The sequence below is a fragment of the Oceanospirillum beijerinckii DSM 7166 genome (genome assembly GCF_000422425.1).
In the GTDB taxonomy this organism is placed as follows: Bacteria; Pseudomonadota; Gammaproteobacteria; order Pseudomonadales; family Halomonadaceae; genus Oceanospirillum; species Oceanospirillum beijerinckii.
In genome coordinates this window covers 1-57671 of record NZ_AULT01000042.1, presented here as the reverse complement: position 1 = coordinate 57671, position 57671 = coordinate 1, and the positions used below count along the sequence as shown (strand labels likewise).

50 protein-coding genes and 1 pseudogene are annotated in these 57671 nt (G+C 48.9%); 29 read left to right on the top strand and 22 right to left on the bottom strand.

Features of this window, described 5'->3' with window-relative positions; all coding sequences use genetic code 11:
* Positions 1 to 152 precede the first annotated feature (152 nt).
* The 7 genes from H579_RS0113085 (at position 153) to H579_RS0113055 (ending at position 8835) form a co-directional block, all read left to right on the top strand.
* Positions 153 to 1130: a dipeptidase gene (locus H579_RS0113085; RefSeq protein WP_028301057.1), complete on the top strand. Its 978-nt coding sequence runs from the start codon at positions 153 to 155 to the stop codon at positions 1128 to 1130.
* A 221-nt stretch (positions 1131 to 1351) separates the two neighbouring features.
* Positions 1352 to 1882: a 4-vinyl reductase gene (locus H579_RS0113080; RefSeq protein ID WP_028301056.1), complete on the top strand. Its 531-nt coding sequence runs from the start codon at positions 1352 to 1354 to the stop codon at positions 1880 to 1882.
* Positions 1883 to 2117: 235 nt separating this feature from the next.
* Positions 2118 to 4181, top strand: coding sequence for a dimethylglycine demethylation protein DgcA (gene dgcA / locus H579_RS0113075; protein WP_028301055.1), 2064 nt, complete (start codon positions 2118 to 2120; stop codon positions 4179 to 4181).
* Between the two features lie 186 nt (positions 4182 to 4367).
* On the top strand, positions 4368 to 6323 hold the full coding sequence (locus H579_RS0113070) for a (Fe-S)-binding protein (RefSeq protein ID WP_028301054.1): 1956 nt from the start codon (positions 4368 to 4370) through the stop codon (positions 6321 to 6323).
* The gene (etfA, locus tag H579_RS0113065) at positions 6323 to 7588 is read left to right on the top strand and encodes an electron transfer flavoprotein subunit alpha (RefSeq protein ID WP_028301053.1); all 1266 of its coding nucleotides are present in this window, start codon (positions 6323 to 6325) and stop codon (positions 7586 to 7588) included. The genes H579_RS0113070 and etfA overlap by 1 nt, the downstream gene beginning before the upstream one ends.
* Positions 7578 to 8357, top strand: a complete 780-nt coding sequence (etfB, locus tag H579_RS0113060; RefSeq protein ID WP_028301052.1) for an electron transfer flavoprotein subunit beta — start codon at positions 7578 to 7580, stop codon at positions 8355 to 8357. Before etfA ends, etfB begins: the two co-directional genes overlap by 11 nt.
* A gap of 244 nt (positions 8358 to 8601) precedes the next feature.
* Positions 8602 to 8835, top strand: coding sequence for a hypothetical protein (locus H579_RS0113055; protein ID WP_028301051.1), 234 nt, complete (start codon positions 8602 to 8604; stop codon positions 8833 to 8835).
* Positions 8836 to 9114: 279 nt separating this feature from the next.
* On the opposite strand, the gene H579_RS0113050 is transcribed toward H579_RS0113055, so the two are convergent.
* The gene (locus H579_RS0113050) at positions 9115 to 10521 is read right to left on the bottom strand and encodes a sigma-54-dependent transcriptional regulator (protein WP_084624109.1); all 1407 of its coding nucleotides are present in this window, start codon (positions 10519 to 10521) and stop codon (positions 9115 to 9117) included.
* Positions 10518 to 12479: a HAMP domain-containing histidine kinase gene (locus H579_RS0113045; protein ID WP_028301049.1), complete on the bottom strand. Its 1962-nt coding sequence runs from the start codon at positions 12477 to 12479 to the stop codon at positions 10518 to 10520. Before H579_RS0113045 ends, H579_RS0113050 begins: the two co-directional genes overlap by 4 nt.
* 149 nt (positions 12480 to 12628) lie before the next feature.
* Between H579_RS0113045 and H579_RS0113040 the strand changes: the two genes are divergently transcribed.
* Complete coding sequence (locus H579_RS0113040) at positions 12629 to 13690, top strand: TRAP transporter substrate-binding protein (protein ID WP_245583268.1); 1062 nt, start codon at positions 12629 to 12631, stop codon at positions 13688 to 13690.
* A 70-nt stretch (positions 13691 to 13760) separates the two neighbouring features.
* Here H579_RS0113040 and H579_RS0113035 read toward each other — a convergent pair whose 3' ends face one another.
* The 3 genes from H579_RS0113035 to H579_RS25565 all read right to left on the bottom strand — a co-directional run bounded on the left by H579_RS0113035 (position 13761) and on the right by H579_RS25565 (position 15624).
* Entirely contained in the window at positions 13761 to 14180 is a 420-nt protein-coding gene (locus H579_RS0113035) for a bacteriohemerythrin (RefSeq protein ID WP_028301047.1), read from the bottom strand.
* A 440-nt stretch (positions 14181 to 14620) separates the two neighbouring features.
* On the bottom strand, positions 14621 to 14815 hold the full coding sequence (locus H579_RS0113030) for a YgaP family membrane protein (RefSeq protein ID WP_028301046.1): 195 nt from the start codon (positions 14813 to 14815) through the stop codon (positions 14621 to 14623).
* A gap of 164 nt (positions 14816 to 14979) precedes the next feature.
* A complete protein-coding gene (locus H579_RS25565; RefSeq protein WP_051227602.1) occupies positions 14980 to 15624 on the bottom strand; it encodes a Crp/Fnr family transcriptional regulator in 645 nt (214 codons plus the stop codon).
* A 192-nt stretch (positions 15625 to 15816) separates the two neighbouring features.
* Between H579_RS25565 and H579_RS29155 the strand changes: the two genes are divergently transcribed.
* The 3 genes from H579_RS29155 (at position 15817) to H579_RS0113010 (ending at position 17241) form a co-directional block, all read left to right on the top strand.
* A complete protein-coding gene (locus tag H579_RS29155; protein WP_157834622.1) occupies positions 15817 to 15954 on the top strand; it encodes a pirin family protein in 138 nt (45 codons plus the stop codon).
* Positions 15955 to 16060: 106 nt separating this feature from the next.
* Entirely contained in the window at positions 16061 to 16378 is a 318-nt protein-coding gene (locus tag H579_RS0113015) for a DUF6559 family protein (protein WP_028301045.1), read from the top strand.
* A 116-nt stretch (positions 16379 to 16494) separates the two neighbouring features.
* On the top strand, positions 16495 to 17241 hold the full coding sequence (locus tag H579_RS0113010; RefSeq protein ID WP_028301044.1) for a metallophosphoesterase family protein: 747 nt from the start codon (positions 16495 to 16497) through the stop codon (positions 17239 to 17241).
* A 134-nt stretch (positions 17242 to 17375) separates the two neighbouring features.
* Here the strand turns inward: H579_RS0113010 and H579_RS0113005 are convergent, their stop codons facing one another.
* The gene (locus tag H579_RS0113005) at positions 17376 to 18161 is read right to left on the bottom strand and encodes a hypothetical protein (protein ID WP_157834621.1); all 786 of its coding nucleotides are present in this window, start codon (positions 18159 to 18161) and stop codon (positions 17376 to 17378) included.
* A gap of 288 nt (positions 18162 to 18449) precedes the next feature.
* Here H579_RS0113005 and H579_RS0113000 point away from each other — a divergent pair, with 288 nt between their 5' ends.
* Positions 18450 to 19328, top strand: a complete 879-nt coding sequence (locus tag H579_RS0113000; RefSeq protein WP_028301042.1) for an AraC family transcriptional regulator — start codon at positions 18450 to 18452, stop codon at positions 19326 to 19328.
* 149 nt (positions 19329 to 19477) lie between these two features.
* Here H579_RS0113000 and H579_RS29675 read toward each other — a convergent pair whose 3' ends face one another.
* Both H579_RS29675 and H579_RS0112985 read right to left on the bottom strand, forming a co-directional pair.
* On the bottom strand, positions 19478 to 19888 hold the full coding sequence (locus tag H579_RS29675) for a DUF6172 family protein (protein ID WP_245583266.1): 411 nt from the start codon (positions 19886 to 19888) through the stop codon (positions 19478 to 19480).
* 249 nt (positions 19889 to 20137) lie between these two features.
* Positions 20138 to 21097: an LLM class flavin-dependent oxidoreductase gene (locus H579_RS0112985; protein WP_028301041.1), complete on the bottom strand. Its 960-nt coding sequence runs from the start codon at positions 21095 to 21097 to the stop codon at positions 20138 to 20140.
* Positions 21098 to 21314: 217 nt separating this feature from the next.
* On the opposite strand from H579_RS0112985, the gene H579_RS0112980 reads away from it, so the two are divergent.
* Positions 21315 to 21842, top strand: coding sequence for a MerR family transcriptional regulator (locus H579_RS0112980; RefSeq protein WP_028301040.1), 528 nt, complete (start codon positions 21315 to 21317; stop codon positions 21840 to 21842).
* A gap of 164 nt (positions 21843 to 22006) precedes the next feature.
* Here H579_RS0112980 and H579_RS0112975 read toward each other — a convergent pair whose 3' ends face one another.
* The 8 genes from H579_RS0112975 to H579_RS0112930 all read right to left on the bottom strand — a co-directional run bounded on the left by H579_RS0112975 (position 22007) and on the right by H579_RS0112930 (position 31748).
* On the bottom strand, positions 22007 to 22861 hold the full coding sequence (locus H579_RS0112975) for a radical SAM protein (RefSeq protein WP_028301039.1): 855 nt from the start codon (positions 22859 to 22861) through the stop codon (positions 22007 to 22009).
* 392 nt (positions 22862 to 23253) lie between these two features.
* Positions 23254 to 24204: a transposase gene (locus H579_RS29470; protein WP_211224716.1), complete on the bottom strand. Its 951-nt coding sequence runs from the start codon at positions 24202 to 24204 to the stop codon at positions 23254 to 23256.
* A 558-nt stretch (positions 24205 to 24762) separates the two neighbouring features.
* Positions 24763 to 25134 carry an AMP-binding enzyme gene (locus tag H579_RS0112955; protein WP_028301038.1) on the bottom strand — a complete coding sequence of 124 codons (372 nt, stop codon included), beginning with the start codon at positions 25132 to 25134 and terminating at the stop codon, positions 24763 to 24765.
* A gap of 177 nt (positions 25135 to 25311) precedes the next feature.
* Entirely contained in the window at positions 25312 to 25530 is a 219-nt protein-coding gene (locus tag H579_RS0112950; RefSeq protein ID WP_036566273.1) for a formate dehydrogenase subunit delta, read from the bottom strand.
* Positions 25531 to 25572: 42 nt separating this feature from the next.
* Positions 25573 to 26454, bottom strand: a complete 882-nt coding sequence (gene fdhD, locus H579_RS25550) for a formate dehydrogenase accessory sulfurtransferase FdhD (protein WP_084624108.1) — start codon at positions 26452 to 26454, stop codon at positions 25573 to 25575.
* 259 nt (positions 26455 to 26713) lie between these two features.
* On the bottom strand, positions 26714 to 29617 hold the full coding sequence (gene fdhF / locus H579_RS0112940) for a formate dehydrogenase subunit alpha (protein ID WP_028301036.1): 2904 nt from the start codon (positions 29615 to 29617) through the stop codon (positions 26714 to 26716).
* Positions 29614 to 31236, bottom strand: coding sequence for a formate dehydrogenase beta subunit (locus H579_RS25545; protein WP_051227601.1), 1623 nt, complete (start codon positions 31234 to 31236; stop codon positions 29614 to 29616). The genes fdhF and H579_RS25545 overlap by 4 nt, the downstream gene beginning before the upstream one ends.
* A complete protein-coding gene (locus H579_RS0112930) occupies positions 31236 to 31748 on the bottom strand; it encodes a formate dehydrogenase subunit gamma (protein ID WP_028301035.1) in 513 nt (170 codons plus the stop codon). Before H579_RS0112930 ends, H579_RS25545 begins: the two co-directional genes overlap by 1 nt.
* A gap of 240 nt (positions 31749 to 31988) precedes the next feature.
* On the opposite strand from H579_RS0112930, the gene H579_RS0112925 reads away from it, so the two are divergent.
* From H579_RS0112925 to kwaB, 7 genes are all read left to right on the top strand, one after another.
* Complete coding sequence (locus tag H579_RS0112925) at positions 31989 to 33080, top strand: substrate-binding domain-containing protein (protein WP_028301034.1); 1092 nt, start codon at positions 31989 to 31991, stop codon at positions 33078 to 33080.
* A 296-nt stretch (positions 33081 to 33376) separates the two neighbouring features.
* Positions 33377 to 35092: a quinohemoprotein amine dehydrogenase subunit alpha gene (gene peaA, locus H579_RS0112920; protein ID WP_084624107.1), complete on the top strand. Its 1716-nt coding sequence runs from the start codon at positions 33377 to 33379 to the stop codon at positions 35090 to 35092.
* Positions 35093 to 35259: 167 nt separating this feature from the next.
* Positions 35260 to 36738 carry a quinohemoprotein amine dehydrogenase maturation protein gene (peaB, locus tag H579_RS0112915; RefSeq protein ID WP_028301032.1) on the top strand — a complete coding sequence of 493 codons (1479 nt, stop codon included), beginning with the start codon at positions 35260 to 35262 and terminating at the stop codon, positions 36736 to 36738.
* Positions 36738 to 37064 carry a quinohemoprotein amine dehydrogenase subunit gamma gene (gene qhpC, locus H579_RS0112910; RefSeq protein WP_028301031.1) on the top strand — a complete coding sequence of 109 codons (327 nt, stop codon included), beginning with the start codon at positions 36738 to 36740 and terminating at the stop codon, positions 37062 to 37064. Before peaB ends, qhpC begins: the two co-directional genes overlap by 1 nt.
* A 78-nt stretch (positions 37065 to 37142) precedes the next feature.
* Complete coding sequence (peaD, locus tag H579_RS0112905; RefSeq protein WP_051227600.1) at positions 37143 to 38315, top strand: quinohemoprotein amine dehydrogenase subunit beta; 1173 nt, start codon at positions 37143 to 37145, stop codon at positions 38313 to 38315.
* 416 nt (positions 38316 to 38731) lie between these two features.
* On the top strand, positions 38732 to 39529 hold the full coding sequence (locus H579_RS0112900; RefSeq protein ID WP_028301029.1) for a substrate-binding periplasmic protein: 798 nt from the start codon (positions 38732 to 38734) through the stop codon (positions 39527 to 39529).
* Between the two features lie 358 nt (positions 39530 to 39887).
* Positions 39888 to 40841 carry an anti-phage protein KwaB gene (kwaB, locus tag H579_RS0112895; protein WP_028301028.1) on the top strand — a complete coding sequence of 318 codons (954 nt, stop codon included), beginning with the start codon at positions 39888 to 39890 and terminating at the stop codon, positions 40839 to 40841.
* A gap of 33 nt (positions 40842 to 40874) precedes the next feature.
* Here kwaB and H579_RS0112890 read toward each other — a convergent pair whose 3' ends face one another.
* Positions 40875 to 41732, bottom strand: coding sequence for a LysR family transcriptional regulator (locus H579_RS0112890; protein WP_028301027.1), 858 nt, complete (start codon positions 41730 to 41732; stop codon positions 40875 to 40877).
* Positions 41733 to 41870: 138 nt separating this feature from the next.
* Between H579_RS0112890 and H579_RS25540 the strand changes: the two genes are divergently transcribed.
* From H579_RS25540 to H579_RS0112865, 5 genes are all read left to right on the top strand, one after another.
* Positions 41871 to 42809: an MFS transporter gene (locus H579_RS25540; protein ID WP_051227599.1), complete on the top strand. Its 939-nt coding sequence runs from the start codon at positions 41871 to 41873 to the stop codon at positions 42807 to 42809.
* Positions 42806 to 43180, top strand: a complete 375-nt coding sequence (locus H579_RS27925) for a hypothetical protein (RefSeq protein WP_051227598.1) — start codon at positions 42806 to 42808, stop codon at positions 43178 to 43180. Before H579_RS25540 ends, H579_RS27925 begins: the two co-directional genes overlap by 4 nt.
* A gap of 462 nt (positions 43181 to 43642) precedes the next feature.
* A complete protein-coding gene (locus H579_RS29995; protein ID WP_084624105.1) occupies positions 43643 to 45601 on the top strand; it encodes an acetylornithine transaminase in 1959 nt (652 codons plus the stop codon).
* 156 nt (positions 45602 to 45757) lie between these two features.
* Entirely contained in the window at positions 45758 to 46426 is a 669-nt protein-coding gene (locus tag H579_RS25530) for a DNA-3-methyladenine glycosylase I (protein WP_051227597.1), read from the top strand.
* Positions 46427 to 46638: 212 nt separating this feature from the next.
* The gene (locus H579_RS0112865) at positions 46639 to 47454 is read left to right on the top strand and encodes a substrate-binding periplasmic protein (RefSeq protein ID WP_028301026.1); all 816 of its coding nucleotides are present in this window, start codon (positions 46639 to 46641) and stop codon (positions 47452 to 47454) included.
* Between the two features lie 172 nt (positions 47455 to 47626).
* On the opposite strand, the gene H579_RS0112855 is transcribed toward H579_RS0112865, so the two are convergent.
* The 4 genes from H579_RS0112855 to H579_RS25525 form a co-directional block, all read right to left on the bottom strand.
* On the bottom strand, positions 47627 to 48703 hold the full coding sequence (locus H579_RS0112855; RefSeq protein ID WP_028301025.1) for a DUF418 domain-containing protein: 1077 nt from the start codon (positions 48701 to 48703) through the stop codon (positions 47627 to 47629).
* Between the two features lie 103 nt (positions 48704 to 48806).
* Positions 48807 to 50117 (bottom strand): sensor histidine kinase, encoded by a 1311-nt coding sequence (locus H579_RS0112850; protein ID WP_157834619.1) that lies wholly within the window; start codon positions 50115 to 50117, stop codon positions 48807 to 48809.
* A gap of 51 nt (positions 50118 to 50168) precedes the next feature.
* Positions 50169 to 50852: a response regulator transcription factor gene (locus tag H579_RS0112845; RefSeq protein ID WP_028301023.1), complete on the bottom strand. Its 684-nt coding sequence runs from the start codon at positions 50850 to 50852 to the stop codon at positions 50169 to 50171.
* Between the two features lie 313 nt (positions 50853 to 51165).
* Positions 51166 to 51855 carry a hypothetical protein gene (locus H579_RS25525; RefSeq protein WP_157834618.1) on the bottom strand — a complete coding sequence of 230 codons (690 nt, stop codon included), beginning with the start codon at positions 51853 to 51855 and terminating at the stop codon, positions 51166 to 51168.
* A 235-nt stretch (positions 51856 to 52090) separates the two neighbouring features.
* Between H579_RS25525 and H579_RS0112835 the strand changes: the two genes are divergently transcribed.
* The 3 genes from H579_RS0112835 to H579_RS0112820 all read left to right on the top strand — a co-directional run bounded on the left by H579_RS0112835 (position 52091) and on the right by H579_RS0112820 (position 56260).
* Entirely contained in the window at positions 52091 to 53542 is a 1452-nt protein-coding gene (locus tag H579_RS0112835; RefSeq protein WP_028301022.1) for an amidase, read from the top strand.
* A gap of 65 nt (positions 53543 to 53607) precedes the next feature.
* Positions 53608 to 54591 (top strand): C45 family autoproteolytic acyltransferase/hydrolase, encoded by a 984-nt coding sequence (locus H579_RS0112830; protein WP_036566271.1) that lies wholly within the window; start codon positions 53608 to 53610, stop codon positions 54589 to 54591.
* A 214-nt stretch (positions 54592 to 54805) separates the two neighbouring features.
* The gene (locus H579_RS0112820) at positions 54806 to 56260 is read left to right on the top strand and encodes an ATP-binding protein (RefSeq protein ID WP_028301020.1); all 1455 of its coding nucleotides are present in this window, start codon (positions 54806 to 54808) and stop codon (positions 56258 to 56260) included.
* Between the two features lie 333 nt (positions 56261 to 56593).
* Here H579_RS0112820 and H579_RS0112815 read toward each other — a convergent pair whose 3' ends face one another.
* The gene (locus H579_RS0112815; RefSeq protein ID WP_028301019.1) at positions 56594 to 56890 is read right to left on the bottom strand and encodes a hypothetical protein; all 297 of its coding nucleotides are present in this window, start codon (positions 56888 to 56890) and stop codon (positions 56594 to 56596) included.
* 589 nt (positions 56891 to 57479) lie between these two features.
* Between H579_RS0112815 and H579_RS29465 the strand changes: the two are divergent.
* A pseudogene (locus H579_RS29465) lies at positions 57480 to 57671 on the top strand (IS4-like element ISCku4 family transposase); the annotation flags it as partial.

Genomic DNA, 57671 nt, shown 5'->3' with positions numbered 1-57671 from the left:
GCGTCACGTGACGTTTTTGGTAGCTAAGGGGTCGTTTATAGCACCTTGTCCCTAAGTCTTAAAAATTACACTGGCTTTAAATCAGCGCCAGTCCGCATCTGTTCCGGTGTGGGCGGGTTAACGTTTTAAGACGATGGAACAGGATAATAACAATGAATCCAGCAGAATTGCACAACGATGCGATCGTGATTGATGGTCTGATCTGCGCTAAGTGGGAGCGCGCTCTGTTTGAAGATATGGCAAAAGGTGGCCTGACTGCAGCCAACTGTACCGTATCTTTCTGGGAGAATTTCGAAGGCACGGTGCGCAACATCGTAGAGATGAATAACCTGATCGAAGAAAGCAGTGATCTGCTGATCAAGGTTCGCACCACCGAAGATATCTACCGTGCTAAGCAGCAGGGTAAAACCGGTGTCATGATGGGCTTCCAGAATGCCCATGCCTTTGAAGATCAGATTGGCTACGTTCAGGTATTTAAAGATCTGGGCGTGGGCATCGTGCAGATGTGCTACAACACACAAAACCTGGTCGGTACCGGCTGTTACGAGCGTGATGGTGGTCTGTCTGGTTTTGGTCGTGAAATTGTTGCTGAGATGAATAAGGTAGGCATGCTGTGTGACCTGTCTCACGTGGGTCCTAACACGGCTAAAGAAGTGATCGATGAGTCTAAGAAGCCTGTGGCTTACTCGCACTGTCTGCCATCCGGTCTGAAAGAACACCCACGTAACCGTTCCGATGAAGAGCTGAAGTACATCGCGGATAACGGCGGTTTTGTGGGTGTGACCATGTTTACGCCTTTCCTGAAAGCGGGTATTCACGCCACTATCGATGATTACGTTGAAGCGATTCGCTACGTGTACAACATCGTGGGTGAGGATGCGATCGGCATCGGTACTGACTTTACCCAAGGTCAGGACCAGAACTTCTTCGAATACCTGACACACGATAAGGGTTATGCCCGTCGTCTGACTCGCTTTGGCGAGATTATCAATCCTAAAGGCATTCGCACCATTGGCGAATTCCCGAATCTGACCGAAGCCCTGTTGAAGGACGGTTTCTCTGAAACTCAGGTCCGCAAGATTATGGGTGACAACTGGGTCAACCTGTTGAAAGAAGTTTGGGGCTCATAAGGCCTTTTTATGGGGTGGCCTCTGTTTGAGCAAATAGAGTTGCCGCCCCTGTTTTTTGATTTCAATTGTTACGCATAACCTAAATAAACCAAGCTGGGTGATATCGATTTCTACGCTCGATGTTGCCCTCTGACTGGTCGGGTCGTTTTCAACAAGGTTGTTTTTCGACATGAAAACCGGCGATTCGGTCAGGCAAGCGCACTGAATAAGAGGAAATAACAATGGGTGTACACGCGCCAGAGATGCCAATCAACGTTGATGACGAAACCGGTGTATGGACGACAGACGCACTGCCGATGCTGTACGTACCGCGCCACTTCTTCGTCAACAACCACATGGGTATTGAAGAAGAGATTGGTGCTGAGAAGTACGCTGAGATTCTGTACAAGGCTGGTTACAAGTCTGCTTACTACTGGTGTGAAAAAGAAGCGGCTGAACATGGTCTGAGCGGTGCTGAAGTGTGGGATCACTACATGAAGCGTCTGTCTCAGCGTGGTTGGGGTTTCTTTATCACTGAAGAGCTGGATATTGAAGCCGGTACCGCCAAAGTACGTCTGGAAAACTCTGCCTTTGTTTACCAATACGGCAAAGTGAACCGCAAGGTGGATTATATGTTCACCGGTTGGTTCGCGGGTGCTCTGGATCAGATCGCTGAAAGCCTGGGTTATGACGTACGCACGAAAGCGGAACAGACTCAGTGTGCGGCTGAAGAGGGTTGTGATGTGGGTTACTTCGAAGTAACGCCACTGTAAACACTGCACCTGATTCAGTTTCGTTGAACCGTCTGGACTATCTGAGAGACCAGACGGTTCGCACTAAACGGCCCAAACAATACAGTAGGCCGGTTAGCAAGAAACCGGCAGAGCATCGAGAACATTAACAATGACTCCGCTCTGCACAGAATAATTAAAACCTGTCAGCAACGTGTGTCAAAAAACCTGCGCACTGTTTAGACCGGATAAGCAAGAAAGAGATGGGGTTCCGATTATGTCCCAGTTTGATGTGCTGTTTGAGCCACTCAAAATTAATAAACTGACCATCCGTAACCGTATTGTCAGTACCGCCCACGCCGAGGTATACGCCACAGATGGTGGTATGACCACGGACCGTTATGTGAAGTATTACGAAGAAAAAGCCAAGGGTGGTTGTGGTCTTTGTATTTGTGGTGGTTCCAGTGTGGTATCCATCGACAGCCCGCAAAGCTGGTGGAGTTCGGTGAACCTGTCTACCGACCGTATTATTCCTCATTTCCAGAATCTTGCCGATGCAGTGCATAAGCACGGCGGTAAGATCATGATTCAGATTACCCATATGGGGCGTCGTTCCCGTTGGGACGGTGAGAACTGGCCGAACCTGATGTCCCCATCCGGTATTCGTGAGCCTGTTCACCGCGCCACCTGTAAGACCATTGAAGAAGAAGAGATCTGGCGTGTAATCGGCGACTTCGCGCAAGCGGCCCGTCGTGCGAAAGAAGGTGGCCTGGACGGTGTTGAGCTGTCTGCCGTACACCAGCATATGATCGATCAGTTCTGGTCACCACGTGTGAACAAACGTACCGACCAATGGGGCGGCACGTTTGAAAACCGTATGCGCTTTGGTATGGAAGTACTGAAAGCGGTACGTGAAGAAGTGGGGCCTGATTTTGTAGTGGGTCTGCGTATCACGGGCGATGAGTTCCACCCGGACGGTCTGAACCACGACGATATGAAAGAGATCGCCGCTTACTACAACGCCACCGGTCAGATCGACTACTTTGGCGTAGTGGGTTCCGGTTGTGATACGCACAACACTCTGGCGAACGTTATTCCAAACATGAGCTACCCGCCTGAGCCGTTCCTGCACCTGGCAGCCGGTATCAAGGAAGTGGTGGATGTCCCGGTTATTCACGCACAGAACATCAAAGATCCAAACCAGGCCAAGCGTATTATTGAAGCCGGTTGTGTTGATTTTGTCGGTATGACCCGTGCACACATCGCTGATCCGCACCTGATCGCCAAGATCAAGATGGATCAGGTGGATCAGATTCGTCAGTGTGTGGGTGCTAACTACTGTATTGACCGTCAGTACATGGGTTTGGACGTGCTATGTATCCAGAACGCGGCAACCTCCCGTGAGTATATGGGCCTGCCTCATATCATCGAGAAAACCGATGGTCCGGTTCGTAAGGTTGTGGTTGTGGGCGGTGGCCCTGGTGGTCTGGAAGCGGCCCGTGTAGCAGCTGAGCGTGGCCATAATGTGACTCTGATCGAAAAAGCCGATGAGCTGGGTGGTCAGTTAACACTGGCAGCCAGAGCACCACAGCGTGATCAGATTGCCGGTATCACCCGTTGGTTGGTGATGGAGCTGGAACGTCTGGGTGTGGATATCCGTCTGGGTACTGCGGCTGATGAAAATCTGGTACGTGAGCTGAAGCCTGACGTGTGTGTACTGGCGACCGGTGGTCGTCCGTTTGTCGAGCAAAACCCTGAGTGGGGCGCGGACGAAGGTCTGATCACCGCAAGCTGGGATATCCTGAGCGGCAAGGTAGAGCCTGGTAAAAATATCCTGATCTACGACACCATCTGTGAGTTCTCCGGTATGTCGACAGCGGATTACGCGGCGGCAAAAGGCTCTCTGGTTGAGCTGGTAACCGACGATATCAAACCAGGTGTTGGTATTGGTGGTACGACCTTCCCAACTTACTACCGTTCTCTGTATGAGAAAGAAGTGATCATGACTTCTGACTTCCTGCTGGAGAAGGTATACCGCGAAGGTGACAATCTGGTAGCCGTACTGGAAAACGAGTACACCGGTCAGCGCGAAGAGCGTGTGGTTGATCAGGTGGTGGTTGAAAACGGTATTCGTCCAAACGAAGAGCTGTACTATGCCCTGAAAGAGGAGTCCCGTAACAAGGGCCAGATCGATAATGAAGCTCTGTTCGATATCAAGCCTCAGCCAGTGCTGAGTGAATCGGGGGACGGCATGATTCTATGGCGTCTGGGTGACTGTGTATCTCAGCGTAATGTACATGCGGCCATGTACGACGCCTTACGCCTGTGTAAGGACCTATAAGGATTCGCCATTGCGGCCCGACTAGGCTTTCAGATCACTCTGAGTCGCTCGGGCTGTTTTTTAAGGCCAGTTTACGGCCTATATGGTTCGGTCCGAATAGGGTGATACCTGCCCAATTCTCTACTCTTTCAACCTAATGGGGTAGGTATCACCTGCCTCAGCTCCTGCTCTATAAGGGGAGATGTTATGTCCTTTGAATGGTTACATCCCGCTCTGATTGCAACAGCCCTGGTGCTGGCGGTAATCGGTGCTGTGCGCCGTGTTAGCCTATGGCGTGCAGGCCAGCCGGACCAGGTTAATCTGATGGCTGGTTTGATGGCGATGCCTAAGCGCTATCTACACGACCTTCACGATGTCGTTGAACGCGACAAATATATGTCCAAAACCCACGCCGCAACCGGTGGTGGTTTTGTCCTGTCTGCTGTGCTTATTATTCTGGTACATCTGTTTGATGTGGATAGCCAGATTCTGGCCTGGGCACTGTTAGCCTCATCCGCACTGATGTTTGTTGGTGCTCTCTTTGTCTTTAAGCGTCGCTTAAATCCTCCGAGCCGTATCTCAAAAGGTCCTTGGATGCGTCTGCCAAAAAGTCTGCTGGCGTTTGCGGGTTCGTTTTTTATCCTGACGCTACCTGCTGCGGGCATATTGCCGGAAGGCTTTTTATTACAAACGGGCAATGTGCTGCTGACAGTCGTACTAACCGCGCTGATTATCTGGGGCATGGGCGAGATGTTCTTCGGCATGTCCTGGGGCGGTCCGATGAAGCACGCCTTTGCCGGTGCTCTGCACCTGGCTTTCCACCGTCGTCAGGAACGTTTTGGCGGTGGCCGTTCTACAGGTCTTAAGCCTGTCGATCTGTCTGTCGTTGAAGAGTTCAACCCAGCCACCAGCGATAAGCAGGTTCTGGGTGTCGCTAAGCCAAAAGACTTTAAGTGGAACCAGCTACTGGGCTTTGATGCTTGCGTACAGTGTGGTCGCTGTGAAGCCATGTGTCCGGCGTTTGCGGCGGGCCAACCACTTAACCCGAAAAAACTGATACAGGATATGGTAATCGGTTTGGCCGGTGGTGATGACGCCAAATATGCGGGCAGTCCTTACCCAGGAAAAGAAGTCGGTAACGCCAAAGGTGGTCCTGAGCTGATTATCACCGATGGTCTGGTTTCACCGGAAACCCTGTGGTCGTGTACTACCTGTCGTGCCTGTGTCGAAGAGTGCCCAATGATGATTGAGCACGTGGATGCCATCGTTGATATGCGTCGCTTCCTGACCATGGAAAAAGGTGAGACGCCAAACAAGGGCGCTGAGATTCTGGATAACATTATCGCCACCGATAACCCGAACGGTTACTCGCCTGCCAGTCGTACTAACTGGGCAGCGGATCAGAACCTGCCGGTGATGAGCGACGTTAAACAGGCGGAAGTGCTGTTCTGGGTATCAGATGGTGCCTTTGATATGCGCAGTCAGCGTATCCTGCGCTCTTTCGTCAAACTGCTGAAAGCGGCTAATGTTGACTTCGCGGTACTGGGTGATGAAGAGCTGGACAGTGGTGATGTGGCCCGTCGTCTGGGTGATGACGCCGCGTTCCAAAACTTGGCGAAGCGTAACCTGGAGACGCTGTCCAAGTACAAGTTCAGCAAGATTGTGACCACAGATCCTCACGCTTACCACTGTCTGCGTAACGAGTATCAGGATCTGGGTTCAAATGCGCTGGATGGTGTTGAAGTTCTGCACCACACCACCTTCCTGAATGAACTGGTTCAGGCCGGTAAACTGCGTCTGGATAGCTTTAACGGTGGCACCGTGACCTATCACGATCCTTGCTACCTGGGCCGTTACAACGGTGAATACGAAGCGCCGCGTGAACTGCTGCGTTCTCTGGGCATTGAGATCGCTGAGATGGAGCGTTCCGGTTTCCGTTCCCGCTGTTGTGGCGGTGGCGGTGGTGCGCCGATTACGGATATTCCGGGTGAGCGCCGTATTGCTGATATGCGTATGGAAGAAGTGAACAGCACAGGTGCTGAACTGGTAGCGGTAGGCTGTCAGCAATGTACCGCCATGCTGGAAGGCGTGGCTGAACCACGCCCTGAAGTAAAAGATATCGCTGAGATTCTGGCGGGTCAGCTGATCGAGGAGGTGCACTAATGAGTGGTGAAGGCTCTTTTGAGGTACTGCGCAGAGATCCTCGTGCCGAGTGGATCGCCCGTAACCGCCTGCACCCGTTGCATGGCACCATCAATGTGGGTGAAGAAGCGGAAGTACGTGGTCCTTCCGGTCTGATTCGTAAGAATCCGCACAAGGTGGGCTTTATCGGTCCTAATGGCATCAAGCGTATTGATCGCCTGAAAGGTAACGCCACTGCAGCCGGTCTGGGTCGTCGCAGCAGTGGTCCGCAGGAAGTACAGCTGCCGCTGCATGCGGTTGAAAACCCTGACTTCTACATCGTAGTCGTGCCGGATCTGGTGGGTGGTCGTCTGACCAGTCAGGACAAAGATGTTCTGGGTCAGGCGCACAAGTTAGTGAAAGGCATTGACGGCGAAGGCGCTGTTGTTGCTGTCTGCTTTGGCGAAAGTAAAGAAGAAGGTTATGACACCGCCGGTGTGGATCGCTTGATCCACCTGGGCGGTGAAGAGTATGAAGGTTTTGCCCCAGAGCAACGTCTGGCTGCCCTGATGCAGGTGGAAGCTCAACTGCAACCGAAACATTGGCTGTTCCCGGACAGTGTTCACGGTGGTGCCGATCTGGGTTCCCGTCTGGCGGCACGTTTAAGCGAACGTCCTGCGGTTCAGGCGTGGCAGGTAGATCATGCCTCTACCGTCAGTCGCGGTGCCAGTGGCAGCAAGGATATTCAGCGTGCCACGCCACGTATCCTGCTGTTGGCGGAAGAGTGTGCTGATCCGATTGATGAAACCCGTCATGAGGCCCAGGCTATCGAACTGGCGGCGATACCTCTGACGATTACCCGTCTGAAAGATCAGGGACAGGTGGCGGTTGATCCAAACGCCATCCCTCTGGCTGAAGCCGAGTTTATTCTGTCGGCGGGTAACGGTATCCATAACTGGGAGCAGTTCCACGAAGCCGCCGAAGTGCTGGGCGCTACCGAAGGTGCCAGCCGTGTGGCGGTGGATGATGGCTTTATGCCGCGTTTCCGTCAGGTGGGTGCCACTGGTACCTGGGTAACGGCCCGCGTTTATATCGCCGTGGGTATCTCGGGTGCAATTCAGCATATGCAGGGTATCGGCCAGTGTGACAAGGTGATCGCGATCAACAGCGACGCCGGTTGTGACATGGTGAAACGTGCCGCTCTGAGTGCTATTGGCGACAGTGAAGAGGTGCTGGCTGAGTTGATCAAACTGATGCAGGCTCATAAAGCCGAGCAAGCTGAAGGAGGTGACCAAAATGCCGCTTAATGTTGTTTCTTTGGTCTCTGTTGGCCGTCACCCTCAGTCCGGTCGTCAACGTCGTGCCGAGCAGGATGGTCGTGCCGTTGAGCTGGGTATGAACCTGAAAGTGGTCCAAAACAGTCAGCTGACCGTACTACATGCCGGTGCGTCGTCTGAACCTGTTCTGCGCACCTATGCGGGTATGGGTCTGCCAGAGCTGAAAGTACTGGAACTGGCCGAGCAAGATGATGCCGTACCGGCACTGGGCGATTACCTGCAATCGGCCAATGCGGATATCGTGCTGACTGGTGTGCGCGCTGAGAGCGGTGAGTCCTCAGGTATGGTGCCTTATCTTCTGGCGGAACAGTTGGGCTGGCCGCTGGTGCCGCGTATCGCGGATATCGTCTCCATTGATGATGGTGTCGCTGAGATCCTGCTGGCATTGCCACGGGGTCAACGTCGTGCGGTCAGTGTACCGCTACCGTTTGTCGCAAGCGTTGATAACGCAGCGGCGGAAGCACGCCAAACCGCTTATGGTCCGGGTATGCGTGCCCGTATCGAAGGCAATAAAGCCGTTACCGAAGTGGATGAGGTACGTGCGGGTTGGCAAGAAAGTGATGCCAAACCACGTCCTAAACGTCTGAAAGTGGTGAAAGCTAAAACTGCGGCGGATCGTTTTAAAGCCGCTACTGCCAAGCCTCAGGGTAAAGCGGGTAAGGTGATGAAGAGTGAGTCGGCCAAGGAACAGGCGGAAGAGATCTTCAAACTCTTACTGGAGGAAAAGGTCATTAAGTAGGGCTTGGTTTATCAATTAAGCCTTAATGCACCGTTTCGACAGGGCTCCGTTAACTGGATGTTAATCGGAGTCCCTTTGCGTTTTACAGGCGTTAAAAGCAGTCGCTACAATGACGCTTTTTTGAATGCCCGAGAAGATAGTAAGAACTAAAATAAATTATAAAGACTGGGTTTATACACCTTGATTTCGGCGGCTGAAGCCGATTAGGTTGTCAGACTCTGATGCAATTTTAGGAGACGTTACCATGATGTTCGCTGATTTAGTCGACGAAGTAGATTTCAAAGCCCTGCTGATCGCCTGTTCGGCGCCGATTACTCCTGAGCAAACACTGGAGGAGTGCCAAGGGGTTGTCAGTAAGTGGCTACAGGAAACGCCCGAGATGCGAGAACCGCTTCGGGCTGAAGTACGGGCGCTTGAAAAGAAAGACTATAGCCTGTTGCCTGAAGTACAGGACTTTATTCAACAAGTATTGAATTAAAGCGGCGTACTGTCTTTAGTGCTCCCAGTATGGCTCTCTGTAGCCGTAGATAAAGGTAAGTGGGTTTTGGTATTGTCCTTAACCCTTAACCCTTAACCCTTAACCCTTAACCCTTAACCCTTAACCCTTAACCCTTAACCCTTAACCCTTAACCACTCTTAACCCCGTAACTCTTAACCCCGTAACTCTTAACCCCGTAACTTTTAACCTTTCCACCCATGAGCCTATGCCGAACCAGAAGACGTTACCTTGTGATGCGGTGTTATATATGAGGCTATCTTATTCTTTGTCGGTAAAGTTACTGCGCTCAAGCCCGTATTTTTTCATACGTAAATAGAGCTTTTTCCGGGGAATGTCCAACGCTTGGGCGGTTAATTCCGCTTGGCCTTTATTCGCTTTCAGGGCGTTGATAATGACTTGCTTCTCGTAATGCTCTACCAGCTCATCCAGGTTGCCCTGCTGAGGGATCCGTGGTGCTTCGGCCAGATTGGGGAGTGGCAAACCCAAAGCCCAGCGTTCAGCGGCATTACGCAGTTCGCGCACATTACCAGGCCAGGATTGCAGGGTGAGCTGGCTTAACAAAGCTTCCGGTATCGGACGACTGTCACGGTTAAAACGTTGATTGGCTTGTTCAACAAAGTGGCTGAATAACAGTGGGATATCGTCTTTACGTTGATCCAGGCTTGGAATATCCAGGCTGGCGACATTCAGGCGGTAGTAGAGATCTTCCCGGAAGCGGCCTTCATCGGCGCTGATTCTTAGATCTTCTTTCGAAGCCGCCACCACCCGGATGTCCACATTAATATTTTCATTGCCGCCCAACCGCTGCAGGGTACGTTCCTGCAATACCCGCAGTAAACGGATCTGTAGCGAGTGAGGCATGCTTTCGATCTCATCCAAGAATAGAGTACCGCCACAAGCGTACTCGATCTTGCCAATACGACGCTTATTGGCTCCGGTAAAAGCGCCGGCTTCATGGCCAAATAGCTCGCTTTCAATCACCGACTCGGTGACTGCGCCACAGTTCAGAGCTACAAAGGGCTTTTTTGCTCTGGGGCTAAAATCATGCAGACATTTGGCGACCACCTCTTTACCTGTTCCGGTGGCACCATTGATGATCAGATCAACATCGATCTGAGCCAGTTGCAGTACCAGCTCCCTTAACTGAACCATGGCAGGAGTTTGACCCACCAGACGGTTTTCAATCTCATGTTGACCACCAATAACCTGGCGTAAACAGCGGTTTTCCAGAACCAGGTGCCGTTGGTTCCAGGCTCTTTGTATGGTATTAAGTTGGTGCTCCGGGTCGTCGTTCTTCTCCAGAAAATCGTAGGCTCCCAGGCGAATGGCCTGAATTGCAATGGCAATATCACCATGGCCACTGAACATGATTACCGGAATCTCAGCATCAATCTCCAGTATTTTCTGCAATACATCCAGCCCATGCATCATATTCATGCGCACATCACAGATAATTACGCCCTGCCAATCCTGAGCACAGTATGCCAAGGCTTCATTCGGATCTTCAAACGCCAATACCTGGTATCCCTCTAATTCAAGGGTTTGGGTCATGGAGTCCCGTACGATCTCCTCATCATCAATTACAATCACCTGTCCTGTATGTCGGGGCGTGTGCGCGGCTGCGGGTGACAGTGGGTTTATCTCTTGTAACGGCGACTGGCTCATGACTGTGGGCTCCGGTATGCTGGCAGTTGAATACAAAAGGAGGCACCCTGTCCGGCCTGGTCATCAACCATCAACTTGCCACCAAAACTCTTAATAATATTAAAGGAGATCGATAAGCCCAGACCCAAACTCAGGTTACGGGGTTTTGTGGTAAAAAACGGCTCAAACAGGTGCTCCCTGGCTGCCTGACTGATCCCCGGTCCATTGTCCTGTATCTGAATCATGACCTGATCTTTTCCTTGTGATATTGCTGCCGGCCGGAGGCAACGAATATGGATATAGCGTTCGTCCTGTTCCGTCATGGCATCCAAAGCGTTCGTCATCAGGTTCATCACCACCTGTTCCAACTGTACGCTGTCTGCACAAACTTTAGGCAGATCGTCCTGACAGTCAATTTCGATCACGGTCTGTTTTCTGACTTCATCACCTTCCAGCATCAAAAGCACGCTTTCTATCACTTGCTGTACATCCACTGCAACCAGATTGGTTTGCTGTTTACGTGCTAAAGCTTTTAAACGGGTGATAATGGTGGCGGCCCGTTTGGTCAGGTTGGAGATCTGTTTCAGGTTTTTCTCGGTGTCTTCCAGGCGACCGGCGTTGAGCAGGCGCACCCCGTTATGGGAGTAGTGACCAATAGCGGATAATGGCTGGTTGATCTCATGGGCAATACCTGCCGACAATTGTCCTAGCGCCGCCAGTTTACCGGCTTGTACCAGCTCCTCCTGGAGTGTTGACAGTTGATCCCGAAAGCTCAGTAATGATCGGGCCATCGCTGTAATCTCGTCATTGCCTTTGACCTCAACAGTCTGTTCCAGATTGCCGTCGGCGATGGCGCGCATACTGGCATCCAGCCTTGTGATGCGTCCCACCATATTTCGACCAACATACAGCCAGACAATAATGATAGAGAGCAGCAAACTGGTCGCTACCATCAACAGCATCCAGATACGTCCTTTGCGGATGGTTTGTTGGGCATTGGCAGCGGAAGCCTGAGCCGCTTGCTCTGTCTGCTCTGTCTCTGCAGCGATCTGTTGGTTTAACAGGTCCAGTTCGGTGCGGCTTCGGCTGAGCTGCAATTCACCATCCTGTAAAATTTTTCGCTCCTGGCTGCGGATCGCAAACATATTGTTCTCGCCACCGGTGAGGAATACGATATTTACGATGGTATTTTTTAATGTTTGCACGCCATGGAGCTTATCCAGCGCCTGCATATCCTGCTTAATTCGTTGGATAATTTCATCGGAATAGGCCTGGGTAGCGATCAGTGAGTTCAGGTCCGGCAGGTGCTGGGCCCGGTCCACAAGGTTGATCAACAGGTTGACATCGGCCTTGATACGGTACAAGTACTGCAAGTCGGTATTGATGCTTTGCGTGGCTTCCTGACCGTAGCTGTTCATCACTATCCAGGAATCCGGCATCTGTTGGTTGTAGTGACTGAACAGGCTGCGCTGAACCTCTTCAATCAGAGAATTGATATCACTGAGGAAGCTGGCCGCCACCCAGCGTAAACGGCGGTTTTCAGCTTGTTTCTGCTGCTGAATATCCAGTTTATGCAGTACATTGCTATTCAGTTCGGTCAAAGAGGCTTTGATGGCTTCAATCTGCTCAAATAACGTTTGCTGCGCCTGATGGTCCTGAGTCACCGCTGAAATTTTGGGTAACAGGTTTGTCATTTCCTGGAGGTTGAGCTTCAGCTCACGCTCAATCAGCTCTCGGCTGATCTCATCATCTGCCGCCAATAATGTCGGGGCCATCAGGGTGATACGCGTGCCCTGTTCTTTCAGCTCGGTCATCAGGCTCAGGGTATGGATATTACCTTCTACCACCTGATTCAGTTCATCACCCAGACGATTGTAGGACACCCAGCTGATTATTCCTGCCAGCAAAGTCAGGGCACTGAGTGCGCCAAAGGCAAAGAAAAAGCGACTGCGGATACCAAAGCGATTGATGTTTTTCATAGAGTCCGGGATAAAGTTTTGTTTAGTAGCTTGATTAAGGGTACTCTGGAAAATTAATGAATACACCCTGGGTTATTAATTTTTAGCTGCTACAGTGTTGCAGCTGGTATTCGATTGAAGCCCTGATGTTTGCCTGCGGTAACACCTTGATGATAAAGCGATTTAAACGTTTTTTTACTCTGATCTCAGTCTGCCTGATGACTTGGTTTATCAGTCATAACCTGTCGGCTAATGATACCCTGATCTTTAAAGCGGTAGGGACCTGGGGTTACTTTACCAACTATCAAAAACATGAAGGTCCATTCTGGAATCAGCATATTGCTGAGGTAAGTGACAGGCAGATTATAGGTGAGATTACACCTCATTCTGAACTGGATTTACAAGGTTACGAGATCATGCGCCTGGTGAAAAACGGTGTGTTTGATTTTGCTTTTGGTATGTCGGGTTATGTGACGCCCGAAAGTGCTATCTTCGAAGGCGGTGATCTGTCTTCCCTGGCACAGAATATCTCGGTGCTGCGTCGGGTGTCTGAGGCTTATTTTCCAACATTGGAGCGTGCCTTTGCCGAGAAATATAACGCCAAGTTGATGCTACTGTACCCCTTCCCCAGCCAGATGATCTGGTGTAAACAGCGTATTAATAACCTTGGGGATTTAAAAGGTAAGCGTGTGCGGGTTTATCTGGAAACTCTGGGGGACTTTATTGATGGTATTGGTGCAGTACCCGTTAATGTCCGTTTTAATGATGTGCCTCAAGCCCTGCAACAGGATGCGATTGATTGTGTGATTACTGGCACCATGTCCGCTTATACAGTAGGCCTGCACAAATACACTCCCTATGGTTTTACTTTACGGGTCGGTTGGGGGTTATCATTTGGGGCTATGAACCTTAATAAATGGCACCGCTTGAATGATCAGCAAAAGCAGCTGCTGCAACAAGAGATCGCCATCCTGAACGATAATATGTGGAAAGAAACGGCTACTGAGGATGCTGTCGCGCTGGCGTGTTTGTCCAATGGTCCCTGTGAACTGGGAAGCAATGGCGGCATGACATTAGTGAAACCTTCAGCTCAGGATCTGCTCATTCGTGACAGGGTCGCAAAAGAAGTTATTTTGCCACGCTGGGCCGAACGCTGTGGTCCTGAATGTGCTGCGAACTGGAATCGTACCGTGGGCAAGGTGCTGGATCTTACAGCACAAGCCTTGCCCTGACGGGGTGTGTCGAATCGTGTAAGCCTCTAAGAGTAGGTCTACGAGGGAAGAGGTCTACGAGGAAATAGGTCTAAGAGGCCTCTTCAATATGATGGGGATGCCAGCTGGCGTTATAGTTCAGGAACGAAGCCAGGGGCTCATCCCAGATTTTCTCGTGATCGTGTTGCCATTGGCACAGTGACCAATGAACTTTCTGAATATCGGCCCCATCTGATTCCAAAACGTTCTGATATTCATCCAGCTGCTTCAGAAATAGTTGGTGTTGCTCTCTATGGGCATCATAACGCTCATAACCCGTCATCTGCATAAAGCGCTCTTCCTGATCAAAATGATCAATGACTTCCCGGCGCAGGCTGGCCAGTAATGCAGGTATTGCCTGTTTAGTTGCCAATGGCAGTGCGCCCAGTAAGGCAGTAAATCTATGATGGGCTTTGTCCATGGCGGGCTGATCATAGTGTTGGGTGCGTAGATCGGCGATTAGATCTGACATGGCGGTCTCTCCCACGGTTCTTTCCGTATTACTCAAGCTTGTTGTTTCAGCGGTTGGATAACAGATATCTCTCGGTTTTACTTTTATCGGTATCTACATTGGAGAGACTTTTTGTTCGGGCCTCTTTGGCGACTGTAACTGAAAACTGTAGTAGGGCGGGATTTTACGCGTTCTGGTTTAGAAAATTTTTGCTCAGGGTCAGCTGATTAGTAAATTTTGTTATCGCGTGATCGGGGGGCGGGGATTCGGGGATTCAGTCTGCCCGGTGGTTAACCAGAGGTGATCAGGTTTGAGCATTCGGTTTGAGCATCCGGTTTGAGCATCCGGTTTGAGCATCGAAGCTGGGTTATCAGGTCTGTCAGTTGTCACAGACCTGATAATGTCTCGGTAGAGTAAGCAATGATCTGTTGAGTCGGTAGTGATCTATAGCAGAGAATTCTTTACTTATTCTCAACAGGGCAGGTATTGATGCCCAGAACGGTATACAGAGGGCAGTAACCTACCAGACCGGTTAATAGGGGCACCAGGCCTACCAGTCCCCACAGGGTTTGTGGACCGATAACTGTCAGGCTTAACAGTACCAGACCTGCGACAACTCGTAGAATACGATCCACTTTTCCTTCATTTGCTTTCATGGCTTAACTCCTGATTGTTTATTCAGCATCTTCTATTACGGCTGTAGGCATTGCTGATTCAGAGCCGTTGTTTTATCTATGGCGTCAGTTTAGCGAAAGTAAATATTCGCTTCAGTGACTTAGTCACATACGAAGCAAAATAGCTAAGCCAAATAAGAGAACGGCTAACTTAAAGCCTCAGGTTGCAGCAGTTTTATACTGCCGCGATGGAGTTCAACGACACCCTGTTTTTCCAGCTTTTTCAAACAGCGACTGACCACTTCCCGTGCAGAACCAATCTCTTCAGCAATGGCTTGGTGGGTAGTGTTTAGGGTGTTGTTTTGGTCCTTATGCTGGCAGATAAACTGGCAGATCCGCTTTTCAATACTGTCAAAAGCGATCTGTTCGATCTGAAGCATCAGATCACTAAGGCGATGGCCAAAGTTATGGAAGACAAACTGGCGGAACTCCTCTGAGCTGGCCAATAATTTATTAAACTCAGCCTGAGAAATAATATGGGCGGTAACTTCAGTCTCTGTAATTCCTTCTGCGGAGTAACGGGCGTTACCCATCAGGCAGGAGGTGGTCAAAACACAGACCTCACCAGGCTGAATACGGTACAAGACTATCTCCCGGCCATCTTCCGAACGGGCAAACACCTTTACCTTACCTGCGGTCACGACAATATAGTTCTCACATACCTGCCCCTGCGAAAAGACCTGATGTTGGGCTGGTAGAGTGACCTGAGGGTAATGTTCAACAAGATCTGCAATTGGGCTGGAGGTCAGTTGAGTAGAGTTATTGGGTGTAGAGGAGACCGAGTGCACCATGCCGTTTTCCTAACTAACTGAAGTAACAGAGCTTTTATAGCAGTGAACGCTAAAGTAAATGAGTTGATTCACTTTGCCAAGGAGTATTACAGCCAACAAATGTATCAGGGTTAAAGCAATGCGTGTTATTTATGTTTTGGAAGAGCATTTCACTAAGCCTGATTCTTTACCAAACTCCATCTGTTTTAACTCCTGCATATTGCTCAAGGCAGTCTGGTCGTTAATGGCATAGAGGTGTCCGCAGGTGATGGTGCAATGATTACTGATGAATCTCAGCTGACTCTGGATATTGAGAATAGTGTGGATGCGCTGTTGTTTGAGCTGCCCTGATTTTTTCTGGTGATCAACGGGGGATACTTTTCCTGGATTTGTAGTCTGAGATACACTCGCAACCCAAGTACTATTTACCAGCGTCTCCGTCGATCCGAGTGTAGAAATGTTCAAACAAATTTTTAGAAATCGCAGAACCAAACAGATCACCACCCAGATCTCTCAATACCTGATTCGACAACACGGCATTCATAAACATTATCGCCAGGATCAGGTGGATGAGGCGCTTACGGCGCTGAAGCTGGGTAATTTTGAAGGGATCAGCGTGCAGGAAAACCGTCTGGCTTATGGCGTTTTTTGCACTGAGAAGGAATACCGGGCAATCTATCAGCAAGCGGGCATAGATGGCGATTATGAAGGCATTCAGCTGGAAATTGCAGATGCGCTGTATAAAGGCAAATCAGGGCGTATGCTGGGACACTGATTACTTGTTGTCTGGTAACGTTGTTCACCGATACTGCTGGGAGAGTACGGCGCTTTTTGCTAATCTGCCGGTTTGTGCGCGTGTCACAACGCTTTGGATTGATAAGGTGTTTAAAGATGAAATTGGCGGTGCTATCCGATATCCACAGTAATGTTTTTGCCCTACAGGCGGTTTTAAGCCATGCGGGCCGACGTGGTGTCAATCAGCTGATTAATCTGGGCGATATCTTATACGGTCCTATTGCACCCCGTGCGACCTACGATCTGCTGCAGAAACATAATTTTGTCACCATCAGCGGCAATCAGGATCGTCAGATCTGGCAGGCGGATCAGCAGGCCATTGATAGCAATCCAACGATGCAGTTTATTCTGCAGGATCTGGGGCCGGAGCCTCTGGACTGGATGCGTCAGTTGCCGTTTGATTATCAGCTTAATGAGGATGTTTATCTGTGCCACGGTACGCCAGCGGATGATCTGATTTATTTGCTGGAGCAGGTAGAATCCGGTCGTCCGGTTTTAAGAGATGATGCGGCCATTATCGAACTATTGGCAGGGCAAACTGCACCTGTAATCCTTTGTGGTCATACCCATATTCCCCGCAGCGTGCGTTTAAGCACCGGGCAGGTGATTGTCAATCCAGGCAGTGTGGGTTTGCCTGCTTATACCGATGATGAACCCTGCTCGCACTCTATGGAAAATTACAGTCCTCATGCCAGTTATGCCCTGTTGGAAAAACGCCATGATCAATGGTTGGTGGAGCATATCAAGGTGCCTTACGATGTTGAATCCGCAGTGGCTGCGGCTCAGCTAAGAGGGCGTCAGGATTGGACGCATTTTCTTTCGACTGGGCGCGGTTTGAGGTAATGGGGCTATGTTGCCTGTTCAGAGCAATAAAAAGGGAGAGTTGAATACTCTCCCTTTTTATTGCTGGCCCAAGTAGAGGGGGGGTATGTAGAGGGTATGCGTAATCTATTAGGGCAGCGAGGGCTGCGTTAAACTTAATCCAAACGTTGAATATAGTGTCCGCCGTGTTTGATATTTTGCACTTGTGGACGGCTGTAGCTCACCGTTACCTTACCCACGGCTTTAGGAAATTGAATCTCCAGTTGCGGGTTTTTAATCTCTTCGGGTATGAGTCCACGGACCCTGACGGCTACCGAGTTCCGGTAATTGACCATTGCAGGCTGAGACTGTGGTGGCTGGGGGCGCATATTCGGGTTGTTATTATCCATATAGGATTCACTTTGCCCTGGTGGCATTCTGTCTTGTCCCGCTTGTCTTTCCCTTTGCTCTGCCGGTATGCCGTTATAGTCCGCTATCCTGTCATCGTCATTATTACGACGTGGGGGCGGCGGCGGTGCTGGTGCGCGTCGTTCCTGTTGATTGGTAGGACGTAAAGCCTGTTTGATCTGTACTAAATTCGGTAAACGGACTTTTTTAGCACTTAAAGCTTTTCCATTCACCGTTATTTTAAGCTCTTTGCGAAAGAGGTCCCGAATCGCTTTGCGAAATGACTCCAATTGATGGCCTGAACTCTCTTTCAATTGATCAAGCTTTGCAGGTTTGCCTTCCCATTGAACATAGCGAAACAGGTTCTGTATGGGCGTGTGGATTGTGATGCTGAGCTGCTGGTCTTGCTGAAGAACCACTTGAGCGGCAGATTGCTGTTTCTGCATCGCCTGCGAGTCTGTAGGCTGGGAAAGGCTGTCCCCGTAGCTTACAGGTGCTGCAGCTCCCATCAGAATCAGACTGCCAACGGCAAGAAAGTGCTTAATTGATGACATCGTCTGTATACTCTTTTCTTTGCGATTGAACATGAGCGATTGAGGAAACTGTTAATGATCTTAACGGAAAAAATTTCTCATGCTGTGTTTCGCTTCACAAAACGGGCTCTAACCCTCTGGTTTAGTGCCTTTTCTACATTTTTAAGCAAACGTATTTTGCTAACAAAATAAAGAACTGTAGCGGGCTATTTCAAACATCCATGTGTGTAAAAGAGCAGGATTTGTTAAATCCTTCCCTGTTATTTTGACCTTGTTGCACAAACACTGACACGACATAAAGGAAATCATATGGCTCAGGTCGGCTTAACCTCGCAAGAGCGTTATCAACAAAAGTTTGAGCGCCTTATCGATTTTATCTACCAGCATCTGGATACGCCGTTGGATCAGATGAAGTTGGCAGAAGTCGCCTGTATCTCGCCTTACCATCTGCACCGCATCTATTACAGTGTTTATGGTGAAAGCCTGGCCGCAACGGTAAAACGCCTACGTTTGCACTATGCGGCGGATCGTTTGGCCAATACAGCGCTGCCAGTCAAAGAGGTGGCTGCCGGTTCGGGATACACCAGTCTGCAATCCTTTACCCGTGCGTTCAGTGACAGTTATGGCATGCCTCCGGCGCGATATCGCAAAGAGGGGAGCCATCAACAATTCAAATTGGAGTATCCGCATCGCGCGGCACAGGAGCATATTATGCATGAGGTCAGAATTGAAACCATCCCGCCTGTTAATCTGATGGGTATGAACCATACCGGGTCTTATATGGATATCGGGCAAGCCTTTGAAAAACTGTTTGGTTGGTTAGGAATGAAGGGGTTGTCAGGGGATGATATGCGCTGTATTGGCATCTACTTTGATGACCCCGATAGCGTGCCAGAAGCGGAACTGCGCTCAATGGCGACGGTTGGTTTCGGCGATATGAGCAAGATTGAGATCGAAAAGCCTTTTGAAGAAAGTCGGGTGTCAGGTGGCGAATATGCCGTACTGCGCTTTAAGGGCCCTTATAGCGATATGCACAGTGCTTATCAGTGGTTCTATGGTCAGTGGTTACCGGAATCCGGCCGGGAAGCAGCGGATCAGCCGGTGTTTGAAGAGTATCTCAACAATCCCCGTGACGTTGCGCCGACGGAGTTATTGACAGATATCTATCTGCCACTCAAGGCTCTTTAGAATCGAGGGTGAAGTAAGCTGGTAAGCTAATAGAAATGAGCTTATAGACAACAGTGTAAATAGAAAATGATGACTCAGAAGTGCACTGCCCGTGGCAGCTGCACTTCTCCAGAGTCGCACCAAGTTAAGAGCGACATTAGGGTAAGGACTTAGTCGTCTTCCCAGGGATCAAGAATATCAAACTCTTTTTCCGCAACACCTTTCTCTGTACGTGCTTCCTGTACTTCACTGGTGTTATCTTCGTGATCCAGTGCTTCATTATCATCTTCGGTAACAGGACGAGGAGTACGTTTGGCAGGTTTAGCCAGAATTTCCAAATAGAATGATTCCAGCTGCTCCGCTTCAGCCTGACCGATATACTGGTTGATCTCGCTGACATGGATCACCTGAGCGTCTGCTTCATTCGTGCCATATTTACAATCAAAGTCCCAGAAATCTGCATCTGCAGGTAGAGCCTTATTTCTTTCGCGCTTCAGGTATTTTTTCGCTTCATTTTTAGCGGATTCGATCATGCGAGGGTATTTGATTTTTGGATGAGAGAGCTTAAAGGTCTTTTTCATGGCAATCCTAAGGCTTGTAGCGGAAGAAAATATCAGGTGTTTTGAGCTGTGTTGGCTTGCACGGAGTGTTCAAATCCAAGAGGCATTTCCTGAAGAGGCGCGAATGATAGCGGATTTATATGCGGACAGCCATGACTGATTCACTGGGTTGAGGTTGTTAGCGGCAAGGCTGTTTTGAAGCGATATAAGTGAGGATCGTCAGAAGCAAAACAGCGACTGACGAAATCTCTTTTGTTACGGTGATTACTTTTAAACGTCTGACAACAAGCAGATGCTTTGGCTGACTTGCGCTTCTGTCATACCGCCAAAATTACCTAAGAAGTTTATATGCTCAACACCCAGCTCCCGATAGTGATTGAGCTGTGCAGGAATCTGTTTCTTAGTGCCAAACAGGGCTGTATTGCTTGATATCATACCTTTGATCACACTCCGAATATCAGGCGCTTCTCTCAGTGGCGGCATAAACCTGGGAGCACACTGAATAAGAGTATTGATGGCCTCCTCCTCTGTATCCGCAGCATAAGCAAATACCGTCACAATAACTTCTGTATCAGACAGCTTTAAGGGCGAGTCATTTTTGCCCCTGGCGTGGGCCGCAATAACCTGCTCCAGATCGGATAGATTGCCATTTCCGGGGCTCACAATGGTTAGAATGGAGTGACCATTTGTTCCTGCCTTATACGCTCTTTCCGGGTGGGATGTCGCGATATAAACAGGTGGCAATGGTGCCTGAGAGGGGCAGACGTTCAGGGAAGAGCCTGAACTGAAATTATGCTTGTTCCAATATTCAAGAATTGTGCTCAAATTCTGTTCAAAAATGCCATGACGAGAATTAAAAGCCTGCCCCATGAGCTGGAATTCTTCTTCAATCTGCCCGGTTCCCACTCCAAAGTTCAGGCGACCTCCAGATAGCAGGTCGACCATGGCATAGTTTTCTGCGGTCAGAATGGGGTCGCGCATAGGGAGCACTGCAACGGCGGGGCCTAGTCGTATATTCTGGGTGCACTGGGCAAGTGAACTGAGTAATACAGCGGGATTCGGTACACTGCCAATATTGTGCAAACAGTGATGCTCTCCTAACCAGAAGCCACTAAATCTCAACTTGTCAGCCAGCTGGGCATACTGATGTGTTGACTGGTATATATCCGCAAGGTTTAAATCGGTTTTATCTGGATGATGATCCAGGGTTGAGAAAAATGACTTACGCATTTTCAGGCCGCCTCTTCAATTGGGGAGTGACTTGTTTAGATAAGAACTTTCAAGTTGGTGTACTTGAGAAAAGGCAGTCTGAAGGTGGCACTGGTAGATAGGTCAAGGGGTAGGCAGGTCAAGAGGGAATGTTTGCGATAGGTTGAAATGGGCTTATTGACCCGTCTATAGGTGCAGGCTTTAAGGTAGGCCATCAATAAAATGGCAGAGTGGATAAATGATCACGGTATCTCAACTAGCGAAAAAGTGCGGAATATCCAGAACCAGTGTGCTCTATTACGAGCGTGAAGGACTGTTGTTGCCAGCCCATCGCTCCGACAATGGTTATCGCTGGTATGGAGCGCGGGAGGTGAAGCGATTAGAGACAATTTTGGCCTATCGCTCTTTTGGTCTTCCGGTTGCTCAGCTTGCTGAATTATTGGATAGAAACCAGATAAACTTAGAAACCCAGGAACATATTCTGCTGGAGCAATTCAATGCTCTGGAACAGGAGATACAGCAACTAAGATTACAACAAAAGGCGATAGTGCAGTTTATGGAGCGGCCAGACTGGTTGAATCAGCCATCGATGACCAAGGATGGCTGGGTCGAGATTATGAGCAGTGCGGGCCTCAGCGACGATGATATGCATAATTGGCATCGTCAATTTGAACAAAGCCGACCCGATGAGCATCAGACATTTCTGGAATCCCTGAATATTGATACAGAAGAGATCGCCCGCATTCGGGCCTGGTCCAAAAACTAAGTTGTCTTCGTACAGCGAAGTGCTCAGTTACGGCAGTTTCAAAGTTGTTTGGACCAAGCTGTTTTAAGCCTTGTATCTTCTTAGCTCTCGGTTCGTTTCAGCCCATATGGAATGGTTTCAACCTCTTCAATAGTCACCATTGACCGACCCTATCCTAAACCGGGTTATTCTTCCGTACCCGTTTCGTAAAAGAGCTCGACCGGTTGCTTAAGCGTGCTACGCAGCAGAGAGGCGAGTTGATCCATTTCAGCATTTGACCAAGGCTCAGCCTCATCTTCAGTGGGTTTCCTCGCCAGCGTATAAGCTTGAATCTTTTCGATCTTTGTGCCCTGCTCCAGCAGTGATTGGACTAACTGCACATAGGGTTGGTATTTGGCGCAGTCGAACGCTTCCTGCTGCCAGCGAAAGAAGCAGGACTGAAGAATCACAGGATAGGTTTGGCCGAACTCAATCAGTTTCTCAGTTAAACGCTCAAAGTTCAGTCGGGTTCGGTTGATTCGCACCAGAGAGTCCTGATCCCAATAATCCAGTTTGAACCAGACCTCGAAGTTTGCCGCGTAAAGCTCAGGCCATAAGGACGCTAGATCTTTCCTGTCGATTCCACTGCCATTGGTAAACAGCACTAGTTTGGTCTCGTCGAGCTGGTATTCGCGTTTCAGGTCCAGTAGTAATCTGAACACTTCAGACAGTATCTTTACACTGGTGGGCTCACCATCACCGGCCAACGAGATGTCCCGCAACGCATGATCATTACCCTCTTCTTGTGCCAACTTATCCAACCAGCCTCGCAGCTCGGCTTCGATCTGCTCAATACTGGGTTTGAGGGGCGGTGGCGGCGCAGAGCGATCAACCTGACAATAAACACAATCAAAATTGCAGCCCCTGTCTGTATTGAGATTAATCCCCAGGGACAAGCCCCCAGAGCGGCGTGAAAATACCGGATAAACCAAATGCCCCTGATCGCTCAGTCGGTCATGATTGGAGATACTGGGTTTAAATTCAGAGGGTTGTTGAGCCATGACTTATGCCGTCGCCTATGATCAGTTGTTTTCAATCGAGCATTTTTATAGTTGTGTACCCTATTGGCAAGTCGCATCTCATCAATAAATGACAGCCATCAAGTCTTGTTCAAATAAAGGCTCAGCGCCAAACAGCATGGTGATATTAGCGGTAGAAATCAAAGAAGATAAATAATAGACAGGGCGGGTCAAAAGCCTGAAATGCACACAGGACGCGCACTCTAAAGGCTGGAATATCGAGATGTAGTTTAAGAATATCTGCAGGAGAGATCTGGCTGCCCGGTTTTGTGTCTTTCTATGCCCTTAGGCCTCATAACCTGATGAGTGAAATAACGCCCCAATCTGACGGCTACCCTGTAACCACGCGCACCTCACGCTCTTAGCATATTGCTTCAATTGATTAAGACAACCCATGGCGCGACTTTGTGATAATCCCTCAGATTGCATCGCCTTAAGCCAGTGATCAGGGCTGATGCCCAAACGCGACAGAATAGGCGGCAGAGTCCCCGAAATATAACCGCGTTTATCCTCCCGACAACAGCGCCCAGCCCCAGATAATCCGCATAGTCAAACATAATTGCCTTATCGCCATCATCATAACGGGCAGAAAGCGGCTTCAGCTTCGGTAGTTTTAGTTCTGATGTAGACTCTTGCGGTGATGTTTGGGCTTGCTCGCATTGGCTATCTTGATTCTTGGTTGGATGAACCTCCGCAAACTCCCGAATGCGCTGCTGAATAGAGGTAAAATCAGAGTTCTCGGGGCTATCTGCCATAACCGCACGCACCGGATTGAGATCCACATAAGCCATGCAAGTCAGCAAACCCTGTTCATCCAGCAAAGCCTGGCTTTTAAAGCGTCCCTCCCAGAAGCGACCTGTACAGTTATCTTCCTGATTGGCCTTCCTGGCGATATGCTCGTTCAGACAGCGCATAAACCAACTGATATCCATCAGCCGCTCCCGCCACTCGGCAATAATCTCCGCGACCTTATTCAGCTCGGCCTGAGATTGTTTCTTACCTTGCTGGTAACGCTGAATCAGCATAGGGCCAACAAATAACGTCTGCCAGCGCTTAATTACCTCATCATCAGACCAACTCTGTGCCTGATTGATATACAACACCAGATGATAATGATTCGACATAATGGCATAAGCACAGATATCAATGGCAAACATCTGATCTAAAAGGGATAAACGCTCAAGCACCCACTGACGACGATGCTCAAAAGACTGTCCCGAAAACTGATCCTCACCGCATAAAAACGCCCGACGCACACAACGGGAAATAACATGGTAATAAGGTGTATCAGCGGGGCTGATCTGTTCCTGACGAGCACGAGTCATATCTATTCCTCCATGAACGGGGATACATCCATTTGCTGTTGTAATCATCGTAGTTGAAGAAATCAGGAATGGTTAATGATCTGGGTCAAGGTTTTGGTATAACTGGATAATTTCTATTTATAAATCAATAGGATAAATTTGGGTGTCCGATTTTTTAGTTTCCGATTTTTTAGTTAATGATCTGGCTCAAGGTTTTAGTATGAGTGGATAATTTCTGTTTATGAATCAATGAGATAAATTTGAGTGTCCGATTTTTCCTTACGGCATGAAACTGACCAGAAACTTACTGAATTCAAATGACATCCTGTTACTTGCCGAAGGACACACCTTTACATCAGACAGCCTGGTTTGCTTAAAAACCTTTGATACAGAACCGTCCAATCCTCTGGAGCTATTTGTCATCGCTCCGGTGACTCAGGAGGAGAAAAAAGAAGTGGAGTAAAACGGAAACAGAACTGGAAAAGCAGAGTCAGATGTAGCAGCCACCAAAGTGGCTGCTACATACCTGAATAAAAGGATTTCTGGCTGTTTATTCAGATATATCAGATCTGAAACGAATTATGCCGTGGCAACACCAATGTTGTTGTCAGCCATAATAGCTTCAATCTCTGGCAAACTGGCCGGATCATCAATGGTAGATGGAACCTGATACTCCTTACCGTCAGCAATTGAACGCAGGATATTACCAGAACGCGTTTTAGGTAACCGATCCACCACAATAGTCTGCTTATAACAGGCTACAGCGCCAATCTCTGAACGCACCAGAGCGGCTAATTCTGCCTCAAGCACCTCATCAGCACCATCATAACCATCTTTAGTGATAACCAGACCAACCGGCAATTGTCCTTTCAGTTCATCATTGATACCAATCACTGCGCACTCAGCAACACCTGAGTGAGAGGCAACAAGAGAGGCAATAATCTCTTCCATTTCACAAATTATTGGACATCCAAACTTATCTCCTTGATTTATTAGTAAAAAATCAGACACCCAGATTTATCTCTTTGATTCGTAAGCAGTGTTTATTTTTTTAAGTGGTTCCAGTTCATAAAACAAAAAACGGGGAGCTCTCACCAGCTATCCCCGTTTTCCATTGGAAGATTAAAATCAACCCGCCAGTTGCTGCACCGCCAACTTAGCTGCCGGTTGCAGCTCACTGCCATCCTGTTCTAAATACTCAATAATCTGATGTTTCATAGAACGTGCCCAGAATTTTTTCAGATGAACAGCTGTTGCATCTGCGGTTTGTTCCGGGGTGTTGCCGTAGCTGTTGTTATCAACGATCTGGTTGATCATTACGATCAGTTGTTCCAGTTGGGTTTTCATAATAACTCCTTAAATTCTTTTGCTCTGTGAGCTTGGCTAGCCTTAAGCGTCTTTATCCTGCTGCGTATCAGCGGGTTGTGTTTCGGATAAAGGCTGGCTGCGGTGATAGATCACAAAGCGGTCTGGTCGGGCGTAGGCGACCAGATTTAGCTGACTTTGCTGGGCTTTTTCGATAGCCAATGATGTAGGGGCTGAGATTGCCACTAATGAGCCTAAACCTGTGCTGCTGGCTTTCTGTACCATCTCGTAGCTGGCGCGGCTGGAGATGAGTGCAAAACCCTGGTTTAGATCCTGAGCGGTTTTATAGAGATGGCCGATCAGTTTATCCAGGGCGTTATGACGGCCCAGATCTTCCCGAACTGCCAGTACATTACCTGCGCTATCGCACCAAGCTGCTGCATGAGTGGCACCTGTCGCCTTTTTCAGTAACTGATGCTCAGGTAGCTGATCCAGTGCTGTTGCGATAGCTTCAGGAGTCGGACAAGGTGTGGCAGGCATCACTGGCGCTGGGCGTATCGCTTGCTCCAGTGATTCCGCGCCACACAGGCCACAGCCGGTACGTCCGGTGAGGTTTCTGCGTCGCTCTTTCAGTTCCATAAAGCGCTGGCTGGAGAGTTCGATATTCACCAACCATCCGGCACAGTCCTGCACCACTTCGATATCATAGATCTCGTTCGGGTGCTGGATCAGGCCTTCGCTCAGACTAAAGCCCAGTGCAAACTCTTCCAGGTGATCCGCTGTCGCCATCATGACTGCATAAGAGATGCCGTTGTAAATCAGTGCGATCGCCTGCTCCTCAGCCACTTGATCGTAATCATGCTGGCATTGCAGCTGGTTTTGCACACTTAACCAGCGCTCTACCGCCTTAGCGATATGGCCTTTAACCTCTTGGGTCTGAAAGGGCTGGGTATGGTGTTGGTTCATAGTGCGTCTCTTATTTTGCATGACTGATGTTTGTCGCTGCTGGGTGCTAAAGGCAATAGCTCAGTCGCTTATCCCGTTCCCGATAAGTTTCTTGACCTCAGAGTAGGTTGGATAAGCGAAGCGCCATCCGACACTGACTCCGATTATTGTCGGAAGGCGCCTTACGGCTTTTCCGACTTACAACGACTTATCTTGATTTGTATTCGTCCCAAAGGATAAAGCCTCACTGGGGTATTTCACAGTGAGGCCCTTCAGGAGCTTAGCGTACCCTGACTTTCTCTTCTTGCTGACGGCCCTGTTCCAGGAACTCCAGCTGTTCGGTTTCAAAGCGTTTAAAGCTCTGTTGCCATTCCGATGGCTGAGTCACTTTCTCGACCTGAACTGCAGTCACTTTGTACTCAGGACAGTTGGTAGCCCAATCCGAGCTATCGGTGGTGATTACGTTGGCACCGCTACCTGGGTGGTGGAAGGTGGTGTAAACCACACCCGGTTGCATACGCTCGCTGATCACAGCGCGCATTACGGTTTCACCGGCACGACTGGTAATACCCAGCCAATCACCGTCGCTGATACCGCGCAGCTCTGCATCAGACGGATGCACCTCCAGCACATCCTCGTCATGCCAGTATTGGTTGTCGGTACGACGGGTCTGAGCACCTACATTGTACTGCGACAAGATACGGCCTGTGGTCAGCAGCAGTGGGAAGCGCGAGGTGGATTTCTCCGATGTTTCCACATACTGAGTCACGGCAAATTTACCCAGACCAATCGGGAAGTCTTCCACGTGCATGGTCGGAGAGCCTTCTGGGAACTGGTCGTTACATGGCCATTGAATACTGCCCATCTCTTCCAGCTTCTCGTAGCTCACGCCAGTAAAGGTCGGCGTCAGACGGGCGATCTCATCCATAATCTCCGATGGATGCTTATAATCCATTGGGTAGCCCAGGGCATTGGACAGCATCATGGTCACTTCCCAATCCTGCTTGCCACCCAGAGGCGTCATTACCTTACGCACACGGTTGATACGACGTTCCGCGTTGGTAAAGGTGCCGTCTTTCTCCAGGAAGGTAGAACCCGGCAACAGTACGTGGGCAAACTTAGCAGTTTCGTTCAGGAAGATATCCTGTACTACCAGAATATCCAGTGCCCGCAGTGCCGCGTAAACGTGTTGGGTATTTGGATCAGATTGAGCGATATCCTCACCCTGAACGTACATACCCTTGAATTGACCGGCCAGCGCCGCATCAAACATATTCGGAATACGCAGACCCGGTTCGTTATCCAGCGATACGCCCCATTCGGTTTCGAAGCGTGCACGGGCATCATCATCCGCAACGTGCTGGTAACCCGGCAGATCGTGGGGGAAGGAGCCCATATCACAGGAGCCCTGTACGTTGTTCTGACCACGCAGCGGGTTAACACCCACGCCTTCGCGACCGATATTACCGGTAGCCATCGCCAGGTTAGCAATACCCATTACCATGGTAGAACCCTGGCTGTGCTCGGTAACACCCAGACCGTAGAAAATGGAGCCGTTACCGGCTTCAGCAAACTGACGTGCTGCACGACGCATATCTTCAGCGGCAACACCAGTGATGTCCGCCATCGCTTCAGGCGAGTTTTCCGGCTGCTGGATAAAGGCGCGCCAGCGCTGGTAGTCGTTATCGTCACAACGCTTGGCGATAAAGTCCTGATCTTCCAGACCTTCGGTCACCACAACGTGTGCCAGTGCGTTGACGACTGCGACGTTAGTCCCTGGGCGTAGCTGCAAATGAATCGCTTCTTTCAGGTGCGGTGTGCTCAGCAGATCGATCTCACGAGGATCAACCACGATCAGCTTAGCCCCCTGACGCAGACGTTTACGCAGCAGAGAGCCAAATACCGGGTGGGCATCGGTTGGGTTAGCACCGATCACCAGCACCGCATCGGATTTCAGTACCGATTCAAAGGTCTGTGTACCCGCCGCTTCACCCATGGTGACTTTCAGACCGTAACCGGTCGGGCTGTGGCATACACGGGCACAGGTATCGGTGTTGTTATTACCAAAACCGGCACGAATCAGTTTCTGCACCAGATAGGTTTCTTCGTTGGTGCAGCGGGAAGAGGTGATGCCGCCGACACTTTCACGACCGTATTTCTCTTGAGTCGCTTTCAGCTTGTCTGCTGCAAACTGAATCGCTTCTTCCCAGCTTACTTTCTGCCACGGCTGATCGATGGAGTCTCGAATCATCGGCTCGGTGATACGATCTTTGTGAGTGGCATAACCAAAGGCAAAGCGACCTTTCACGCAGGAGTGGCCCATATTGGCATCACCGCCTTTGTACGGCACCATGCGGATCACTTCTTCGCCTTTCATCTCAGCTTTGAATGAACAGCCGACACCACAGTAAGCACAGGTGGTTACTACGCTATGCTCTGGTTGACCTTTATCAATCACCTTGTTTTCGATCAGAGTTGCTGTTGGACAGGCCTGAACACAGGCACCACAGGAGACACACTCGGAGCCCAGGAAGTTTTCTTTCTGACCGGCGCTGATGGTGGAGTTAAAGCCACGGCTATCCATTGTCAGAGCAAAAGTGCCCTGTACTTCACCACAGGCGCGTACACAGCGGCTACAGGCGATACATTTACTGGCATCGAAGGTGAAGTATGGGTTAGAGGTGTCTTTTTCGGCGTCTAGGTGATTATTGCCATCAAAGCCATAACGCACTTCACGCAGACCCACGGCACCGGCCATATCCTGCAGTTCACAATCACCATTGGCGGGGCAGGTCAGACAGTCCAGTGGGTGATCGGAGATATACAGCTCCATAATATTACGACGCAGTTTAGCCAGCTTATCGTTTTGCGTGCTGACTTTCATGCCGTTTTCCGCAGGCGTGGTACAGGACGCAGGCAGGCCACGACGGCCTTCAATCTGTACGGCACACAGACGACAGGAGCCGTAAGCATCCAGATTGTCGCTGGCACACAGCTTAGGAATATTGATATCGGCCAGTGCGGCAGCGCGCATCACCGAGGTGCCTTCCGGTACGGTAATCTCGGTACCATCGATGATCAGAGAGATCATATTCTCAGACTGGCTCGGTGGTGTGCCGTAATCTTTATCTGGGCTGGCGTACAGTTCCAGATTTTGCTTTTTAGGGTCAAAGATCTCGATCATGCTGGCTGCCCTCCAGTGGACGCTTGTTCATCTGTACTATTTTGGCTTACAGCGGTTTTGGCTTCCCAGGCCTCAGGGAAGTGTTTAACGGCACTCTGTACCGGGAAGGGCGTCATACCACCCATAGCACACAGGGAACCGTCAAGCATGGTGTCACACAGGTCACCCAGCAGCTCCATATTGGCTTCAGGGTTGATACCGGCGCGGATCTTATCGATCACTTCCACACCACGGGTGGAGCCGATACGACACGGTGTACATTTACCGCACGATTCTTCAACACAGAACTCCATGGAGAAACGCGCCTGTTCACTCATATCGACTGTATCGTCAAACACCACGATACCGCCGTGACCCAGCACCGCACCAATGGCGGAGAAGGCTTCGTAATCCAGTTCGGTATCCCACTGGCTTTCCGGCATATAAGCCCCCAGAGGACCGCCCACCTGAATCGCTTTCATCGGACGACCCGAAACCGTACCACCTGCGTAGTCATCCAGCAGTTGCTTCAGGGTTGTACCAAAGGCCAGCTCAATCAGACCGCCTTGGTTGATATTACCTGCCAGCTGGAACGGCAGCGTACCGCGAGAGCGGCCCATACCGTAATCCGCATAGGCTTGACCGCCTTCCGCCAGAATAAAGGGCACTGCTGCCAGAGACAGTACGTTGTTTACAATCGTCGGCTTACCAAACAGGCCTTCAATAGCCGGTAGTGGTGGTTTGGCGCGCACCATGCCACGCTTACCTTCCAGGCTTTCCAGCAGTGAAGTCTCTTCACCACAGATATAAGCCGCAGCCCCTAAACGCACTTCCAGATGGAAGGTTTTGCCACTGCCTTGAATATTTTCACCCAGGAAACCAGCTGCGTATGCGTTTGCAATCGCTTCATCCAGAATCTCATGGGCCACCGGGTACTCCTGACGCAGATAGATATAACCCTGATCGGCACCCACCGCTAAACCCGCGATGGTCATGCCCTCAACCAGCATCAATGGATCGGCTTCCATCACCATTCGGTCGGCAAACGTACCTGAGTCACCCTCGTCAGCGTTACAAACGATATATTTCTGTGGGCCTTCGCAATCCAGTACGGTTTGCCACTTGATACCCGTTGGGAAAGCCGCACCACCACGACCGCGCAGACCTGAAGCTTTAACCTCATCAACGATCGTTTGCTCGCTCATGGTCAGGGCTTTTTTCAGGCCTTTAAAACCGTCATGGGCTTGATAATCAGCGATAGAAACTGGATCGGTAATACCGGCGCGGGCAAAGGTCAGGCGTTGCTGTTTTTTCAGGTAAGGCAGTTCTTCCGGCTGACCCAGAGACAGTTCGTGGGATTGCTCGCCACTGAACAGGCCTGCGGCGACCAGAGATTCAACATCACGGGCATTAACCGGACCATAGGCAACCCGGCCTTGAGCGGTCTCAACTTCCACCATAGGTTCCAGCCAGAACACGCCACGGGAACCGTTACGTACGATTTCAATCGGCTGTTCTGGGTTTGCGCTTTGGTGGGCTTGAGCGGCTTCTGTGATCAGGCGCGCCACTTTTTCACCGCCCAGTGCCAGTGTGGTGGTATCCCGCGGGATATATACCTTAATAGGATTTGTAGAGGTCATTATTTTACCTCCTTGGCGATATCAGACAGGGCAACCGTACTGGCAGCAAACTCATCAACCAGCTCATCAAAACGCTCCGCATCCACGCGACCAAACACTTCATCACCAATACGGACAGAAGGGCCACAGGCGCAGTTGCCCAGGCAGTAGACCGCATCCAGGCTGAATTCACGATCAGCTGTCGTACCATGGTAGTTCACACCAAGCTTCTCTTTGGCGTGTTGCTCCAGTTCACGGGAACCACGAGCCTGGCAGGCTTCTGCACGACAGATCTGCACCTGATTGCGGCCCGGTGGTGTCTGGCGGAAGTAGTGGTAAAAACTGATCACACCGTGGATCTCGGCGCGAGACTGTTGCAATGCATCGGCAATCAGAGGCACAGACTCAGGTGGGATATAGCCTTCTGCCTTTTGGATGGCATGCAAGATAGGCAGTAAGGCACCGGGTTTGTCTTTTAATGACTGGATGATCTCCTGCACGGCCTGGAGATTCCATTGGCTATAACTACTCATTGGCGGACCTGTCAGCTAATCAGTCAACCCGCCACCGATCTGTTTAATCGCTTCCGTTCTATTGCTGTTGTTTCCAGCTCAAAAACGTTTCTGCGATGGGCCGGTAAAGGGTTGGCTTAACTATTATTCTTTTTAAATATGAACTATAGTTCATAACTTTTATTGGGGTACTACATTCGGTACTGTCTCAATAGGCGAAAACTTAGCATTAATGGGGCTATTACGGGAATATGAAATATTATGCCTATTAGAAATGTACAGATTACGCCTGCCTGGACTTTCTGTGACGAGAAGGGGCGACAGCTGGAGCCGCAGTTATTTCGTTTACTGCGCGGTGTGCATGATCACGGTAAGCTGACCGAGGCGGCAAAACAGGTCAATATCTCCTACCGCCATGCCTGGAATCTGCTGAATAAATGGACCGATTTTTTTGGTACGCCCCTTGTTGAGCTACAAAAAGGTAAGGGAGCTAAGTTGTCCTCCCTGGGTGATAAGCTGTTATGGGCAGAGCAGCGGGTGAGTGCCCGCCTGGAACCTCAGCTAAAGAATCTGGCTTCGGAACTGAATCTGGCGATTCAACAGACCCTTGAACAAGAAACGCCTGTGATTCGCCTACACGCCAGTCATGGTTATGCGGTGGCCTTGCTGCCTGAGCATGCGGAAGGTTTTCAGTTTGATCTGCAATATATGAGTGCTGAAGATGCGCTGGCGTCTCTAAGCCGTGGGCAGTGTGATATTGCTGGCTTCCACCTTCCTACAGTGCACCTGAGTGAAGCGCTGTTTAAAACCTATCGCCGGTTTATTAAAAACGATCAACATCTGGTGATGCGTTTTATTTCTCGTCAGCAGGGTTTGATCGTGGCATCTGACAATCCAAAACAGATTGAAGGCCTGCAGGATCTGGTACGTGAGAGCATCACCTTTATTAACCGTGAAAAAGGTTCCGGCTCCCGTGCCTTGCTGGATGAATTATTAAAACGGGCGGGAATCAATTCAGAGCAGATATCAGGCTTTAATACCGAGGAGTTTACCCATTCGGCTGTGGCGGCTTATGTGGCTGCCGGTATGGCGGATGTGGGGTTTGGTGTGCAAGCGGCAGCGGCTCGCTTTGGTCTGGATTTTATTCCGATAGAGCAAGAGTTTTATCTATTGGTCTGTCATCGGGACTTTTTAAAATCACTGGCGATGGAGCGTTTTCAGGCCATGCTGAATAGCGACGGCTTCAACCAGGCTCTGGCAGATCTGCCGGGTTATAGCAATGAAGGTTGTGGCGATATCGTTAGTCTGGATGATTTTCAGCGTTTGATTACCGAGACAGGCTTGTCAAATTAAGTGCTGTCTGAGTATCGGCTCGGAATTATGCCAAGGTTTCTAAGGTGCAAATCAGAAAGCACTGATTCCATAAGCATGGATGTTTACTACCTCTGAAGCACTGTCACAGAATTGAACAATCTGTCTCGTAATAAAACAGCTAAAACCTTGGCCTAAGGATTGTGATAAATAATTACTGGATTGAAAAATAAAGATATTTCTATCATGGCATATGCCGTGCACTGAACCTGTTCAGGTTAGAACAGCAGGTGGCATTGGCTACCAGACAATGAACAATAAAAAGGAGTCTGGCCTTGATGAAATCTTCAACACGATCCAGTTTAAAGAGATCCAACCTGAATCTTCCTTTGCGGAAGTCCCATTCTTTCGAACAAACTCGTCCTCACGCAAAATTACGCTCTGGCCGGCTGACCCAGCTGGCAAGCGGTTTAGCTCTGGCCGGAGCACTGTTGCCCGCAGGTCAGGCCGTTGCATCCGACGCTGAAGCAGAAAATCTGATTCGCAGTAAATGTCTGATCTGTCACAGTGAGGAGCAAGCAGAACCCGCAACCTTTAGCCGTATGAGCCATCAGCGTAAAACCCCAGAGGGTTGGTTGATGACTATCGGTCGGATGCAGGTGATGCACGGTCTGCAGATCAGTGATCAGGATCGCCGTAAGTTGGTGAAATATTTTGCCGATAATCAGGGGCTGGCGCCTGAAGAGACCGAAGGTGCTCGTTATGCCATGGAACGTCGTCTGAACACTATGGAAAATTTTGAATCTGCTCAGTTCACCGAGATGTGTGCCCGTTGTCACTCTGGTGCCCGTGTCGCTTTGCAACGCCGTCCGGCAGCCGAGTGGGAAAACCTGATTCACTTCCACTTGGGGCAATGGCCTTCTTTGGAGTATCAAGCGTTATCCCGTGACCGTGATTGGTTTAAGTTAGCACTGGAAGAGATGGTGCCGGAATTAACGGCTGACTTCCCATTGCAATCCGCCAGTTGGGAGCAGTGGCAGAAAAAAGCCAAGCAGCCTTTGGGCGGACAGTGGAGCTTTGCTGCGCAAATGCCAGCGAAAGGAGATGCGCATGGCGTGATGACAGTTTCGCAAACCGGCCATGATCAATATAAGGTCAGTATCAGTGGTCAGTACGCTGATGGCTCCCTGCTGAAAGGTTCAGGTACGGCAATTGTCTATACCGGTTATGAGTGGCGTGCCAATCTAACTGTAGATGGCGTCAAAATGCGTCAGGTGTTTGCCGCTTCTGCCGATGGTAATCAGCTGACAGGTCGTATGTTTGAAGCCGTACATGATGAAGCCGGGATGGACTTTATTGCTGCCCGTCAGAGCCAACAACAAACCCTGCTAAGCGTTCAACCTCAGTTTATTAAAGCCGGTAGCACTCAGATGGTGACCTTAGTGGGCACCGGCCTGGATCAGAAAGGCTTAGACAAAAAGGTTTCTCTGGGTAAGGGTGTCGAAGTGGTCAGTGTGATTGCTCAGGATGCCAATCGACTGGTACTGCGAGTGAAAGCACAAGCCAAAGCGGCACCAGGCTTACGTCAAGTTAAGGCGGGTAAAGCCAATGGTGCCACACTGACCGTTTATGATCGTATCGATAGCCTCAAAGTAATTCCTGAATATTCTGTCGCCCGTGTGGGTGGCAATGGTGGCTCCACGCCTAAATATAACGCTCACTTCCAGGCGGAAGCCTGGGGCAATGGTGCCGATGGTAAGCCGGGGACCGCCGATGATCTGCGTATCGGTTTTGTACCGGCTAAATGGCATGTTGAGCCGTTTGATGAAGCGGCCAAAGCAGACCGCGACGTGGAGTTCACCGGTAGTATGAACCCCAATACCGGTATGTTTACCACCGCAGCGGCGGGGCCGAATCCTAAACGTCGTATGTCCACCAATAATGCCGGTAACCTGAAGGTTGTAGCGAAGGTGACTGACGAGGGACAACAAGTGTCTGGCGATGGTCAGCTGATTGTGACCGTACAGCGCTGGAACAATCCTCCACTGCCGTAGCGACGGCTTTTATCTGAATCTAAAACGTGGCGTAAAACTCAAGTTGTTAATCCTTCTGACTTTTGAACTTACAGCGTTAAAGCTCAGGTTCAAAGCTGGAATACAGGTTTAAAACAGCTTTTGTAAAAAAATTCGCCAAAACTAAGATCCAATAAAGGTACGTCACTATGGGCGCACAATTAAAACTTGTGGAGCAGAATCTGCATCTGGTGGAAGTACACCAGCGCCAGCTGCTGTTCCATATTCCCTCCAGCAGTTTGTTTGAGCTGGATGATTTAACCCTGCAATTGATTCAGGATCTGCGTCAGCAACCGGAGCAAAGCGCAGAGCAGCTGGTTTCGGCCTTGCAGGCTAAATTTTCAGAGCAGCAAGCGCTGTTTCCTGAACAGCACTCATGGTTTTCTAAACAACAGATAGAAGAAGTGATTCAGGAGATGCTGGCGCTGGAGCTGATCAGTGATGGCTCCCGTCAACTCACACCAGAAATAGGTACGAAAACAATCAGTGAGTTCCCGCTGAATACCCTGGTACTCAACGTGAATACCGGTTGTAACCTCAGCTGTAGCTACTGCTATAAAGAGGATCTGGATAAACCTTCTGCTGGTCGCAAGATGACACTGGAAACGGCTAAGCAGTCGATAGAGATGTTGCTGCAGGAATCACCGGATGAAGAGCGATACAACATCGTCTTCTTTGGTGGTGAGCCGCTGTCGAATTTCAGTCTGATTGTTGAGGTGGTGAATTACGCTGAGCGTCGTTTTGCTCAGTTTAATAAGCCGGTGGATTTCACCATGACCACCAATGCCACCTTGCTGAGCGAAGAGATTGTCGATTGGCTGAACGCGCATCGTTTTGGCCTGTCGGTGAGTATGGATGGCCCGAAAGCGATCCATGATAAAAATCGCATTACCGTCGGTGGGCAAGGCACTTATGACGTAGTGAGTCGAAAGGCGCGTATGCTGCTGTCCCGTTATCGCAGTCGGCCGATTGGTGCCCGGGTCACCCTGACCAAGGGCATTACCGATATCGAACGCATCTGGCGACATCTGCATCAGGAGCTGGGTTTTGCCGAGGTCGGTTTTGCCCCGGTGACGTCTGGTGATATCAGCGCCTTTAACCTGAGCTATCAGGAATTAGGCGAGGTCTTTGCCAATATGAAACGCTTGGGCGAGTTCTATCTGGAAGAAGCGCTGGCTCATCGCAATATTGGCTTTTCCAATATGCATCAGCTGCTGACGGATCTGCATGAAGGCAATAAAAAAGCCCTGCCCTGTGGTGCCGGTGTCGCCATGTTGGCGGTGGATCATAAAGGCGATCTGAATCTATGTCACCGCTTTACCGGCTCGGATCTCAACACCTTTGGTGATGTGCAAACGGGGATGGATAAACCAGCGCTGGCGGAGTTTCTACAGCAACGGCTGGATCGCACGGATACCGGTTGTGCCAGCTGTCGTATTCGTAATCTCTGCTCCGGTGGCTGTTATCACGAAAGCTATGCCCGCTATAACGATCCGGCGCAACCGACCTATCACTATTGCGATCTGATGCGCGACTGGGTGGACTTCGGCATCCAGGTTTACAGCCGCATCATGGCCGAGAATCCGGCCTTTTTCGACGACTATATTTCCCCTCGGAGGGCTCACTGATGAAACACCTGAAACCTGTTAACAACAAAGCCCATCTGCTGAGCAAGGTCGCGGATGAGGACCAGATTGAAGATGTGATTGCCATGCAGTCTCTGGCCGGTTGTACCGCTACCACAGATCCCGGCTGGGAGATTGATGCTTTTGGTTCTGTGACTTCATTGTGTCAGCCCATGGAGTCGGATCTTTATGGTTGTGCCGACCCTTGCTGGTGGCCTGCTCAGGTGCCGGACATGATGAACACCTACCCGAACTGGAACGAGAAGGCGACCAACTCCGGCGAGAACTGGCGCAATCTGGGTACGGTTTTCCCCGGTGATAAAGATTAAGGCTGTGCAGATTAGGACAGCAAAAGAATCAGGACGCCATAAGAAAGAATGGCGAGAAGAATTCATATGGAGAGTAAAATGAACAACAAAAAGCTCCCGTTAAAACAGACGTTAGCGGCGTTAACCCTGGCCGCAACCAGTATCGGTTTTGCCAGCAGTGCAGCAGCCAGCCTGAACTATAACAACTCAGGTCTGGACTCGGTTAATAAGAATAAAGCGTTAAAATCCGGCGACGAATATATGATCGTCGCCAACTATCCAAACCAGCTTAACGTGTTGGATCTTAAGTCAGATAGTGTCTATAAAACCTGCCAGATGCCGGATCGTTTTGGCCCAGGTGCCCTGCAGGTTTCACCGGATAAAAAGACCGCTTATATCCTGAATAACGGTTATGAGGATATCTATGGTGTTGATATGGATACCTGTGATATCACCTTCCACGCTCGAATGGCGCAGGCACCCAAAGAGCGGACTAAAACGTTGTATGCATTTACCTTGAGTTATGACGGTAAGGAACTGTATGCGGTACAGAACCCCACTCTTCTGGAGCGTGATCATTACCGTGTACAACCCACCCGGTTAGCGGTTTACGATACGTCCAGTGGCTTAAATGCCAAACCGATTCGTACATTGCCTGCACCTCGTTTGGTGACCGCGATACAGACCGGTAAAGACGGTGGTTTGTATATGGCGGGTGCGGATATCTACAAGATGGATGTCAACACTGGTGAATACTCCGTCGCTGTGCCGAGTCGTAACTGGCAACGTCCGCGCTATGTTCAGCCGGATGTACTGAATGTGTGGGCGGTACAAACGCCAACCCAGGACTTCACCATTCTCTATACCACAGCACGCTTTCAGGAAGGTTCTGAAGATCTGAATACGGCGGATTGGTTATACGGTTACTTCAATATCAATCTGGAGACAGGTAAAACCGAAACCAAAGATTTTGGTCCAATCACCGAGATCTATTTTACCGGTACCCGCTCTCCCAAAGACCCCAATATTATGTATGGCGTGCTTAATCGCCTGGCCAAATACGACATTGAAAAACAGATGCTATTGGATGCGGCTGAGCTGGATCACTCCTACTACTGCCTGACCGTGAGCAACGATGGCAGCAAGGTGTATCTGGCGGGTACTTACAACCATGTGGCGGTATTTGATGCGGATACCTTAGAGCGTTTAAACACCATTACACTGCCGGGTGGTGATATGTCGACAACTACAGCACAGGTGTTTATCCGTTAAACAAACACGCCTTATTCCTGTTTTGGAAACAAGCGATTTATTTCTTCACCTGGTTTAAATCACATCACTCCAGGGTTGCCCTTTAGACGATCAACTTAGCCATTGTCTAAAGGGCTTTTTTGAGAGTTTCTTGCTGATCTCAGTATTATCGACAATATACCTGTTTATAAGATTAACTCCCCTGCCTGCTATTCTAAGTACCCGAACATAAATATTCCGATATTTTCAGGCCGAAACGGCCGGAAAATAAGAGGTTTATGTAGGGAAAAGTACTGTATGCCTACTTACCTGTTATAGGATTAACCTTTGTTTTTAAGTGGTCTTTAACGACATTTGTTGACTTGCTTGTTACTTATAAAAATGTAATAAGTAGTCGGGCTTTTATGGACACTGAGTTTTATCAAAGGGAAAAAAGAATGTTAAAACGACTGCTGACAGGGTTTGTCTTGGCTGGCTTATTAACATCACTACCGATATTGGCTGATGAACGTGATAATAAACGGGTGATAACGGTTACATATGCTAATCAATGGAAGCCTTATTCTTATGGGAATAAAGAGGGGCAGGCCAAAGGTATTCTGGTTGATATCGTCGACTTTATTCTTCATCAAAAGATGGGTTTTACCGTTCAGCATATCCCTCTGCCTTGGGAAAGAGCACAAAATATGGTGCGTAATGGCAGTTATGATGCTCTGATCACGGCTCCTACGGCTGAACGTCAGTTCTACTTCAAGCGCACGAACAGCACCTTGTATCGTTTGCAATGGCGGGCCTATCTTTCCACTCAATCTAGCAACTATCAACGGTTAAAAGGCGCTGATAACCCGTTAACTATACGTGATGTGAGTTGCGTCAGTTTATTGGGTGACCGTACCAGTGAAAGCCTGTATCGACGTTTTAATCTGGATTGTCAGTCGGTAAAAGATCTGCCGCTTGCGTTGAAAATGATGCAGATGGGGAGAGTAGATCTATTTGTGCACTCCAAAGCTATTGTGGATCAACGCATGATGTCCCAGAACTATATGGGGCTGATAGAAGAGCACCCTATGGTATTGAAAAAGGTTCCCTTTGTGCTAATGGTCAGTAAATACTCTCCGTATGCGGATCAGTTGACTGACGCAGTAGATCGTATGGTGATGGATATGGCTGCGACAGGTGAATATGAGCGTTTTCTATCCAAACTGAGTCAAGATCAGGCTGCGGAGTCAGATTAAGCCATTTTTGACGATATGCCGTCCATAGTATTTGGCTTAACGACTTGTTTAAAGCTCAGAGCCTGGCTTTTGCTGAAAAGCGGATATTCTACCGATACGCCCCGAGTATACCATCTGACAGAGTCAGGTTGTGCTGGCGCATTTCGTCTTGATAGGTAAAATACGCCTCCCCGGAAAACCAACGCTCTTACATCAACCAAGACTGTCGGTATTTTCCAAAAAGTTGATATACCCTGAACAAAAGTATTTTTTCTGTTTACTCGCCTATGATGGGTGAGCAATTGTCGTATTTGTAAAATACGACAGCACATTGAGCAACTTTTGTTTGGGCATCTATTTTTGTGAGGAAGGTCATTTAGTGAATAGCCAAGAAGTAAAAGACGCACTTAAGCAGTTAGTGGATCGCAGCACAGGGATTCGGGTGTATTTTGTCGATGAAGAGGGCGAAATCAAAGACTCTGGTCTGGATAGCAGCGGCCTGAATGATTGCAAAAAAGAGTTCTGCGCTTCTTTGGAACAGAAGTATATCGACAATGAAGGTTTTACTGCGCCTTTGCTGTCTGATCACGATGAACGCAAACATGCGCTGTATCAGTTTGATTTTGATGATCAGCCAAGCGAATTTTCAGTGCTGGCTGAGGCGATGGAGTTAGCCAAAGAAGGTGAGCTGGATACTTTCCAGGTTGCGGATAATAAGCTGTCTTCGATCAAAGCTATTATTCTGATGCTGGAAGATGCGAACGGCGTTCTGGCCGGGTTCTACCAACATGTTTACAGTGTATCTCTGCTGAATGCAGATCGTGGCATGCTCAATCTGACCGCCCACGAAACCCGCATTATCAAACTGGATCAGGATGTGCTGAAGATTGGGCCTAACTTTGTCTTTATGCAGCTGGGCGAAAATATCCTGATCGAGAATGTTAAGGCCCTGGAGTCTCAGCTTAACTTCAAGAAAATCATCCATGAAAAAGCCAGTCGTTGCACAGAGCAACTGCAAGAGATGGGGCTGGTTGATGGTCTGGAGAAGTTTGCCGGTAAGGTTGCGGAAGAAACCGGCTTTGCCCGTAAGTTTGTGAAAGTTTTTAATGAGTCGGCTGTGATTGAGGCGGGTGTAACCAATGAGCAGTTGATTGAGTATGCCAAAAGCAAAGATTACTACTCCGGTGCTTTGGCTTACAGCGAAGACGGCGACAAATTTAAACTGGATAACGCTAAAAAGTGCCGTGCTTTCCTGGAGCTGCTGGATGATGATCTGCTGACCTCCAGCCTGACAGGCCGCGATTATATCGCCCGTAATAAAGACAGAATCTAAGCTATCTGTTAATGCAGAGTGATCTGTTAGCAGTTAATGCAGTAAGCCATCCCGGGCACTTTCTCTAATGGTGTTGGCCAGTCTCTGGGTGGCTTCGTTAACCTGCTCTGCCACAAACAGCGTGGTATTGGTTTTAGGCAGTTTGGGCAGACTTGATTCAATCACCATCATATCCGGCTCTACTGTTGAGCGCGGCAGCACTCCGACACCAATCCCAGCTCTGACCGCAGATAGAATACCGGCACGGCTTTGGCTGCCAAAAGCGATTCGGTAGTCCATTCCTGCTGCTTTCAATGTGCTTTGGGCGCATTCTCTGTGGTAACACCCCTCAGGGAAAACGGCCAGTGGTAACGGTATGCGCTGTGTCACCGGATGAACCTGAGAGCAGACCCACACCAGCTCATCATGAGTGAGGCGTTCGCCACCTTCTGATTGTGCGGGCATCTCGATCAGAATGATATCCAGCTTGCCATCGCGCAGCATATCGATCAGTACCTGGGGCCTGTGATCGCTGAATACTTCCAGATTGGCTTCGGGATAGGATTGCACAAAGGCTTCCAGTATCGGAGTCAGTACCCGAGTGGCGTATTGATCATGGGTGCCCAATCGTACGGTGCCTTTGACGGTGCCGTGCTGGTAATTACCGACAATCTGATCATGCAAACTGATTAATTGGCGGGCATCTTCTTCCAGCTTTTTTCCCGCAGCCGTTAAGCGTACACCGTATTGTCCCCGTTCCAGTAAGGTGGCATCCAAGCACTCTTCCAGTCGATTTAACTGCATACTGATCGTTGATGGCGCTTTATGCAGAAGTTGCGCTGTTTGCGTCAGATTCAATGTGCGGGCTGCTGTAACAAAGGTTCTTAACAGAGTAATCGGAAGGTCTTTCATTGTTATGTTCAATTTTATTGAATGTAGAAATCAATATTTATCGATATGTTGAAGTTGATCAAGTGAAATAAGATGCTGATCAAAGCGATCAGGTAAACGTATCAGATCTTATTACCAACATTTTGCAGAGTATTTATTATGCCGATGGCATTTATTTTGGCCGCGAATCAGGTGGTTAGTCATGGATTCGGACTGTTTCTGTTTTCTGCGCTGTTCCCGCTGATGCGCGAGCCCTTGGGCTTAAATCATTGGTATCTGACGACGGCGGGTATTACGACTCAGGTCGCTTATCTGGCCGGTGCTCTAAGTGTTGGTTTTTTGGGGCGTTGGGTCCCGGCTGAAAAACTGGTGCTGATCACGGGAGGGGCTGCAGGCCTGTTGTTACTGTCACTTTTTGTCTTCTCCGATCCCTACATCATGATAGGCGTACTCTTTGGCCTGGTGTTTAGTGCTGCAGTGAGCTGGAGTGCTATTGTCGGTTTAATCAGCCGCTTTGCCCCCCCGGAAAGTGCCGCCAGTCGATTGACGCTGGCAAGCAGTGGTACGGCCTGGGGTTATGGTATCAACGGTTTGATTTTGTTGTGGTGGGTACCGGTATTTGGCTGGCAATCGGTTTGGGCTCTTGTTGCTGTTGTTGCCTGTATCGTGTGGCTGGTGACTTTGAGTATGGTGTTGAGGTTGGTACGAGAGCAGTTAGCAGAGGGTGAACAGCAGGGACTGGACTTTCACGCTCTTTCGTCAGGCCTGCCTGAAAATACTGTACAAGATGGCTCTCATGGTACTTCTCATCCATCCCGGAGTACCGGACATCAACTAAAAGAAGAGGCGCTGGTGGCTTTGACAACCCGTCAGCTACTTATGGCCAGTTTTACCGAGCAAAGGGCCTTTTTCAGCGGCCTGATCTATTTTCTGGTTGGGATGATCTGTATGACCTTTACAGGTTGGCTCAATACATATCTGGATGAGTTAGAGCCTATGTCATCTCTGGCAGGCTCAACCTGGTCCGTAATCGGTATAAGTGGCATGGCGTGTGGCTTATTAATTGGACGTTTAGCGGACAAAAAGGCCACGATGTGACTTTGTTGCTGATGGCCTCTGGCTTTTCTGTAGGTTTAGCAGCCTTTAGTTTTGATCCTTTGAGTTATGCCTTTTTAGCCGGAGCAGGTTATGGGTTGATGTACTTCCCTGTCTGGGGTGTGCTTTCTTCCTGGTTGTCTCAACGTTACTCACCCATTGCGACCATGCAGCTAAGTGGCATTGGTATGGTGGCTTCTGCAATAGGCGGGAGTTTGGGGAATGTGCTGGCAGGACAGATTCTGAATCAAACCGGATCACTGGCTCTGATGTATGATCTTCTGGCTGTTGCCGGAGTTCTGTTGGTGCTGATTACAGCAGTCATTTATTGGCGGGGGAGAAGTCCATCTGTTGTCAGTGTTGAGCCCTGTTGAGTGTTGAAGGGGGAGTGTTGAAGGTTGAAGGAGGAGAGAAAACACCCCTAAAATAGCCTGATATCTTTCAGGCTATTGATAGCCTAAGTCCGGCACGCTGATGGAAAGTTGAGCTTGACGGTCCATCTTGTTGGCTCCATACTCCCGCGCTATGAATACTTTCACCAATGCCCAAAACACGGCTTGCTTCATTGCACATACACTGCGACGCCGTGTATCGAATGCCTGTGCCTGTCTGGGTGTTGGATCTCGACGACGTTGATAAAACACAATTAACGCGTACCAAAACCAGAAAGCCGCAGGTTAGATCCTGCGGCTTTTTTTGTGCCTGCAGGATGCCGGGCTGATCAAAAATCCCCTGTAACCCTCTTTCAGAGCGCTTGTTAGCCAGAGGCTGCGTATTGCAAAAAGAATCGGGTTATCCAGGGCTCTTTATAAAGTGATTAATAAAGGAATATCACGATGCAAAGCACATCTCAGCTGTCCAGTCAGCCAGCCAACATCCACAAGACAGACACACAGAAGGCCGGTGTTCAGAAAAACTGTGCACAAAAAATCGGTACACAGAAAAAACATCTGATACCGATTACGCCTCGGCCTGACTTCGCCATGGTCCGTGGTGAAGGTCATTATCTGTATGACGATCAGGGCAAAGCCTATCTGGATCTGATACAGGGCTGGGCGGTGAATACTCTGGGCCATAGTCCTCAGATTATTCAGCAAACACTCGCTGAACAAGCGGGTTTGTTAGTGAATCCAGGTCCGGCGTTTTATAACCAGCCGATGTTGAGTCTGGCACAAAAGCTGTGTGAAAACTCGGTGTTTGATCAGGTGTTTTTTGCCAACAGCGGTGCGGAAGCTAACGAAGGGGCGATTAAGCTGGCGCGGAAGTGGGGGCAGAAGCACAAGCAAGGTGCGTTCAATATTATTACCTTTAATCACGCTTTTCATGGTCGGACGCTGGCTACCATGTCGGCATGCGGTAAAGCGGCATTTGAGTCTCTGTTTGAACCCAAGGTCAGTGGCTTTACTAAGGTGGATTACAATGATCTAATCGCCACAGAGCAAGCCATTAACCCCAATACCGTCGCTATTATGCTGGAGCTGGTGCAGGGAGAAGGCGGTGTAATTCCCGCTGATCCTGAGTTTATTAAAGGACTGGAGCAACTGTGTCATCAGCATAATCTGTTATTGATTGTTGATGAGGTACAGACAGGGATTGGCCGGACAGGCAGTTTGTTTGCTTATCAGCATTACGGTATCAAACCTCATATGATGACCTTGGGTAAGGGATTGGGTGGCGGTGTGCCGATCTCGGCTTTGCTGGTTGATGAATCAGTCAGTTGTTTTGATTACGGTGATCAAGGCGGTACTTATAACGGTAATCCGCTGATGTGTGCGGTATCTGATGCTGTTCTTTCCGAAGTGTTAAAACCTGAATTTTTGGATCAGATGAACACCAGCAGCGACTATCTAAAGCAATCTCTGGAACAGCTATCTGCAGAATTTGGTCTGGGGACTGTTCGGGGTAAAGGCTTGTTGCTGGCATTGGATACAGGATCTGTATCTGCCCCGGATATTGTCGCTAAGGCGTTAGAGCACGGTTTGCTATTGAATGCGCCAAGGCCCGATACCCTGCGTTTTATGCCTGCGCTGACGTTCGGTCAAAAAGAGATTGATAAGGCGATGAGCATTTTAAAACGGGTGCTATCTCAAGTGCTCAATCAGACTCCGGCCGCCGGTCTACAAGCCTATGAGCCACAAGCTATTGATCTGAAAACAACTGACTTACATCCGGAAGATCTGGAGCCCTTTCTGGCGGTAAGCAAGGATATCGACTGGCAACAACCGGAAATCCTACAGTTGGCCAAGCAACTGGCTGAAGGTACAGATAATAAAACTGAGATCGCTAAAAAATGCTTTGAGTATGTACGAGACCAGATTAAACACAGCTGGGATTTTCAGTTAAACCCCGTCACCTGCAAAGCCTCGGATGTGCTTAAGCACGGTACAGGCTATTGTTACGCCAAAAGTCATCTCTTAGCCGCTTTGTTGCGTGCGAATGCTATTCCTGCCGGATTGTGTTATCAGCGTCTGACCATTTCCCATCAACAGCCTCCGTTTTGTTTGCATGGTTTAAATGCTGTCTACCTTGAGCAATGCGGCTGGTATCGGCTGGATGCCCGAGGTAACCGGGTAGAGCAATTAGATCTGGGCAAAGAAGGCGTTGATGCCCAGTTTTGTCCGCCCAAAGAGCAACTGGCTTACTCGATTGTTACGGAAGGAGAAGCCGATCTGCCGGGCGTTTATCCAGAGCCTCTACCTCAGGTTATTTATGCTCTGGAGACTTACGACACGGTGCAAATGGTGGCGGAGAATCTGCCTGATATTGAGTTAGCTGAGGCTGGCTTTGAGGAGTAGCGTTTAACCATCAGATTTTTTATGCAGGATCTGTAATGGTTCCTGCATACTTTGCCCCTTCCTTCTGATTGTATATATGGTATGGCTGTTTTTATATACAGTGTCGCTGTGTTAGGCTTGCACTTAATCACTCATACGCAGAAAAGGGAAGTAAAGATGGCTAACGAGAATGCTGAAAACAAGGCAGAAGAGAAAACAGGCCTATTAACGGGCCCGGATCAGCAGTGCCGCTGTTGGTGGTGTGGCGAAGATGATGAACTCTATCGACACTACCACGACAACGAATGGGGCATGCCAGTTACCGATGATATTCGTTTATTTGAAAAGATCTGTTTGGAAGGTTTTCAGTCGGGCCTAAGCTGGATCACTATTCTGCGCAAACGGGAAAACTTTCGTTCGGCATTTGCTGGTTTTGATTTTCACCAAGTAGCCCAGTTTGATGAGTCAGACGTTGATCGTTTGCTGCAAGATGCAGGCATTATCCGCCATAAAGGCAAGATCAGCGCGACGATTAATAATGCTGCTCGTGCGATTGAGATGCAGCAGGAGTTTGGTTCTTTAGCCGCTTACTTCTGGCACTACGAGCCAAGTGCTGAACAGCGTCCTGATAAAATGGATTACAGCACTTTAAGCAAGCTCGGTCAGACCGAGATCTCCCAGCAGATGAGTAAAGATTTGAAAAAACGGGGTTGGAAGTTTGTTGGCCCGACCACCTGTTATGCCTTTATGCAGGCGATGGGGATGGTTAATGACCATCTTGAAGGCTGCTTTATGCGTGAGAAGTGTTTAACCGCCAGGGCTAATACGGATATCCCAAGTTTGTAAGCTTTAAACAAAGTCTGCAGATAAAGGTTTTTGGCCTGCTTCCTCTATCCCTACCAACTGATTTATTAGCCTTATCTTGTTGATCAAGATGGGGCTTTTTCAATTCATCGATCTTATCACGGTGAATTTTTCACAGAGTTTGTTGTTAAAAATCTCACATAAGCCTGTTAATCTTCACTAACATTGGATTAAGAACCTAAAAAGGAAGGCATATGTTGTCTTTATCTAATCCTCTGTTATTTCAAACCGCCTCAAGATGCCTCATTTGTACTCTGGCTCTGTTTAGTCATCTCAGCTTTGCAGATAACCGTAGTGACTTTCGAGAAGATTCCACGCTGGTGTTCGCATCAGATCCTTATTGCCCCTACATTTGTGATAAGAGTGCAAAACACCCCGGATTTTTTGTTGAGTTTGCCAGAATGGCTCTGGAACCTCTGGGTCTTCGGATCGAGTACGAATTAAAGCCTTGGAAGCGGGTATTAGCGGAAGCACGTTCAGGAGCTATTGATGGCGTGATGACTCTGAGTCGAGAAGATGGTGGCGGCTTGTTATTACCTGAAAAACCTATCTTAACCACCTGCCAATCTGTCGTGACTTCAAAAAAGAGTAATTATCACTGGACTGATGCTGAATCTCTGGCAGGGCGATCTATGGCTCTGGTCGCCGGTTATACCTATGACGGCCCGGTAAGAGAGTGGTTACTAGCCAATCAGGAATCTAAAGATATTCATCATATCCACGGCGCTAAGGCCCTTGAGGAGATTTTAGGATTGATTGCCAAGGATAAGCTTGAGATGACCATTTCGGACTGTAATGTTGCCGCATCAACCGCTATGGCTATTGGTTATCCCAATACATTTCAGTATTTTCTCACAGGCTACCGAGTTGAGATGCATATAGGCATGTATCAAAACCATCCCGATGCAGAGATTATTGTTAAAACCTTAGATGAGGCGGTGGCAAAAATGCGTAGTGATGGGCGCTTCCAGCAATTAGCAGAACGGTACGGGATTCAAAACGTTAACTAATTTGCTTCAGGTAGGATGGTAAGTAGGCATACAGTACTTTTCACTAATCGTTAGGCCTGATTCCCGCCCTTGGTTATAGCGGGTCATCATCACCAAACCATCGTTAACCACAACATCGGTCAGGGCCAGCATGCCAAAAAAGGAGTCGATCAGACCAACTGACTAGCAAACGCTAGCCTGTTAACCGACGCATCAGGGCTTCCAGCGGACCACGTTTAAAATAGCGCCCCCAAATGCAGGCGTAGAGCATTGCGAACAGGCAAAACAGCACAGCGGCAGAAAATGCGACAACAACGGATTCATTACCGATATAACCCAGCTCTTCCAGCACAGCCATACCAATAAAAATATGAGCGAGATAAAGAGTGAGGGTTTGACGACCCGCTGGGGTAAACCAAGCCAGTAAGTTGCGATCCAATAGAGAGACTCGGGACATATAGCGACTTAACAAGAGACATAAACCGATGACAAAAGAAGCGGAGCCGAGACCCGTCAGCATATAAAGCGGCATAGGCGGCAGAGCTTCTGTGGTGGCTAACAAAGCCAGTTCAGGATCAATCTCGGCCAGCTCTGGTTGCAGTAGAGCGCTGGCAACCTCCGCTTCGAGAACGGCAATCCCGCCCAACAACATCAGCAAGCACTGTGTTTTCTGTTTTGCCAGATCATAGCGACTTAATAAAACACCAAATAGCAGATAGCTCAGCCAGGGAATAACCGGGTGCCAGCCGTTAAAAAACAGATGCCGCACAAAACCTTCCAGGGTCCAAAAATCGCTGTAGCTATAATCACTCCAGTTCCACCCCTTGTCATAATCCAGGATAAAAAGAAGCAGTACACTCAGACAGTTCAGCAGCACAATAGCCAACACTAACCCAGCATTGCGCAAGGGCAGCAGCAAAGCACCAAACAGAAAGAACACGGCATAGTAGTGCAGAATATCCGCATCAAAGACCAGCAGGTTTAACAGACCAAGAAGGAATAAAAAGGCAGCACGCTTTAGTGTGATTACGGTAATGGTATTGAGCGAAGTTCTTAGCTGAGCCAGTCCTAAACCAATACCGGCTAACACAACAAAAGTGGCCGCAGCCCGCCCTTCCATTAAGGTAATAAGGCCGTCTAAAAAATGGGGATCGGTTGGGGCATCTCCGCTAACCACTAAGCGGAAGTTCACTAATACCATGCCGACAAAGGCGATAAAGCGGGCAAAGTCCAGTCCATCCAGACGGGATTGAGCAGCTGTAGAGGTCACAGCAGGTCTCCTCTCCTACTAAAAAATAGGTAAGCAACAGGTGATGTAATAGCCCATAGGCTAAGTGAGATACCATGTTGCCAGAACAGACCTTAAAGCCGTTTTAAGATGCCAGCAGAATAGTCACCTGCACCTGTCTGTCCTTGTGTTGAAAAGTGAAATCCCAGCCTGTTTTTTGGCAGATGCGCTGAACCAATTGCAGGCCTAACCCAAAACCAGGCTCACTGTTATCACATTCATCTTGTGCAGGATTACTGATTTGAAGGCTGTGCTGATCCAGTTGGATTGTGACTTCGCCATCGCCGCTATGCTGCAGAGCATTTCGCACTAGATTTGCTAATACAATGCTGAACAAAGGTGCTTCAATCTCAATGGACTCTACGGTGATGAGTGGTTTAATCTCCAGCTGCTTTTGGTGCAGCAGATATTGATGATCACTGACCAGCTGGGTACAAAGTGCCTTAACATCGACAACTTCTTTTGGGATGGTTTTATCCGACTCCCGTGCTAACCAGAGCAAAGTATCCGATAGTTGAATCATACGTTCACTGGCCTTTAATGCTCTCTGAATTGGGCGACGAGCAGGGCTATCAGCAGGTGCTTGTGAATTAGATGGTTTTGAATAAGACAGCTGCAGATTAACCGTATCCAGACTGGCTTGTATTACTGCCAAAGGCGTACGCAGCTCATGGCTGGCATGTTTGAGAAACTGCTGCTCTCTATCATTGGCTTCCCGCACTTGATCCACCCCCTGGCGTAACTGCTGAGCGATCTCATTTAATTCAGTGATCGGAAAATTAATATCGATGGCGTTATCCGGCTGTTGATTCAGCTGCTTTGACCAGTCGCTTAATAATTTCAACGGTTCCAGGGTTCGACGGATTAACCAAGCGATCACGATAAAGAGCACAGTCAATATCACCAGTGTCAGCAATAAAGACTGCCCGATTGCAGAGTTCAGTAACGGGGTGATAGCGGATTCGATCTCCTGCTCTGAGTGATGGCTGAGCAGATATAAACTGCCAAATTCATCGTTTTGGTAATGCAGCAGATAGAGATATTCAAATTCGCCCTTTTCTAGTTCTATCAGGGCTTCAACGGGTGTACCCAACAAGACCTCTTCATGGTTAAAGTATTGACGGAATGCTTCAGGAATCTCCTGCCAGTTGCGCCAGGCACTCAGCCTTTTACTGTTGGGCAATGGTGCTTCAGGCTTGGCTTTTGCTTCTTGTACAATAGCTTCCGCTTCCAAGCGCATCAGATTATCAGTGGTTATCTCAATAGCGTTGACGACAAAGCCAAATACCAGCGTCAAGCAGCCTAGTGTCATGGCTAAGCCGATCCAGGGTAGCTGCCGTCTTAAGGTTCGTGCCAATGGAATAGCGGTTTTGGCTGCACTTGTCCGTTTATTCACCCCTACATATTTTCCCGCATTCACCCTCTTTCATCCATTTGCTCATACTGGCTACTCTTCGCCTTCGGCTGCCGGTAGGGCTTTTAGATACAGTCCCTTGCCTACTTGGGTATGAATCAATGCCTGTTCAAATGGCTTATCCACTGCCTTGCGTAAGATATGCAGCTGGACGTTAAAGTTGCTGCTATCCACGCCATCTGGCCAAACCTGTTGTTCAATCTCCTTGCGTGATACCACCTCAGGACTTTTTCGGGCCAGTAATTCCAGCATTTTCCAACCGGTAGGGCTGAGTTTAAGCTCCTCCTGCTTCCGCACCACACGTTTCTCTTTTAGATACAGGGCTAGCGGGCCTATTTTAAGGCACTCTGAAGCAGGATTATTACGTCGATAGATGGCTTGTAAACGGGCCCATAGCAGAGGCATTGCGCAGGGTTTCGCGACATAGTCGTCAACCCCGGCCTGAAAACCTTCCAGTTGATCTGAATCTGTATCACAGGCAGTGAGCATAAGAACAGGCGTGTTATACCCCAGATCTCTTAATGTTCGGCAAACGCTAAAGCCATTCATCTTGGGTAGCATCAGATCCAGAATAATAATGTCAAAGTGATGATTTTTAGCCATCTCCAGACCCGCGTTGCCGCTATAAGCAAAGTCACACTCCACGCCCTGCAACATTAAATAATCCGCAATGGCTTCAGCTAATTCGATATCATCTTCAACAATCAACACCTGCATAACAGACCTTTGGGGTTGAGCTTTAGGACATTGTGCTTCAGCAACAACGAAAAACTGTCAGCTTACCGGAAGAGAGGTTAATGGTCCTTTAATATGAACGGGTTTTTCCGCACTTAGGCGAAATGTGTCATGAACAGGCAAAACAGAGATGAAGACCGTGGAGGGTTATCTCATGATGAATCACATCCATAGGTGTATCCGTATTTCCCTTATGCGTGCGGTATCCAATCTGGTTGGCTTGGCTCAATAAAAAGCCCTGCGAAGGCATCACTGTTATCTAAGTATGCCTCCGGCTGTGCCGGAGGCCATTTAACTAGTTCGTTTTCTCTTCTGCCCCATCACAGCCGATGACATTATTTTCCTGTTCTAAGGCTTCATCCTGAGAGAGGTCTCCAGCTCCGGCTTCTGGGATATCTGTCGGTCCGATCACTGTTTCAACCTCGGTTGGAAGGCCTGTGTCAGTGATATGGGATTCAGTCACCAGATCTGTATAAGGCGCAATGTTGGTTTCTGATATATAGGCTGCAGCGGTATTACCATAAGCATAAGGTTGAACAGCTATGGCCGGATCTATAGCAGGGTCAATAGCAGGTGCCGCCGCTGGTTGAAGCTCCGGGCTAATAGCAGCTTCAACATCAGCACTGGTTTCTACAGCGGCTGGAACCTCTACGGGTTCAAACTCCAGATCATTGCGGGTCCACCAGTATCTGAAGCCATTTTTGCGCATCCAATCCGAAACACTTTCCAGTGTTGACCATTCACGGCAATCGCCACGGGCGCTGTTCAGGCGTAACGGAAAGCCATCTGCATAAACCAATACCGCCCAGGCAAACGGTTTTTTACCGGTATCACCGAAACCACCGCCTTGCTTATTGCGATAGATACGATAGACCACCGCATACTCACCCAGGCGACCCTGAGCACGCACGATTGGCAGTTCTGCCTGAGTAATTACTCCAGTAATCTGCAAATAAGCCTCTAAGCTCTCATTATCAAACATCATGCACCATAGTGTTGATCTTTTTTTAAAATATTCATACATTATGGATCATGATGTAGCTAAACCTCAACTGGTTAGTGTGGCTGTCTGCAGACATTACCTGACCGAACAAGCACTTAGCTCAAGCTACATGGAACACTCGCAAGAGCCGAAAAATAATAATAAACACCGATACAACAGCTGTTTGTCAAAAACAGAACATGGTTGTTGCAGAGGTGGATACAATAAGGGATATCAAATGAACGTGATCAATAAAACGGCAATCGAACTGCTGGCAGATCTGCGTCATCGCCGAATAACGGCCACTGAGCTGCTGGAAGAAACCATCAAGCACGCCGAACACGTCTCCCAGGCCTACAACCCTTTTTCCATCAAACTGTATGATCGTGCCCGTGTGGCAGCGGCCAGAGCCGATGAGCTGTTAGCCAAAGGCCTGGGCGGTCGTTTGTGCGGCCTGCCGATTACGGTAAAGGACTCCCAATGGATGGCGGGTGTACCCAGCCCTAACGCATCCAAAACACAGATCGATTTTATTCCTGAAGAGAGCAGCGCTGCGGTACGTCGCCTGGAAGAAGCCGGTGCGGTAATTTTTGCCAAAACCACCTGCCCGGAATTTTGTCTGACCGGTACCACGTCTTCTGAGCTGAACGGTGTAACGACCAATCCCTGGAACGCAGAGCGTACCTGTGGTGGTTCTTCCGGTGGTGCCGGGGCCGCTGTAGCCGCCGGTGCAGGCACACTGTCACTGGGTGGTGATGGCGGTGGTTCTATCCGCATCCCCGCGGGTTTCTGCGGTATTGTCGGCTTTAAACCCTCTTTTAAAGCGGTACCAAGAGAGCCTTGCTTCCCATCCTGGAGCACCATTGTTTCCTACGGCCCTATGGCACGTAGTGTTGCCGATGCCCGTCTGATGTTCTCCGTGGTCGCCGCTAATAATAATGATAAGGCTTATGTTGATTCTCTGGCTGCTCACGCCCGGCATCCTATGACGCTGGCCGGTCAGAAGATTATCGTATCGGAAGACCTGGGTTTTGCTCCCATTGATGACGATGTACGTATGACCTTCCGTATGACCGTACGTATGCTGGAAGAAGCCGGTGCGGAAATTGCCTACGACCAACCCAACTTACCTTCATCTGTAATTGCCTGGGCTACCTCGGCGCACTATGACAGCTGGAGCTTCCAGAAAGAAAAACCTGCGCCACTGGAAGGTCTGGAAGCCAGCACCATAGAAACACTGCAGTTTGGTGCCAGTATGAAGGATCACGAATTCGAAGCGGCGGAAGAGCACCGTGAAGTGATTCATGCTGCTTATATGTCGATGTTTGAGCGTAATGGCTCCTCTTTCTTTCTAACTCCCACTCTGGGCATGGAAGCGTTTTCCCATACCCGTCGTTATCCGAAATATGTCGGCTCTACCAAGATCACTAACCCTTGGTTGGACTGGGTAACCTTCCTCTATGACGCCAACCTGACCGGTATGCCTGCCCTGGCTCAACCTATGGGGCTTGGCGATGAAGGTTTGCCACTGTCGATTCAATTATCCGGACCATTAGGTTCCGATGCCGCCATTCTGGATATCGCCGAACAGATCGAAAAGGTGATTGGCTGGGATAACAGCCCTAAAGACTCGATCAAAGAAGCTCAGCTACGTGCTCAGGCACAAGCTGAGGAGCAAGCCGCACAATAGCAGAATCATAATCAGGCAAGCGCAGTCCAGATAACTTAATCCGGTAACGGTAGGGATAAACGCCAGTGAAGTGTATCCAGTTTGATATCATTAACGAGCCTAAACCTGCGGATAAATTCCGTCAGCTCTTCCATAAGAACTGGCCCAGTTACCGGGCCTGGTATCTGGATGAAGGAGAAGCCGCTCGCCCAAGCTATCTGGAGTGTGTCTCGGCATTAAAACACTATATGCCCGAGTTGTACCCGCTGTATCAAGAGCTGGTTAAACTGCTGGATTGCGATGACCTACAGGCGCGTTTCTTAAGCCTTTACTGCCCACCGACCTTTTATTCCGCTTGCTCTCAGTTGATCTACAAGCGGGAAGAAACAGCGTTAATCCGTAACTATGATTTTCCCGCCTTTCTATGCGAAGGCACCATTATTAAGAGCCAATGGCTGGACAAGGAGATCATCGCCACAGCGGATTGTGTCTGGGGTGTGCTGGATGGCATTAACGACCAGGGCCTTAGCGTTTCTATCAATTACGGCGGTTGCCTCATAGAAGGCAAAGGCTTTGGTATCACTATTGTGATGCGTTATATCCTGGAGGTGTGCAGCACGGTGGAAGAAGCCATTGCGGTACTGAATCGCGTGCCTGTGCATCTGGATTACAACATCGCTTTGCTGGATATGGCTGGTAATCACGCCACTGTGTTTATCGCTCCGGATCGTGAACCCAATGTGACTCAGGCTACTATATCTACAAATCATCAGGGACCGGCGACCGTTGAAAAACCATTATTCCTGGAAGATACCCTAACCCGTTTGGATACCTTACAGCATCTATTGGGGTTCACTGAACTCACCTTGTCGTCTGCAGTCGGTGCATTTCTGCAACCGCCACTGTATCGACAACACGATATCTATGATTCCGGCACCTTATACACCGCTGTGTATAACCCAGAACATCGCTCTGCCCATTATGTCTGGCCCCACACCAGTCTGACCCTGAGCTTTGATCACTTTGAGGAGCAAGCCATCACCATTGAGTATGGCCCTCAATCTATTTGATTAAAGCATTTATAAAACAAGCGACCTTAAACAGCGCGATAAAAACCATTTAGAACATGGATGGTAAGCCGTTATGAAAACGCTCTACCAGATCCTGTTTTTAACACCGGGCCGCTTTATAAAAACCGTTTTATCTCAGCCCCTGCGATGGGTGCCCGTGAAACAAAAACAACAAATAGCCCGCACAGAGTACAAGAACTTAGAGGACGTCAATATGAGTAAGCAAGAACCGCTTCGCAGTTTGTCAGACATTTATCGTTTCTTCCGTAAAAACACAACACCGATCTATTTTGTCTCGCCCACCGCCTACAATATTCTGGGTTTGGGGCAGTGGATTCAGGGCTTTAAATATATCACTCACTTTGACTCCTTTGGCGGCGGCCATTTCCGCGTCACCAATCCAGCGCAGAACACCGAACGTGAATTCCAGTCCATGGAAGATATGGTCAACTATCTGCTCAGCCATAAAGAATCCGTTGAACTGTTTGAGCAAAATGGCGGCAAGGGCAAAATTCTTGCGGTGATGTTTGACGAGAAAACCGAAGAGATCGCCAAGCAACTGGGTGTTGAGATCGCGCTGCCTCCGGCCAGTCTAAGAAACCGTCTGGATTCCAAAATTGTCACCACCCAGCTGGCCAACGAAGCCGGAGTACCCAGCGTACCGAATCTGGTTGATGTAGAAGCCTCCAGCTTTGAAGAGCTAAGAGCACTGGCAGATGAGAAAAATCTGGGTGATCGCTTGGTCGTTCAAACCCCATACGGTGACTCCGGTAAAACCACTTTCTTTATCAACAATGCCGAAGACTGGGAGAAGAATGCTAAAAGCATTGTTGGTGAGAAGCTGAAGGTGATGAAGTATATCAATCACTTTCCTGGCACTGTTGAAGCAGTCGCCACCCGCTGTGGCACCATGGTAGGCCCACTGCAAACGGATATCACAGGTTATGCTAACCTGACCCCTTACAAAGGCGGTTGGTGTGGCAACGATATCTTCCCTGAGGTTCTGCAGGGAGAGAAGCGCGACAAGATTATCGAGATGGTAAAAGCTATGGGCGATAAGCTGTATGAAACCGGCTATCGTGGCACCTTCTGTTTTGACTATCTGGTGGACACCGACACCGATGAAGTTTATCTGGGCGAGATCAATCCGCGTATCAGTGGTGCCAGCCCGCTGACCAATCTGGTGACGTCAAAATATGGCGGTATCCCATTGATGTTGTTCCACCTGCTGGAATTTATGGATGTGGAGTTTGATATTGATATCAACGAGATCCAAAAACGTTGGTCAGACTTCGGCAGCTGGACTCAGCTGGTACTGAAACACACTACCGATGAGATCCGTATGATCACCAAAGCGCCGGAGTCCGGTATCTGGCGTATGCGTGATGATGGCGATATCGACTTTATGCGTAAGAGTATCGACTGGAACAACGTTGGTGATGAGCATGATGCCTTCTATCTGCGTGTCTACGGCGCAGGTGACTACAGCTATCTGGGTGCTGATATGGGTATTCTGGTGGCTCGTGGCCGTATGCAAACTGATGACCGTCAGCTGCTGCCGCGTGCAGAGCAGTGGGAAAAAGCGATCAATGCTCAGTTTGAATACAAGGCCCTGTCTGAACTGGAAGTGCCTTATATGCCAACGGATAGTGTACGCAAGATGATCTAACACTAAATAGCTATATACCTATTGCTTGATTTTGGTAATTAGAAATGGGTCTTTAGCGTTAAAAAGTCGCAGCATTAAGCCTGCGGCTTTTTATAATATGCTGAGCGACAATTGACACCTGGTGATAGAGAAGACTGGGCAGAGAGTGCGATAACTAATCATAAGATCTCCTTGATTGAAGGTGATATGAGTGGCCTAACCTTTGATGTCCTGACTATTCGATGCTTGGTTTTGTGGGGGCAAAACTAAGTATTTTGAGTTCAAATCGCTTATGGCTATATATGGCCAAGGCGATCTCCTTAAATCGTGTTAATAGCCGCTTTTTTTGTATGGTTACTGTCTTCTGAAAAATACATTATGTTTATCAAGCCTATGGTTAACAAACACATGTTGTATATTGTCAGTGTATAAAATATTGTTTGCCCAGATATCGAGCTGCTCTGCATCTGCGAGAACAAGCATATCCATGGCCCATTCAGGGACAGCGCCATATTTAGATAACAGTAGTTGGATAATGAGCTCAGCTTTGCCTTCTGTCTGTCCTTCCTCTTTGGCGGCATTCAATAAATGTTCTAGATTACTATCATTCATTGTATGAGGTTCATTAATGTTAATAGTTGATCTCTCCATTGCAAAATTCCTGGTTGCTTCTTATCTGGCTATAACGCTGTTATTTGTATTGTTTTTGGATATAGCAATTTAATTGAGTCGAGCCCAACATGATGAGATGTTCGCTCTCAAACATTGGGGCATTCTGTTAATGCGACATAGTCAGCAGAAAACCTGATCCTGACTCTCCAGTTAATTTAAGATAGCCAAGCTTCAGCGATTTATCTTTCGATTTAGAATTACTTGAATAGTTTATCGGATATTGATGAATCTTTAAAAGGTGTATTTTTTTACCTTGAACTCGTAGTGTAAAAAAATGTGCAATGACGGAAGAGCGTAGGTGTAATGAGGTGTAATATTGAGTGAGTAAAACGACTAATCGGCCTGATATTGAGTGTTTTTTGATCAACCAACCTGCTTTGAATGTAATACTTTGCGTAATAAACACTTTTTGGGGCAGTGTTTTGTATGAAAACTTTTTTGTAGTATTTTTGTACTGGACAGTGCGAAGTTCTCGATAGAGGAAGCATAAGCTTGACGCCTCTCTAGTTTATGGTCTGGACTTAAATTCACCACAAACCAAAGTCAGGCCAAAAACCAGGAGGCGACTATGAAATTATGGTGGGTGTGGTTTGCCGCTGTCCAGTCTTTAAAATCAGCTTGCTCAAGAAAACGAACATTCTTATGGTTATGCCTCGTTCTTATGGGCTTTACTGTCCGAGCCGATAACGCCGGTGTTTCCAGCTTTATTCGAGCACTATCTCTTAATCCCCGTCATTACCCCTCTCTTCTACACCTGTTT

Coding starts and splice junctions, on each gene's coding strand:
- H579_RS25545 (WP_051227601.1), bottom strand. CDS start 31,236: ATGACCTCTACAAATCCTATTAAGGTATATATCCCGCGGGATACCACC.
- H579_RS0113055 (WP_028301051.1), top strand. CDS start 8,602: ATGATGTTCGCTGATTTAGTCGACGAAGTAGATTTCAAAGCCCTGCTG.
- H579_RS0113040 (WP_245583268.1), top strand. CDS start 12,629: ATGATAAAGCGATTTAAACGTTTTTTTACTCTGATCTCAGTCTGCCTG.
- H579_RS0112980 (WP_028301040.1), top strand. CDS start 21,315: ATGATCACGGTATCTCAACTAGCGAAAAAGTGCGGAATATCCAGAACC.
- etfA (WP_028301053.1), top strand. CDS start 6,323: ATGAGTGGTGAAGGCTCTTTTGAGGTACTGCGCAGAGATCCTCGTGCC.
- peaB (WP_028301032.1), top strand. CDS start 35,260: ATGGGCGCACAATTAAAACTTGTGGAGCAGAATCTGCATCTGGTGGAA.
- H579_RS0112955 (WP_028301038.1), bottom strand. CDS start 25,134: ATGGAAGAGATTATTGCCTCTCTTGTTGCCTCTCACTCAGGTGTTGCT.
- H579_RS0112835 (WP_028301022.1), top strand. CDS start 52,091: ATGAACGTGATCAATAAAACGGCAATCGAACTGCTGGCAGATCTGCGT.
- H579_RS0112930 (WP_028301035.1), bottom strand. CDS start 31,748: ATGAGTAGTTATAGCCAATGGAATCTCCAGGCCGTGCAGGAGATCATC.
- H579_RS25540 (WP_051227599.1), top strand. CDS start 41,871: ATGCCGATGGCATTTATTTTGGCCGCGAATCAGGTGGTTAGTCATGGA.
- etfB (WP_028301052.1), top strand. CDS start 7,578: ATGCCGCTTAATGTTGTTTCTTTGGTCTCTGTTGGCCGTCACCCTCAG.
- H579_RS0113085 (WP_028301057.1), top strand. CDS start 153: ATGAATCCAGCAGAATTGCACAACGATGCGATCGTGATTGATGGTCTG.
- fdhD (WP_084624108.1), bottom strand. CDS start 26,454: ATGAACCAACACCATACCCAGCCCTTTCAGACCCAAGAGGTTAAAGGC.
- H579_RS25565 (WP_051227602.1), bottom strand. CDS start 15,624: ATGGTGCACTCGGTCTCCTCTACACCCAATAACTCTACTCAACTGACC.
- H579_RS0112890 (WP_028301027.1), bottom strand. CDS start 41,732: ATGAAAGACCTTCCGATTACTCTGTTAAGAACCTTTGTTACAGCAGCC.
- H579_RS0112925 (WP_028301034.1), top strand. CDS start 31,989: ATGCCTATTAGAAATGTACAGATTACGCCTGCCTGGACTTTCTGTGAC.
- qhpC (WP_028301031.1), top strand. CDS start 36,738: ATGAAACACCTGAAACCTGTTAACAACAAAGCCCATCTGCTGAGCAAG.
- H579_RS0112845 (WP_028301023.1), bottom strand. CDS start 50,852: ATGCAGGTGTTGATTGTTGAAGATGATATCGAATTAGCTGAAGCCATT.
- H579_RS29470 (WP_211224716.1), bottom strand. CDS start 24,204: ATGACTCGTGCTCGTCAGGAACAGATCAGCCCCGCTGATACACCTTAT.
- peaD (WP_051227600.1), top strand. CDS start 37,143: ATGAACAACAAAAAGCTCCCGTTAAAACAGACGTTAGCGGCGTTAACC.
- H579_RS25525 (WP_157834618.1), bottom strand. CDS start 51,855: ATGATGTTTGATAATGAGAGCTTAGAGGCTTATTTGCAGATTACTGGA.
- H579_RS0113045 (WP_028301049.1), bottom strand. CDS start 12,479: ATGAAAAACATCAATCGCTTTGGTATCCGCAGTCGCTTTTTCTTTGCC.
- dgcA (WP_028301055.1), top strand. CDS start 2,118: ATGTCCCAGTTTGATGTGCTGTTTGAGCCACTCAAAATTAATAAACTG.
- H579_RS0112820 (WP_028301020.1), top strand. CDS start 54,806: ATGAGTAAGCAAGAACCGCTTCGCAGTTTGTCAGACATTTATCGTTTC.
- H579_RS29675 (WP_245583266.1), bottom strand. CDS start 19,888: ATGAAAAAGACCTTTAAGCTCTCTCATCCAAAAATCAAATACCCTCGC.
- H579_RS0113015 (WP_028301045.1), top strand. CDS start 16,061: ATGTTCAAACAAATTTTTAGAAATCGCAGAACCAAACAGATCACCACC.
- H579_RS0113080 (WP_028301056.1), top strand. CDS start 1,352: ATGGGTGTACACGCGCCAGAGATGCCAATCAACGTTGATGACGAAACC.
- H579_RS0113050 (WP_084624109.1), bottom strand. CDS start 10,521: ATGAGCCAGTCGCCGTTACAAGAGATAAACCCACTGTCACCCGCAGCC.
- H579_RS0113010 (WP_028301044.1), top strand. CDS start 16,495: ATGAAATTGGCGGTGCTATCCGATATCCACAGTAATGTTTTTGCCCTA.
- H579_RS25530 (WP_051227597.1), top strand. CDS start 45,758: ATGGCTAACGAGAATGCTGAAAACAAGGCAGAAGAGAAAACAGGCCTA.
- H579_RS0113035 (WP_028301047.1), bottom strand. CDS start 14,180: ATGTCAGATCTAATCGCCGATCTACGCACCCAACACTATGATCAGCCC.
- H579_RS0112985 (WP_028301041.1), bottom strand. CDS start 21,097: ATGCGTAAGTCATTTTTCTCAACCCTGGATCATCATCCAGATAAAACC.
- peaA (WP_084624107.1), top strand. CDS start 33,377: ATGAAATCTTCAACACGATCCAGTTTAAAGAGATCCAACCTGAATCTT.
- H579_RS0113005 (WP_157834621.1), bottom strand. CDS start 18,161: ATGTCATCAATTAAGCACTTTCTTGCCGTTGGCAGTCTGATTCTGATG.
- H579_RS0113000 (WP_028301042.1), top strand. CDS start 18,450: ATGGCTCAGGTCGGCTTAACCTCGCAAGAGCGTTATCAACAAAAGTTT.
- H579_RS0112865 (WP_028301026.1), top strand. CDS start 46,639: ATGTTGTCTTTATCTAATCCTCTGTTATTTCAAACCGCCTCAAGATGC.
- H579_RS0112975 (WP_028301039.1), bottom strand. CDS start 22,861: ATGGCTCAACAACCCTCTGAATTTAAACCCAGTATCTCCAATCATGAC.
- H579_RS0113030 (WP_028301046.1), bottom strand. CDS start 14,815: ATGAAAGCAAATGAAGGAAAAGTGGATCGTATTCTACGAGTTGTCGCA.
- H579_RS29995 (WP_084624105.1), top strand. CDS start 43,643: ATGCAAAGCACATCTCAGCTGTCCAGTCAGCCAGCCAACATCCACAAG.
- H579_RS0112900 (WP_028301029.1), top strand. CDS start 38,732: ATGTTAAAACGACTGCTGACAGGGTTTGTCTTGGCTGGCTTATTAACA.
- H579_RS0112815 (WP_028301019.1), bottom strand. CDS start 56,890: ATGGAGAGATCAACTATTAACATTAATGAACCTCATACAATGAATGAT.
- H579_RS0113070 (WP_028301054.1), top strand. CDS start 4,368: ATGTCCTTTGAATGGTTACATCCCGCTCTGATTGCAACAGCCCTGGTG.
- H579_RS0112950 (WP_036566273.1), bottom strand. CDS start 25,530: ATGAAAACCCAACTGGAACAACTGATCGTAATGATCAACCAGATCGTT.
- fdhF (WP_028301036.1), bottom strand. CDS start 29,617: ATGATCGAGATCTTTGACCCTAAAAAGCAAAATCTGGAACTGTACGCC.